The organism is Neisseria sp. HMSC061B04, assembly GCF_001836705.1.
GTDB lineage: Bacteria > Pseudomonadota > Gammaproteobacteria > Burkholderiales > Neisseriaceae > Neisseria.
In genome coordinates this window covers 104746-162416 of record NZ_KV830189.1, presented here as the reverse complement: position 1 = coordinate 162416, position 57671 = coordinate 104746, and the positions used below count along the sequence as shown (strand labels likewise).

Below are 57671 nucleotides of genomic sequence, written 5' to 3'. Positions count from 1 at the left end.
CTCGGCGAGCAACGCGCCTGGATTCAAAGCAAAAAACTCAACTGCCAACAAGCCGCCGCGTCCGCAGACAACGCCGCACAAACAGAATACCTGCGCCTGCAGTGCGAAACCCGCATGACCCGCGAGCGCACACAATACCTGCGCGGCTATTCCATCAACTAAAACCGATAAGGCCGTCTGAACATTCAGACGGCCTGCACGAAAGCACATCACATCATGCAATACCGAATCCACCGTGAAGGCGATGCCCAAAACACACCCTCTTCAGCCTCCACCCCCGTCGACAACTGGGAGCGCAACACCCTGCGCGAAGTCCTTCTCGCCGCCTACCAAGAACAACGCCGCGCCCGCATTTGGCGCAACATCTGGCGCGGCGTCGCCGTCCTCATCTTCCTCAGCCTGATTTTCGGTCTTGCGGAAGAAGAAGGAAAAACCACGTCGGTCCAAGCCCGCAGCGAACACACCGCCGTTATCGACCTGACCGGCGAAATCGGCAACGACATCGACGACCAAGTCCAAATCCTGCGCGACAGCATGGAAGCCGCCTACGAAAACGGCAACGCCAAAGCCATCATCATCCGCGCCAACAGCCCCGGCGGTTCGCCTGTCGTGTCCAACACGGCCTTTAACGAAGTCCGCCGCCTCAAAGCCGAACACAAAGACATCCCCGTTTACCTCGTTGCCGAAGACATGTGCGCTTCCGGCTGCTATTACATTGCCGCCGCAGCCGACAAAATCTACGCCGATCCTTCCAGCATCGTCGGCAGCATCGGTGTGATCGGCGGCGGTTTCGACTTTACCGGCCTGATGGACAAAGCCGGTGTCAAACGCCGTCTGAAAACCGCCGGCAGCAACAAAGGCATGGGCGACCCTTTCACACCTGAAACGCCGGCGCAAACCCAAATTTGGGAAAGTATGTTGGGCGATATCCACCAAGAATTCATCAAAGCCGTCAAACTCGGCCGCGGCGCAAGGTTGAAAGACAAGCAATATCCCGACGTTTTCAGCGGCCGCATCTATACCGGCAAAGAAGCCAAACAGGTCGGCCTGATTGACGACTTCGGCAGCATTTACAGCGTCGCCCGCGATGTCGTCAAAGCCCCCGAGCTGGTCAACTACACGCCGCAAGACGATTTCAGCAAAATGCTCAGCCGCCGCTTCGGTGCGGAAGTGAAGGCCAAAGTCAAAGAAACTTTGTCTGAAATTTGGTAAACAAAAAACCAAAAGGCCGTCTGAAACCCTAAAAATCGGGGCTTCAGACGGCCTTGTTATATATGGTTTTTAAAATAAAACGCTGATTATTGTCCAAACACTCATCGGCTTTATCAACCGACAGACAAATATTTCCTGATGATGCTCTTACAGGAACACTTTACGCCGACAAACGATCAAACCTCCACGCTTCAGACGGCCTGTTTCTGCATATTGTGCGCCATATCGAGCGCGGCGCGGACGGCGGTCATCAGGCTGCCGGAATCGGCTTTGCCCGTGCCTGCCAAATTCAAGGCCGTGCCATGATCGACGGAGGTGCGGATAAAGGGCAGGCCGAGGGTAATGTTCACGCCTTCGCCGAAACCGGCGTATTTGAGCACCGGCAGGCCCTGGTCGTGATACATGGCGAGGACGGCATCGGCATCTTTGAGCAAGAAGGGTTGGAACACGGTATCGGCCGGATAAGGGCCGCGCGCGTCTATGCCTTCGGCCTGCAGGGCATGAAGCGCCGGAATAATGGTGTCGATTTCTTCGTGTCCCAAATGGCCGCCTTCGCCGGCGTGGGGATTGAGGCCGGTAACGAGGATGACCGGTTTGGCTATGCCGAACTTATGACGCAGGTCGTGTTCAAGAATGCGGACAACCGACTCGATTAAAGGCTTCGTGATGGCGGCGGAAATGTCTTTCAGCGGCAGATGGGTGGTCACCAACGCCACGCGCAGGCCGCCGCCGGTCAACATCATGACGACTTGTTCGGTATGGCTTTTTTCGGCAAGGTATTCGGTATGGCCGCTGAAAAAGCCGTTGCCTGCGTGGGCATCGTTGATGATGCCTTTATGCAGCGGCGCAGTCACCATACCGGCAAACAGGCCGTCTGAAATGCCTTGATACGCCGTATCCAGCAGCCGGAGCACATACGCGGCATTGGCAGGATTGAGTTCGCCCGCCCGACATTCGGCATCTAAAGGAATATGCAGAACTTCGAGTTCGCCCTTGGGCAACGGATCGGCCGCTTGAGCTTGAAAATCGCGCAGGATGACGGATTTGCCGAGCTGTTCGGCCCTTTGCGCCAACAGGTTTTTATCGCACAAAACAACGGGGCGGCAAGGAAGGTCGGCGAAAGCCAAATCAAGGCAGATGTCGGGGCCGATGCCGGCCGGTTCGCCGGAAGTGATGGAGAGGATGGGAGCAGTCATGGTGTTTCTCGGTATGGTTTACAGTATTTAGACAACAGTCAGGCAAAATGCCTGCCCTACTTTTGCAGATTAACACAAATACAAAAAGGCCGTCTGAAAACAGTTTTTGCTTGGTCAAACTGTGTTCAGACGGCCTTGTCTGTTTACCGTTTTATACTTAAGAACGGCGGCCGATCATGCGGTACAAAACGTCGTGGCCTTGAATGCGGTGGACGATGACCATGGCAATGTGGCCGGCGACCAGCGCGAAGAGCAGCCAGCCGAGTTTGCCATGCGCCATATTGCCGAGGTTGGCCATCCATTCGATTTTTTCAGGCGAACCCTGCATCACTTGGACACCGAATACTTTCAACGGGCCGCGGCCGCTACCGTATTGGCGGATCATGCCGATAACGGGAACGGCAAGCATGAGGACGTAAAGGGCAAGGTGGCCGGCTTTGGCGGCAAAGCTGTCAGCGGCAGGACGTTTGGACGCATTGATCAAGGCCCAAACAATGCGCACGATAATCACCAGCAGCGTGATGAAACCGATGGATTTGTGCACGCCGAAGAGTGCGCCGACCCATTCTTCGCCGTCATAAATGGTCCAGATGGCGATGGTGGTCAGGATGCCGATGAAGCCGAGTACGGTCAGCCAGTGCAATGCGCGCGAGACGGTATCGTAGGTTTGGGGACGTGTAGCGGTCATAATGTTTCCTTGTTTTTGATTTATTTGATTTTTTGAAGCGGCGGATTGTATCAAAAATGCCCAACCAATTTTGTTGCCTTTTTGAAGAAATTTCGTAAATATTTGAAAATTTTAAAGAAACAACGATTTTATCCGTTCAACTACCCGGGCCGTCTGAAAACAAGGGCAGGAATACCACCTTCTGCGCCGAACTCGGGCTAAAATAGGCGTTTTTATTCTCGGGTACGCATCGATGCAGGTTTGGGTTCGGCGGTGTGCGCTGTTGCTGCTGCCTTTGGGTTTCTTGGCGGTCATGGTGGCCGCGCCTTTGCTGTCGCTGGCGTTTTACGACGGCGAGGGCGCTTGGGCGGAAGTGGTGGCTGATGACTATATGCGCCTGCGCTTGGGCTGGACGGTGGCGCAGGCGGTTTTGACCTGCGTCTTGGTCACGGCTTTGGGCGTGCCTGCGGCGTGGGTGCTGGCGCGGATGGACTTTGCCGGACGGCGCACGGTTTTGCGCCTGCTGATGCTGCCTTTTGTGATGCCGACTTTGGTGGCAGGCATGGGCGTGCTGGCCTTGTTTGGCGCACACGGCATGCTGGCGGCAGGTTGGCAGGACACGCCGTGGCTGCTGATTTACGGCAACGTGTTTTTCAACCTGCCGGTTTTGGTACGCTCGGCGTATCAGGGATTTGTGCGTGTGCCGCAGGCGCGGTTGCTGTCGGCGCAATCTTTGGGCGCGGACGCGTGGCGGCGGTTTGTCTGGGTCGAATGGCCGGTGGTGCGTGCATGGGTTGCCGGCGGCGCGTGCTTGGTGTTTTTATATTGCTTTTCAGGCTTCGGGCTGGCCTTGCTGCTCGGCGGCGAGCGTTTTGCAACGGTGGAAGTGGAAATCTACCGGCTGGTGGCGTACGAGTTGGACATGGCGCGTGCGTCGGTGTTGGTGTGGCTGGTTCTGGCGGCTACGGCGGCGGCCGGTGGTTTGTATGCGTATTGGAGCAAGCGCGTGGCGGTGGATAAGTCGGTCTCGCCTTTGCCTCCGCGCGCGCCGGTACGGGCTTGGGAAAAATGGCTGACGGCAACGGTATTGGCCATGTTGGTGCTGTGCTGCCTGCTGCCTTTGGCGGCGGTGTGGCTCAAGGCGGCAACAGCAGGCTCTTCGTGGGCGGTTTTGCTGGAAGCGCAAACGTGGGCGGCAGTGTGGAACACGATCCGTTTCTCTGCGGCAGCCGTGGCGGCAGCGACGGTTTTGGGCGTGCTGTATGCGGCAGCGGCACGGCAAATGGCGTGGTTGCGCGCGCTGATGTTTTTACCGTTTATGGTGTCGCCCGTGTGCATCGCGTTTGGTGTTTTGCTGCTCTATCCGCAATGGACGGCTTCGCTGTGGCTGCTGACGGCGACTTACGCGCTGTTGGCGTATCCGTTTGTGGCCAAAGACGTATTGGCTGCGTGGGACGGTTTGCCCAAAGATTATGCGGAGGCGGCGCACACCATGGGCGCAAACGGTTTTCAGACGGCCTGTTATGTAACCGCGCCTTTATTAAAACCGGCCTTACGGCGCGGCCTGACTTTGGCTTCGGCAACGTGTATCGGCGAATTTGCAGCCACATTGTTCCTGTCGCGCCCCGAATGGCAGACGCTGACCACCTTGATTTACGATTATCTCGGGCGCGCCGGTGCGGACAATTACGGACGGGCGATGGTGTTGACGGCCGTATTGACCGCTTTGGCTTTGGCGGCATTTTTGCTGGTGGACGAAGCAGAAGGACAAAAGGCCGTCTGAACGCGTTCGGTTTCAATTTCCTCCCTTCCCATGCGCCATTGCGGCCTGTATCGAAAATTGATTGAATCCGCTATATAATTTGTTTTTAACCGTAACCAACACGACCTATCATGACCGACTTAGAAACCAAACGCCTTGAAACCCAAGCCATGCTGGACAATGCCGACTTGCTGTTTGACCAAGAACAATGCCGCGCGGCCCTGCAAAAAGTTGCCGACGACATCACCCGCGACTTGGCCGACAAATACCCCCTGCTGCTGCCTGTCATGGGTGGAGCGGTGGTGTTTACAGGACAGCTGCTGCCGCTGTTGCGCTTCCCTCTGGACTTTGACTACGTCCACGTTTCCCGCTACGGCGACAAACTCGCAGGCGGCGCGTTCAACTGGAAACGCATGCCCGACCCCGAGCAAATCAAAGGCCGTCATGTCGTCGTTTTGGACGACATCTTGGACGAAGGCCACACCATGGCCGCCATTCAGGAAAAACTGTTGGAAATGGGCGCGGCGAGCTGCCGTGCGGCCGTATTTGCCAACAAGCTGATCGACAAAGAAAAACCGACCCAAGCCGACTATATCGGTTTGGACGTGCCCAACCGCTACGTCTTCGGCTATGGCATGGATGCCGCCGGCTGCTGGCGCAACCTCGGCGAAATCTACGCCTTAAACAACAAATAAAACCAAGGCCGTCTGAAAGGTTTTCAGACGGCCTCAAACCAACACTAGGAACACATCATGATCGGCCTGCTTATCATCACGCACGAAACCATAGGCGAAGCCTACCAAGGGCTGACCCACCATTTCTTCCCCAACGGCTTTCCCGAAAACGTCCGTATTCTCGGCGTTCAGCCCAATGAAGACCAAAACGACATCATCAATAACGCCATCGCCGCCTTGCAGGAATTTCCCGACAACCGCGGCGTACTGATCATGACCGACATCTTCGGCGCCACCCCGTGCAACGCCGCACGCCGACTGGTGCGCGAAAACAAATCCGCCATCCTGACCGGCCTCAACGCCCCGATGATGATTAAAGCCATCCAATACTCATCACAAGCCGAAAACCTCTCCGACTTCACCGAAACCGTCAAAGAAGCCGCCATCCGGGGCATTTTCGCCATTACATCCGCACCCGAAGACCTGGTGTGCAAAGAAAACGGCTAAGGCCGTCTGAAAACATTTACTTTACAACCATTAGGGGAAATCCATGCTCAAACAAGAAATCGAAATCATCAACAAACTCGGCCTGCACGCGCGCGCCTCCAGCAAATTCACCCAAACCGCCTCCCAATTCCAAAGCGAAGTCTGGGTTACCAAAAACGGCAACCGCGTCAACGGCAAAAGCATCATGGGCCTGATGATGCTGGCCGCCGCCAAAGGCACCGTGATTGAGCTGGAAACAGACGGCGCAGACGAAGCCGCCGCCATGCAGGCGTTGACCGACCTCATCAACGACTACTTCGGCGAGGGCGAATAATGAGCATCGTCCTACACGGTGTGGCCGCAGGCAAAGGCATCGCCATCGGCCACGCCCACCTCATCACGCGCGGCACAACGGAAGTCCCCCAATACGACATCGATCCCGACAAACTTGATACCGAAGTCGCCCGTTTCGACAACGCCATCAAAGCCACGCGCAAAGAATTGGAACAATTGCGCAGCGCGATTCCCGAAAACGCCCCGACCGAATTGGGCGCGTTCATTTCCCTACACCTCATGCTGCTGACCGACGTTACCCTCTCGCGCGAACCCATCGACATTTTGCGCGAGCAGAAAATCAACGCCGAATGGGCATTAAAACAACAAAGCGACAAGCTCGCCGCCCAGTTCGACAGCATCGACGACGACTACCTGCGCGAACGCAAACAGGACATGCTCCAAGTCGTCCGCCGCATCCACAACAACCTTGTCGGCCAAAGCAACGAAATCAACCTTGCCGGCAACCTGTTTGACGATACCGTCCTCATCGCGCACGACCTCTCGCCTGCCGATACCGTACTATTCAAAGAGCAGCACATTACCGCCTTCGTAACCGATGCCGGCGGCCCGACCAGCCACACCGCCATCTTAGGCCGCAGCCTCGACATCCCGTCCGTCATCGGCCTGCACAACGCCCGCAAACTCATCACCGAAAACGAAATCGTCATCGTCGACGGCATCAACGGCGTCCTCATCATCGATCCCGACGAAGTCGTCCTCAACGAATACCGCCGCCTCGCCCGCAAATACCGCAGCCACAAGCGCGAACTCAACAAAATCAAAAAAACTGCCGCCACCACGGCCGACGGCATCAACATTGAGTTGCTCGCCAATATCGAATCCGCCGAAGACATCAAAGCCCTGCACAACTTCGGCGCAGACGGCGTCGGCCTGTTCCGCAGCGAATTCCTCTACCTCAACCGCGACAACATGCCGACCGAAGACGAACAATACGAAGTCTATGCCGGCATCGTCAAAAAACTCAAAGGCAAAAACATCACCATCCGTACCGTCGATTTGGGCGTCGACAAAAATCCGCGCTGGTTCGGCCAAAACAGCACGCCCAACGGCAGCCTCAACCCCGCGCTCGGCCTGACCGGCATCCGTTTGTGTCTCGCCGAGCCGGTCATGTTCCGTACCCAAATGCGCGCCATCCTCCGCGCCGCCGCCCACGGCCCCGTGCGCATGATGTGGCCGATGATTACATCTATTTCCGAAGTGCGCCAATGCCTTATCCATCTGGACACGGCCCAACGCCAGCTGACCGAACGCGGCGAAACCTTCGGCCCGGTCAGCATCGGCTGCATGATCGAAATCCCGTCCGCCGCCATGACCGTCGGCAGCATCCTCAAGCTCGTCGACTTCGTTTCCATCGGCACCAACGACCTGATTCAATACCTCCTATCAGTCGACCGCGGCGACGACAGCGTCAGCCACCTCTACCAACCCGGCCACCCTGCCGTCCTCAAAACGCTGCAACACATCATCCGCACCGCCAACCGCATGGAAAAAGGTGTCTCCATCTGCGGCGAAATGGCCGGCGATACCGTCTTCACCCGACTGTTGCTCGGCATGGGCTTGCGCCGATTCTCCATGAACCCCAACAACCTGCTTTCGGTTAAAAACATCATCCTGCACAGCCACACCGGCCATCTTGAAAACGATGCCGCCAAAATCCTGCGCTGCGAAGACCCGGAAAAAGCCGAGAAACTGATTAAAATCCTCAACCAAAGCGAGCAGGCGGAATCACAGGCCGTCTGAACTAACAAGGGCGTGTTTCGATACACGCCCTTTTTATTCGTCCCCATTTTTAGTTTATGCCCGATTCGCCCTCAAGCCCTCTTCTTCCCTATTTCGCCCTTTCAAAAACCAACCTTTTTCACTTTTCCCAAATACTGCTTACAGGCCGTCTGAAAAATATAGGGCGCAAGTGAAATAAAACTTTTATGCCCACACCAAAGGCCGTCTGAACCCCGATTACAAGGTTTCAGACGGCCTTGTTTTCAACCGAATACCTTTTATTTTTTTGCAATAAAAACCCTTTACCTATCCCTTCCTGCTACTGCCCACTATGGCTTTAGACACACCATATCATTCCTTTTTACTAGGTCTTCAGTACACCCAAGCCCTATATCAACACTATCCCTTCGTTTTAATGATGCAACTTTTTATTCCGAAATATGTCTATCCCTACATTCACTTGAAAAAAGATTCAATACCTTGTAAATTTATAAAAAGATAGTAATTATCATCATATTTTAAAGGAATGATTCATGAGATTTACGCAACTTTCTGCTTTGATTACCGTCGCAGCTTTATCAGTCGGCTCCGTATCCGCTTTTGCCAAACCTGTTCAGCTGACCGATACCGTCGGCCGCAAGGTAACCGTTGACCTGCCTGCCAAACGCGTGGTTTTGGGCTTCTATTACCAAGACTACATGGCCATCGGCGGTAAAACCGCGCTGGACAACGTCGTCGGTTTCTCCAAAGCAGTTTGGGCCGACTGGGCGCCACCAAGCTGGGCGGCATTCAGCAAAGCCGTGCCTAAGTTGAACCAGCTTGCCGACGTGGGCGAAGTGGAAGTCGGCACATTCTCGATTGAGAAAGTATTGGCATTGAAACCCGATTTGCTGGTTTTGGCCGAATGGCAATACAAGGCTTTGGGTTCCGATCTCGACCGCATCAACAAAGCCGGCATCCCCATCGTCGTGTTGGACTACAACGCGCAAACAGTGGCCAAACACGTTCAATCGACCAAACTCATCGGCACATTGACCGGCCAGCAGCAAAAAGCCGACAAACTGGCGGCAGACTACAAACGCGTTGCCGACACCATCCAGGCGCGCGTGCAAAAAGCCAACCTGCCCAAGCCTAAAGTCTATGTCGAGTTCGGCAACAAAGGCCCTGCGGAACACAGCGTTACCTTCGGCAAAAGCATGTGGGGTTCGATGGCAACGCTGGTCGGCGGCAACAATATCGCCGCTTCTTCGGTTGAATTCTACGGCCCGATCAATCCTGAAAAAGTCCTCGCCGCCAAACCCGACGTGATCGTGATTACCGGCCGCGAAACCGAATTGAAGAAAAACCCTGCCGCCATGGTAATGGGCTGGGGCATTCCAAAAGCCGAAGCGGAAAAACGCTTGGCTGGTTTTGCCAAACGCGCCGGCTGGGCGAACCTGCCTGCGATTAAAAACAACCGCCTCTACGCCGCCTACCATGCCAACTCGCGCACGCTGTCCGACAGCGCATCGATTCAATTTATGGCCAAAGCGATTTATCCGCAGTTGTTTAAAGATTTCAACCCTGAGAAAACCTATCTGGACTTCTACCGCCAAAACCTGCCCGTCGTTCCGAGCGGCACGTTCTACCTCTATCCGAAAGGACAATAAGGTAGTTTAGATTTTCAGACGGCCTTTTAAATCGGAAGGCCGTCTGAAATTTTTGCGGAAGAAAAAGGCAAACCTGTTCTCCCCTTTCACAACACTCTTTTTTAAAGGTTTGAAACATGAATGATTCGGTTGTCGCCGAGATTGTGAAAAACCAGCGCAGGCTAGAAGGCAAGCGTTGGTTGATTGTTTTGATGTTTTTAATCATCGCGGCGGTCAGTTTCTTATTCGACATCGCCACCGGCCCGGCGATGACGGACACGCTGCCTGTCGGAGAAGTGGTTAATGTTTTGCTGGGCAAACCCGAAGTCGATGAAATGAACCGCCTGATTGTGATGGATTTGCGCCTGCCGATTGCGGTGATGGCGCTGGTGGTCGGTGCGGCTTTGGGCGTCGGTGGGGCGGAGATTCAGACGCTCTTGAACAACCCGATGGCCAGCCCTTATACGCTGGGCTTGGCTGCGGCGGCGGGTTTGGGCGCGTCGGTGGTGATTGCGTTCGGCGGTTTCGGGCTGCCTGAAACGGTCGCCGTCCCCATTGGTGCGTTTGTGATGACCATGCTGGCTTCGGGCATCTTGTTTCTGTTTGCCTCGGCGCGCCGCTTCAATTCGGCGATGCTGGTGTTGGTGGGGATTGCGCTGTTGTTTCTGTTTCAGTCGATTTTGTCGCTGATTCAGTTTATCGCCGCGCCTGAGATTTCGCAGCAGATTCTGTTTTGGCTGTTCGGCAGTTTGACCAAGGCGACTTGGGAGACGGTCATCGTCACGGCGGCGGTTACGGCGGTATGCGTGTTTCTGCTTTCGCGCGACGTGTGGAAGCTGACCGCGCTGCGTTTGGGCGAAGAGCGCGCCGTCGGGCTGGGTATCAATCTGCAATTTTTGCGCCTGAAAACGCTGGTGTTGGTGGCGGTGATGACGGCGACGGCGATCAGTTTTGTCGGCGTCATCGGCTTTATCGGCTTGGTCGCGCCGCATGTGGCGCGGATTCTTTTAGGCGAAGACCAACGTTTCTTCCTGCCCGGCGCGATGCTGGCGGGGGCGGCGTTTTTATCGGTCGCCAGCGTGTTGTCCAAGGTGATTATCCCCGGCGCGCTGTTTCCGGTGGGCATCGTTACGTCGTTTGTCGGCGTGCCGTTCTTCTTCTGGATTGTATTAACGAAACGATAGGCCGTCTGAAATGTTGAAACTTGAAAACGTACACATCCGGCGCGGCGATTATGTCGTCGCCGACAATATCGATTTGACGCTGGAACAAGGCAAAGTCTATTCCGTGCTCGGCCCGAACGGCACGGGCAAATCCTCGCTGATGAAAACGATTTTCGGCGAAGTGGCGCACAAAGGCACCATCCGCTACGGCGACGAAATGTTGAGCAAAATCCACCTGCAAAGCTGGCGCAAACGCATAGGCTATATGCCGCAGGACACCGCCGCCGAAGCCTCGCTGACCGCGCTGGAAGTCGTGCTGCTCGGCCGCATGGACGCGCTGCACATGCACGTCGGCGACGAACTGCTGCACGAAGCCGCAAGTATCATGGCGGAGCTGGGTATCGGCCATCTGGCGCACCGCGACGTCATGCGGCTTTCCGGCGGACAGCGGCAGCTCGTGATGTTTGCCCAAGTCATGCTGCGCCGCCCCGAAATCCTGATGCTGGACGAACCGGTCAGCGCGCTGGATATGCACCATCAACTCAATCTTTTAGAACGCGTGGTGCAATACACGCACGAACACAATCTGGTTACGCTAATGGTCTTACATGATTTGAGCCTCGCCGCGCAATTTTCAGACGGCGTGATTCTGCTCGGCGAAGGCAAAGTACAGGCGCAGGGCGCGCCGCAGGACGTATTGCAGGCGGACATGATCGGCAGGCTGTACAAGGTGGATATCGAACTTTTATACGACAGCAAAGGCCTGCCCGTTATCCGCCCGATGCGGCAGACGGCGTAACTTAACCGCTCCTGAAATGTCGGATTTGAGCATCCGGCCTGCGAACTCCCTGCAACTTATCCCCTCTCCCGCGGAAGAGGATTAAGGAGAGGGCAGTAAGCCCAAGGCTTACTTCTTCGACGCATCAGCCCGACCTCTATTTTTTATCCTTAGAAAGGACTTTCCCATGAAAAAATCACTCTTTCTCCTGATGCTGACTGCTTCCCTCAGCGCATACGCCGCCAACCACGAAATCAAAATGCTCGACAACGGCAAAGACGGCAGCATGGTGTTCGAACCAGGCTACGTCAATGCCAAAGTCGGCGACACTGTTACCTTCAAAGCTACTAACAGCGGACACTGGGTGCAAAGCAAAGCCCTGCCCGACGGCGTTGCCGACTTCCTATCCGAAGACGGCAAAGACTTCACGCTCAAGCTCGACAAAGAAGGCGTGTATGTCTATACCTGCCCGCCGCACCGCATGATGAACATGAGCGGCGTGATTCAGGTCGGCAAACCGGTGAACAAAGCCAAAGCGCAAGCCGTTGTCGATGAAATGGAAAACCGCGCCATGCAAAGCAAAGGCCGTCTGAAAAAATACATGGCGCAAGTGAAGTAAAAGCGTTTATGCCTGCATTAAAGGCCGTCTGAAACCTTTCAGACGGCCTGTTTCCTTTGCGTAAAACACGCATCAAAGCTATATCTTCCGTTTCAGTTTCCGATAAAATAGGCCTATTCCGACACAAGACCCGTAAGCATGATACGCCGCCTTTACGCCACGCTATGGCACCTCGCCCCCTTCCTGATCCGCCGCCACCTGCGCCGCCGCGCCCTCAAATCCCCAGCCTATCTCGAGCATTGGGACGAGCGTTTCGGGCAGGCGTATCCCAATCCCGTGCAACATCCGATTTGGATACACGCCGTATCCGTCGGCGAAACGCGTGCGGCCGAACCTTTAGTGCAAGCATTGCGCCGCCATTTTCCCGACTCGCCGTTTCTGATTACCCAAATGACGCCGACCGGCCGCGCCACCGCGCAATCCCTGTTCCCCGATGCGCAATGCCGTTACCTGCCCTACGACAAATCCGAATGGGTCGCCCGGTTTTTAGCCGAACACCGCCCCATCTGCGGCATTTTGATGGAAACCGAAATCTGGCCCAACCTGATGCACGGCTGCCAAAAAGCAGGCATTCCCCTCTTTCTGGCCAACGCGCGCCTCTCCGAAAAATCCCAACGCGGCTACCTCAAAATCCGCAAACTGGTCGAGCCTGCCATGCAGACCCTCTCCGGCTGCTTTGCCCAAACCGCCGCCGATGCCGAACGCCTGCACCTCATCGGCGCATCCAACGTCCACGTCTGCGGCAACACCAAATACGACATCGCGCCCCCCGACGACCTGCGTCCGCTTGCCGCCGCCTTTAAAGAACGCATCGGCGCACGAGCCGTCGTCGTCTGCGCCAGCACGCGCGTGTACAAAGGCACAGACGAAGCCGAGCTGCTCCTCAAAGCATGGCAGGGCTACCGCGACAATGCTTTGTTGGTCATCGTCCCGCGCCACCCTGAAAACTTTCAGACGGCCTACGATACCGCCAAATCGCTTGGTTATACCGTCCAAAAACGCAGCGACGGACAACCCGTTTCCCCCGATACACAGGTTTGGATAGGCGACAGCATGGGCGAACTTGCCGCCTACTACCTCAGCGCAGACATTGCCTTCGTCGGCGGCAGCCTCGTAGATGCCGGCTGCCAAAACATCATCGAACCCATCGCCTGCCGCGTCCCCACCCTCTTCGGCTACTCCAACTACAACTTCGCCCAAGCCTGCAAAGGCGCAGTCGAAGCCAAAGCCGCCGTCCGCGTCGAAACCGCCGAAGCCTGGTATAGAACCACGCGCCAATACCTCGACGACGAAACGCTGCGCCAACAGCTGATCAGCCACACCGAGCAATTCATTTCGCAACACCAAGGCGCCAGTGCCAAAATTGCCAAAGCGATTGCGGATTGTTTGAATCAGCGTTAAACAATAAAAAACCGCCTGTTCATGACAAACAGGCGGAAACTGAAAAACAGTTTTTTGTTTTCAGCCGTTTAATTGACTAAGAGCAGGAACAGGGTTAGGATAATCCTAACGACTGTCCGCAGTCTCAGTCATGAACGACCCGTGCGAGTGGTATGTTTCATGATTGAAACCATCCTTTCTAGGGCGGTTTCAGCACAAAGCCCCACTGCAATGGGGCTTTTTTGCTACCAGCCCCGCAACAATTATACCCAAACTTCCTAAAATCATTCCAAACAAATTTCCACTGAAAAGGCCGTCTGAAACCCCAATGTTTTGGGTTTCAGACGGCCTTTTCTCAACCTACAAACTTAACGTCCTGCTTTCAACACGCGGCGTGCAAACACGAACATACCAAAAACAAAAAACGCCAAGCCCAGCCATTTGGCGGCCGTATCCCAGTTTTCCAGGTTCAGGGCCAAAGGCGCATCCGAACCGCCGTTGGTTACGGAGAAGGCGATGATAAACGCCATAATCACACCGATCAGGCTCTCGCCGACAATCAAACCGGCGGAAAACAGCGTACCGATACGTTCCGCATTTTTCAGACGGCCTTCACGGTTTTCCTGACGGCGGGCAATGACGGATTTCAACACCGCCGCCAATACCGCGCCGATTACAATCGGCATATTCACAGACGGCGGCAGGTAAATGCCCATGCCCACGGCCAATACCGGCAAAGCGCGCTTGCCGCCGGAAGATTTGCGCAATGTGAAATCGACCGCAATCAACGCCACGCCGATGCCCACACCAGTGAAAATATAATCCCATTGCAGATTGTGCGAGAAAATACCTTGGGCGATGGTGGTCATCAAAGTTGCCTGAGGCGCGGCAAGGGCTTGGGCCGCATCCATGCCTTCACGCGGCATCGCGCCGGTAAAGCCGTAGGCTTCATACAAAAGCTCCAACACAGGCGAAATCACCAATGCACCGACAACGCAGCCGACAATCAGCGCGACCTGCTGTTTCCAAGGCGTTGCCTTTACCAGATAACCCGTTTTCAAATCCTGCAGGTTGTCATTGGAGATCGAAGCCACACAAATCACAGACGCGCCGCAAAACAGCGTCAACGCCAGCAGGAATTTGCGGTTTGCCTCATCCGCCATCAAGCCGCCGGATTCACCGACCAACAGCAACACCAGCGAAATAATAACGATAGAGACGATGCCCACGCCCGAAATCGGGCTGGAAGACGAACCGACCAAACCGGCCATATAACCGCAAGCCGCGGCCACCAAAAAGCCGATAATCGAAGCCAGCAACGTACATACGACCACCAACAGCCAAGCCAAACCGCCGGAAATATGCGAGTCGCCGATAAAGTGGAAGAAAGACACGCCCAACACCAGCATCATCGCCAACACCCAAGCAATCATCGCCTTAGGCGACAAATCCTGTTCCGTGCGCTCGGTCATCTGCGCGCCGCCGAAATTGCGGAAAGACAGGCGCATACCCTCGACCATCGGTTTCATCAAAGTCAACAGCGTCCAAATAGCCGCGATACCGATCGTACCTGCGCCGATAAAACGGACTTTTTCCTTCCACAAAGACATCGCAAAAGGAATCATCTCCATATCGGCAGGTTGCGGAATATGCGCCGACAGATAAGGCACGGCCACACCCCAGGCAATCGAAATACCCAGCAAAATCGCGATACCGCCGGTCAGTCCGACCAAATAGCCCGCGCCCAGCAAAGCCAGCGAAAAGCCCATCGGCACTTGAAACACCGACGCGCCGCCTTTAAACCAAAAGCTCGCGCTGTCGGCCACCACGCGCAAACCGCTTGCGCAGAAGCTCATCAAACCGGCCAGAGCGCCGCCCGACATCAACTCCTTGATACCGCTGCCGCCTTCCTGTTTGTCCGCATCATGGTCGCCGACCTTCAAAATCTCAGCCGCCGCCACGCCTTCCGGATAAGGCAAATCGCTCTTCACCACCATCGCATAACGCAAAGGCACAGTGAAAATCACACCTAAAATACCGCCGGACATACACAGCAGCGTTGTCTGCCAAAACGGAAAGCCCGCCCAATAACCGGCCATCAGCAAACCCGGCAGAATAAAAATAATACTGGAGAGCGTACCCGCGGCCGAAGCCTGGGTCTGCACCATATTATTTTCCAGAATATTACTGCCTTTAAAAAACTTCAAAACCGCCATCGAAATCACCGCAGCCGGAATCGAAGACGCAAAAGTCAAGCCCACCTTCAAGCCCAAATACACATTGGATGCCGTAAAAATCACCGTAATCAATGCGCCGAGAATTATCCCCCGCAGCGTCAGCTCACGGAAACTCGCATAAGGATCAACCGCCTGTTTCATAAAAATCTTCCTGTATCAGGTAAACAATCAAATCAAAACTTTTCAGACGGCCTTTTGATACATCCATCAGGCCGTCTGAAAAGCCTCTCTCTTACCATTTTAATGAACTATCCGACTACACGCAAAAACCCTATTTATTTTCATTTGACGCCAAACCATAAAATCATATCGATGCAGACGTTTGGGGCAGTTTGACGGTTTCAGGTAAAATAACGCCAAATTCATCAACCGTTCAGAAAGCCGCCGCCATGTATTCACTCGTCCGTCCTATCCTGTTCCGTTTCGATGCTGAAAAGGCCCATCATTTCACGCTCAACAGTTTGCGTACCGCCGAAAAACTCGGCCTGCTGCCCAAGGTGGACAGCCACACCCGGCCAACCGAGCTGATGGGTTTGCAGCTGCCCAATCCAGTCGGCTTGGCGGCAGGTTTGGACAAAAACGGCGAGTGCATCGATGCGTTTGCCGCTTTGGGTTTCGGCTTTGTCGAAATCGGCACGGTAACGCCCAAGCCGCAGCCGGGCAATCCGCAGCCGCGCCTTTTCCGCGTTCCCGAACACCAAGGCATCATCAACCGCATGGGTTTCAACAACCACGGCATCGATGCGATGATCCGCAACATTGAAAACAGCCGCTTTAAAGGCATTTTGGGCATCAACATCGGTAAAAATGCCGTTACACCGATTGAAAACGCGGCCGACGATTATCTGATTTGCCTGGAAAAAGCCTACGCCCACGCGAGCTACATCACGGTCAATATTTCCTCCCCCAATACGAAAAACCTGCGCGCCTTGCAAGGCGGCGACGAGTTGAGCGCATTGTTGGAAGCCTTGAAAAACAAACAGGCGCAACTGGCGGCCGCGCATGGCAAATATGTGCCGCTGGCGGTTAAAATCGCGCCGGATTTGGACGAAGCGCAAATCGACGACATCGCCCATGTGGTTAAATCCGTGGAAATGGACGGCATCATCGCCACCAACACGACCATCGACAAATCCAGCTTGGGCAGCCATCCGCTCGCAGGCGAACAAGGCGGTTTGAGCGGTTTGCCCGTGCGTGAGAAAAGCAATCAGGTGTTGAAACTTTTAGCAGAACGCATTGACGGCAAGCTGCCGATTATCGGCGTCGGCGGCATTATGAACGGCGAGGACGCGGCAGAAAAAATCCGCTTGGGCGCCAGTGCGGTTCAGGTGTACAGCGGTTTGATTTATCGCGGCCCTGAGTTGATTAAAGAGTGTTTGGCTGCGTTGAAATAATACTTTTCCAAAAACAAGGCCGTCTGAAATCTTTCAGACGGCCTTTTAATGTGCTTTCATTCTTCAAACAGATTGCCTTGTGCCAATAAGGTTTTGACCGGTGCGAAATCGCGGCGGTGTTCCGGCAAGACGCCGTATTGTTTCAATGCGGCCAAATGTTGCGCCGTGCCGTAACCTTTGTGGCGGTCAAACCCGTATTGCGGATAGCGTTTTGCCAATTCATACATTTCTGCGTCGCGCGCGGTTTTGGCCAAAACCGAAGCGGCGGAGATTTCGATGATTTTGCTGTCGCCTTTGACCACGGCTTCGGCAGGGACATTCAAATCTTTCGGCACGCGGTTGCCGTCTATCCACACTTTGTCGGGTACGACCGACAGCCCCTCGATGGCGCGCTTCATCGCGGCCATGGTTGCGTGCAAGATGTTCAGTTGCAGGATTTCGTCGGGGTCGGCAAAGGCAATGCTCCACGCAACCGCCTGTTCCTTAATCATCTGCGCCAACATATCGCGCTTTTTTTCGCTCAGTTTTTTTGAGTCGGTCAAACCCGGCAGGTCAAAATGTTCCGGCAAAATCACTGCCGCCGCAAATACGCTGCCGACCAAAGGGCCGCGCCCCGCTTCATCCACGCCTGCGCTTAAAACCGTCGCCATTTCTTCACCGCCTGTCTGATTCAAAGCCGCCATTATATCCGCTTGCGGCAGAGAAATTCTGCAATAGTTCAAACCGTTGGGGAACAGTTCAAATTTCATCTGCTTTACCAATCAGTTATAATTTACATCCCCACATACCCATACGTCTTACAACATGCCTGCCCAATCCGAACGCCTCCATTTTTCCGAACGCTGGCTCAACGCCTACGAACGCTACCGCTATCGCCGCCATATCCACGCCTTCCGCCTCGGCTTGGCGATCGTGTTTTCCACCCTCTTGGCCAAAGTCTTCCACCTGCAACACGGCGAGTGGATCGGCATGACCGTCTTTGTCGTCCTCGGCATGCTGCAATTCCAAGGCGCGATTTACTCCAAAGCAGTCGAACGCATGCTCGGCACGGCCATCGGTTTGGGCGTCGGTTTGGCCGTTTTATGGTTGAACCAGCATTACTTGCAAGACGGCGTTTTCTTCTATCTGATTATCGGTGCCGCCAGCGCAGTGGCCGGTTGGTCTGCGGTCGGCAAAAACGGCTATGTCGCCATGCTTGCCGGCTTGACCATGTGCATGCTCATCGGCGACAGCAGCCACCACTGGCTCGACAGCGGCCTGATGCGTGCCATGAACGTTTTGATTGGTGCCGCCATCGCCATTGCCGCCGCCAAACTCCTGCCCCTGCGCTCCACACTCATGTGGCGCTTCATGCTTGCCGACAACCTCACCGACTGCGCCAAAATGATTGCCGAAATCAGCAACGGCAAGCGCATGACGCGCGAGCGTTTGGAACAAAACATGATTAAAATGCGCCAAATCAACGCCCGCATGGTCAAAAGCCGCAGCCATCTGGCCGCCACATCCGGCGAAAGCCACATCAGCAACAATATGATGGAAGCCATGCAGCATGCCCACCGCAAAATCGTCAACACCACCGAGCTGCTCCTGACCACCGCCGCCAAACTGCGCGCGCCCACGCTCAACGAAAGCGAAATCCGCCTGCTCGACCGCCATTTCAACCAACTCCAACGCGAACTGCGCCTGACCGTCCGCCTCATCAAAGGCCACTACGCCCGCCGCATCCGCATCGATACTTCGCTCAATGCCGAACTAAGCAAACCGGCCGCCCGCCTGCATTACGACTGGCAAGGCTTCCTCTGGCTCAGCACCAATATGCGTAACGAAATCGCCGCATTGGTGATCCTGTTGCAACGTTCGCGCAATAAATGGTTGGACAAAAAAGAATTGCAACGCCTGAAAGAACACCTGCGCAACGACAACAAGCCCAAATCGGAAGAGGCCGTCTGAAAAAAGCCTGTCGTATTTTTACCCAAACCCCGCCGCAAGACAGCAAAAGGCCGTCTGAAACCCAATGGTTCAGACGGCCTTTCCATCAATTCATCCGCAATAAATGCTGCATAAAGCAAAATCCCCTGCGATTGCAGGGGATTTTTATATTTGGTTGCGGGAGCAGGATTCGAACCTACGACCTTCGGGTTATGAGCCCGACGAGCTACCATGCTGCTCCATCCCGCGTCAGAAGTTGTAACTATACGGAAAAACGGAATCGCTGTCAAGCGTTTTTGACAGAAAATATCCAAACGTTGCTTTACAAAAAACCGGCCGCGTGGTTTAATTTTCGTTAATAAAGAAACAGGGGTGCTGCTTTCAAACCGAGCGGCTGAGAAATACCCTTTACACCCGAACAGGATAATACCTGCGTGGGGAGTTTCGGCAAAGGTGATTTTAGACGGTTGATTGAAGATATCCGCAAGGCCGTCTGAAAAAAAGCAATGCTCCTGTTTCCATTTCATAACCGAGAAACAGGAGCAATTTTTATGACTACCGCTAAAAAAACCGGCAATGAGGCGCGCCGTCTTTCCGACTTGAGCGAAGACATCGGCATCCGCTTCCAATATCCCAACTCCGAACGTGTATATCTGCGAGGCAGCCGCGACGACATCCGCGTGCCTTTGCGCGAAATCCGTCAGGACGACACCTACACGGCGCAAGGTACGGAAGCCAATCCGCCGATTCCAGTGTACGACACCAGCGGCGCATATGGCGATCCGGCGGCGCACATCGATCTGAAACAGGGTTTACCGCACGTCCGCACTGCATGGCTGGACGAACGCGGCGATACCGAAATCCTGCCCAAGCTCTCCAGCGAATACGGCACCGAACGCGCGCACGATCCGAAAACCGCCCATCTGCGTTTCAACCAAATCACCCGTCCGCGCCGCGCCAAAGCAGGACGAAACGTAACCCAGCTTCACTACGCCCGACAAGGCATCATTACGCCCGAAATGGAGTTTGCCGCCATACGCGAACGCATGAAGTTGGACGAGCTTTTCAGACGGCCTGAATACGCCAAGCTCTTGAAGCAGCACGCAGGGCAAAGTTTCGGTGCGAACATCCCGACCCACCCTGACCAAATCACGCCCGAATTTGTGCGCCAAGAAATCGCCGCCGGACGCGCGATTATCCCTGCCAACATCAACCACCCCGAACTCGAACCGATGATTATCGGCCGCAACTTCCGCGTCAAAATCAACGGCAACTTGGGCAACTCCGCCGTAACCTCAAGCCTGACCGAAGAAGTCGAAAAAATGGTATGGTCGCTGCGTTGGGGTGCAGACACGATTATGGATTTGTCCACAGGCGCACACATCCACGAAACGCGCGAATGGATTATCCGCAACGCGCCCGTCCCCATCGGCACCGTGCCCATCTATCAGGCTTTGGAAAAAACCGGCGGCATCGCCGAAGACCTGACTTGGGATTTGGTGCGCGACACCTTAATCGAGCAGGCAGAACAAGGCGTGGACTATTTCACCCTGCACGCAGGCGTGTTGCTGCGCTATGTACCGATGACGGCCGACCGCCTCACCGGCATCGTATCGCGCGGCGGCTCCATCATGGCGAAATGGTGTCTCGCCCACCATCGGGAAAACTTCCTCTACACGCATTTCGACGAAATCTGCGAAATCATGAAAGCCTACGACGTATCGTTCAGCCTCGGCGACGGCCTGCGCCCCGGCTGCATTGCCGATGCCAACGACGAATCCCAATTCGCCGAATTGCACACCTTGGGCGAATTGACCGCCAAAGCGTGGGAACATGACGTCCAAGTCATGATCGAAGGCCCCGGCCATGTGCCGTTGCAACGCGTCAAAGAAAACATGACCGAAGAGCTGCAACACTGCTTTGAAGCACCTTTCTACACCCTCGGCCCGCTCGTTACCGACATTGCCCCCGGCTACGACCACATCACCTCGGGCATAGGCGCGACCAATATCGGCTGGTACGGCACAGCCATGCTCTGCTACGTTACCCCGAAAGAGCATCTCGGCCTGCCCGACAAAGAAGACGTGCGCACCGGCATCATCACCTACAAACTCGCCGCCCACGCCGCCGACCTCGCCAAAGGCTGGCCGGGCGCACAATTACGCGACAACGCCCTGAGCAAGGCGCGTTTCGAGTTCCGCTGGCGCGACCAATTCCGCTTAAGCCTCGACCCCGAACGCGCCGAGAGCTTCCACGACGAAACCCTGCCCGCCGAAGGCGCGAAAATCGCCCACTTCTGCTCGATGTGCGGCCCCAAATTCTGCTCAATGAAAATCACGCAGGAAGTGCGCGACTACGCTGACAAGCAAAAAGCGAAGCAGCAAGGCATGGAAGAAAAAGCGATTGAGTTCGTCAAAAAAGGAGCGAAGCTTTACAGTTAAAACGTAAAACAAGAAAAGGCCGTCTGAAAATGTTTCAGACGGCCTTTTTAGCGAATAGTCTTTAAACCAAGCAATACGCCCTCTGGCTGCTTATTTTTCCACCCTGCGGAAATGGTGCGGACGGAAGCCGAGCGCGGCTAGGGAAACGAAGTAGAGGCCACCTCCCAAGGCAATCAGGACGCAGAGTTGGCCTGCTTTTTTAAAGCCGCCGACGTGCACCCATTCAAACGGCAGATAATATTGCGCCAGCCACAAACCGCCGCCCATGACGACCAAAGAGATGGCCATTTTGACCAAAAATGCAGCCCAACCTTTGCCGGGGCGGTAGATGCCGTGTTTGCGCAAAAGGAAAAACAGCAAACCTGCATTCAAACACGCGCCCAAACCGATAGCGAGGGACAGGCCGACGTGTTTGAGTGGAGAAATGAAGGCGAGGTTCATCAACTGCGTGCAAATCAGCGTGAAAATAGCGACTTTAACGGGGGTTTTGATGTTTTGGCGGGCGTAGAAACCGGGCGCCAACACTTTAATCATAATCAGACCGATCAAGCCGAAGGAATAGGCAATCAGCGCATATTGGGTCATTTGCGCATCGTGCAGCGTAAATTCGCGGTACATGAACAAGGTCGTAACCAGAGGGAAAGACAACACGGCAAGGCCGACGGCTGCAGGCAGGGTCAGCAGCATACACAGGCGCAAACCCCAGTCGAGTAGGCCGGAAAACTGCTCGGTATCCTGACTGGCTGCGTGTTTGGACAAGGTAGGCAACAAAATTGTACCGAGTGCCACGCCCAAAACGCCGGTCGGCAATTCCATCAGTCGGTCGGCATAATACATCCACGACACGCTGCCGGACTGCAAAAACGAGGCAAAAATGGTGTTGATGACCAAGGAAATCTGCGCCACGCTCACGCCCAAAATAGCCGGCCCCATCTGTTTCATTACGCGGTTGACCGCTGCGTCTTTAAAGCTGAGTTTGGGCATTTTCAAGAAGCCCAGTTTCGCCAACCAAGGCAGTTGGAACACCAGCTGCAACACGCCGCCGACAAACACCGCCCACGCCAACGCCATAACAGGCGGATCAAAATACGGTATGAAAAACAGGGAAAAGACGATAAAGGAGATGTTTAAAAATGTCGGCGTAAAGGCGGGAATGCCGAATTTATGATAGGAATTGAGTATCGAACCGACAAAAGAGGATAGTGAAATCAATAAAATATAAGGAAACGTTACCCGCAGCAGGTCGATGGAGAGCTGAAACTTATCGGCGTCTTTGGCAAAACCGGGCGCGGAAACATAAATCACCCACGGCGCAGCAAGTATGCCCAGCGCGGTAACGATGACCAACACAAACGACAACATACCGGCCACATGACGCACAAACGCCTGCGTGGCTTCGGGCGAACGGGTTTCTTTGTATTCCGCCAAAATCGGTACGAAGGCTTGGGCAAACGCGCCCTCTGCGAACACGCGCCGCAACAGGTTGGGCAGTTTGAACGCGACAAAAAACGCATCCGTCGCCATGCCTGCACCAAACGCACGGGCGATAATCGTATCGCGCACAAAGCCCAAAATGCGCGACACCATTGTCAGGCTACCAACCTTGGCCAAGGCTCCCAATAAATTCATGTGTTTTCCTTAATTGTCTTTCAGGCCGTCTGAAAATCCGGCTTCTTCCAATACTGCCGCTGCTGCCAATGCCGCCGTATCTTTTTTCAACAGCAGATGCAAGGCGTGGAAATCCTGTTCCAACGCAGCCACGGCTTCAGGGTGGTCATACCAGTCTGCCACGGCCTGCGCCAGTTTTTCAGGGACGGCATCGTGTTGCAGCAGCTCGGGAACGGCGGCTTTACCCAACAGAATATTAGGCAAACCGACATGCGGCACTTTGATTTTGTTTTTCACATACGCATAAGTCAGCTGCGAAATTTTGTAGCTGATGACCATAGGCCGTTTGCACAAGGCCACTTCCAAAGTCGCCGTACCGCTGGTGACCAATACCACGTCGGCAGCGGTGCAAACCGTATCCGACTGCTTGTCGGTCAACGTGATGGGAAGGGTGGAGAACTCAGGCTTCGCCAAAATTTCGCTAATACGTTTGCGCGTTGCGGTCGTCGCCACAGGCAGCAAAAACTGTGCCTGCGGATAACGTTTCAACAGCAATAAGGCCGTCTGAAAAAACACCGCCGCCATGTAATCGATTTCGCTCACGCGGCTGCCGGGCAAGATGGCAAACACGGGCACATCCGCAGGCACGCCCAGCTTCTGCCGCGCCGCCGCCCTATCCGCTTCCACGGGCATGGTTTGCGCCATCGGATGGCCGACAAACTCAGCCTTGCCGCCGGCATCGATATAAAGCTGTGGCTCCATCGGAAACAGGCACAACACGCGGTTGACCTGATGCACGATTTTATTGACCCGCTCGCGCCGCCACGCCCAAACCGACGGGCTGACGTAATGAATGGTATGAATGCCTGCCTGCTTGAGTTTTTCCGCCACGCCGAGATTGAAGTCCGGCGCATCGATGCCGATAAACACATCCGGCTTGAGGCGGATTAAATCGTTTACCAGCCCTTTGCGGATTTTCAAAATCTGCGGCAGGCGTTTGATGACCTCAACAAAACCGCGTACCGCCAGCTTTTCCTGATCGTACAAACTCTCGAAACCCTCCGCCTTCATGCGCTCGCCACCGATGCCGGTAAACCGCGCATTCGGACAACGCGCCTTAATGGCACGGATTAAGTGTGCGCCGAGCAAATCACCGGAAGCTTCGCCGACGCTGATGGCGATAAGGGGGGAAGGATTGGAATTCATGTGTTGAGGTTTAAACGCTAAAAGATTTTGGGCAGACATTTGCCCACCCGTTTTCAGACGGCATCGGCGGCAAACGGACAGGAAACCTGCCCTACTGCGCGGATTTTTGCAATCCAAAGGCCGTCTGAAAAGGTTTCAGACGGCCTTCAATCCATCCATCAACGGATAATGCCGCGTGTGGATTGTGCAAAAAAGTCTTTAAATACCGCCAATTCGCTTTGGGTTTCGGCGCGTTTCAGAATCTCTGCCTTGGCTTCTTCAAACGGAATGCCGCGATGGTAAATGGTTTTATACGCATCTTTGACGGAGGCAATCTGTTCGGCGGTGAAACCGTTGCGGCGCATACCTTCGCTGTTGAGGCCGGCCGGTTCGGCGCGGTAGCCTGCGGCCATGAAGTACGGCGGCACGTCTTTGTGTACGCCGGCGGCAAACGCAGTCATGGCGTAATCGCCGATTTGGCAGAATTGGAACACCAGCGTGTAGCCGCCCAAGACGACGTAGTCGCCGATGGTCACATGCCCTGCGAGTGAGGCGTTGTTGGCGAAGATGGTATGGTTGCCGACCACGCAGTCATGGGCGAGGTGGCAGTAGGCCATAATCCAGTTATCGTCGCCGATACGGGTTTCGCCGATGCCGGTAACCGTACCGAGGTTGAACGTCGTAAATTCGCGGATGGTGTTGCCGTTGCCGATAATCAGCTTGGTCGGCTCGTCGCGGTATTTTTTGTCCTGCGGAATTTCGCCGAGGCTGGCAAATTGGAAAATGCGGTTGTTTTCACCGATGGTCGTATGGCCGTTGATGACGGCGTGCGGGCCGATTTCGGTATTCGCACCGATTTGCACATTGGGGCCGATGATGCTGTACGGGCCGACTTTGACGCTGGAGTCGAGTTCGGCTTTAGGGTCGATGACGGCGGTCGGATGGATAAGGGTCATGCTGTTTCCTTGCTGTCTGATACAGGTATTGCCTGCAAGATGCCGTCTGAAGCTTTCAGACGGCCTGTCCCATTCTTACACCACGCGTTTGGCGCACATAATCACGGCTTCAACGGCAACTTGGCCGTCGACTTTGGCAACGGCGTTGAATTTGCCGATACCGCGTTTATTGGTCAACAGCTCGACTTCAAAAACCAGTTGGTCGCCGGGGATGACTTGGCGTTTGAAACGGGCGTCGTCGATACCGGCGAAGAAGAAAAATTCGTTTTCTTTGCGGCCGCCTTCGCTGAGGATGGCGAGTGTGCCGCACGCTTGCGCCATGGCTTCGATAATCAGCACGCCGGGCATCACGGGCAGGTCGGGAAAGTGGCCTTGGAACTGCGGCTCGTTCATGGTCACGTTTTTAATCGCAGTCAGGGTTTTCATCGGTTCGAACGCGGTAATGCGGTCGAGTTGCAAAAACGGATAACGGTGTGGGATAAGTTTTTGAATGTCTTTGGCTTCGATCGGGAGTTGTACGTCCATGATGTTCGTCTTTCCTTGTTTGTATTGGGTTTAAACGTATTCGGATGCGGGGCGCGGACTGTTTGCGCCGCCTTTAGGCTTCGTCGCTGTCGGCAAACTGTTTTTCCAGCGTTTTGAGGCGTTTGTTCATTTCGCTCAAACGGTGGATATAAACGGCATTGCGCGCCCAGTCTTTGTAGCCCGACATCGGGAAAATACCGGCCAGATGCTGGCCGCTTTCGGTAATGCTGTGGGTAACGGATGTGCCGCCGCCGATGGTGGTTTTATCGGCGATTTCGATGTGTCCGACCGTGCCGACACCGCCGCCGATAATGCAATAATTGCCGATGGTAACACTGCCGGAAATACCGGTTTTGGCGGCGATAACGGTGTGCGAACCGATTTTGCAGTTGTGGCCGATTTGGACTTGGTTGTCGATTTTGGTACCGTTGCCGACGGTTGTGTCGCTCATTGCGCCACGGTCGATGTTGGTATTTGAACCGATTTCCACATCATCGCCCAGCGTGACTGCGCCGGTTTGCGGAATTTTAAACCATGAATCGCCGGCAAAGGCCAAGCCGAAACCGTCCGCGCCGATGACGGCGCCGCTGTGGATTTCGACACGGTTGCCCAAAGTGCAGCCGTAATAGATGACGGAGTTGGGATGCAGCACGACTTCATCGCCCAACGTGCAATCGTGTTGGACAACGGCATTGGCCAAAATACGGCAGCCTTCGCCCAATACGGCATTCGCGCCGATATAGGCATTCGCACCGATTTCGCAGCTTGCCGGTACTTTGGCGCTGACCTCGACAACGGCGGTCGGATGTACGCCCCCCTGTGCTTTGACAATCGGCGAGAACAATCGTGCCACTTTGGCAAAATAAAGATAAGGGTCGGCAGCCACAATCAGGTTGCGGCCTGCAAATTCGTCTGCGGCTTTCGGCGACACAATCACTGCGCCTGCCCAGCTGTCGTGTACTTCGGCTTTGTATTTCGGGTTGGCCAAAAAGCTGATGTGTTCCGCCTGCGCCTGATCCAACGGACGGACGGCGGTAATGGCGATGTCTTCGCCTTTCCATTCGCCGCCGAGTTGGGAAACGATTTGGGACAGGGTGTATGCTTGTGAAGTCATGATAATCTGCCGTCAAGATGTCAGGCCGTCTGAAAGCTGCCGGTTTGGGTTTCAGACGGCCTTAGGTTTGTCTGTATGGTTGCATTCGCTGCCGAGCAGGGTCAGTGAGCGTTTAGGGCTTTGATAACGCTGTCGGTAATGTCGTAACGACCGTTGACGTAAATCACGTCCTGCAAGATGAAGTCGTAACCTTCGCGTTTGGCCAAATCGACGATGACGCGGTTGGCATTTTGCTGGAGCGCGGCGAATTCTTCATTGCGGCGCAGGTTGTAGTCTTCTGCCAACTCGGCCTGCTGCTTGCGGAATTTTTGTACCAGATTGCGCCATTTTTGGGTTTCCGCTTCCCTTTGGCTGTCGCTGAGCTTGTCGCTGCTCAGTTTTCGCTCCAAAGCCTCACCTTCCTGCTGCAGCTTTTGCAAGGCGGTTTGACGGCTTTTGAACTCTTTTTCCAAAGTCATCTGAATGTTTTGCGCCTGCTTGGATTCCTGATAAACGCGCTCGGTATTGATAAAACCGATTTTCTGTACGCCATCCGCCGCCGCTTGCGGCAACAGCACGAAACCCGGCAGGGCTACGGCGAGGACACGGAGGGTGCCGGCTATTTTACTCATGATAAAAATCCTTGCTTGAAAACAGACAGGCGGTTGGCAATAAGCCTGCCGCCAATCTGCCATGAGGCCGTCTGAAACGGACAAACCCGGTTTCAGACGGCCTAAACATCATCAGAATGTCGTACCGAGTTGGAATTGGAAGCGTTGGATTTCGTCGCCTTCTTTTTTCTTAATCGGATAAGCATAACTGAACTTCATCGGACCCAGCGGAGAGAGCCAGGTCACGGCTGCACCGGCAGAGTAACGCAATTCGTTTTTGAATGTCGATTTGTGCGTTGTGCCTACACCGTACACGTTTTGGAGCGCGCCATTGGTGTAATAAGTATTGCTGCTGCTGTCGTTGTAGGTTTTGTCATCCCACACGCTGCCTGCATCGGCAAACAAGCTCAGACGGACGGTACGCGAGTCTTTAATGCCCGGCATCGGGAAGAGCAACTCTGCGGAAACGTTGGCTTTTTTGTTACCGCCGTAGCTGATTTTCTCGCCGTATTCGTCATAGACTTTCGGGCCCAGCGTACCGCTTTCGAAGCCGCGGACGGAGCCTAAGCCGCCGCCGTAGAAGTTTTCAAAGAACGGCATGGTTTTGGTTTTGCCGTAGCCGTTGCCATAACCGACTTCGCCACCCAGCATCAGCGTGAAATCTTTGCTCAACGGGAAGAACCAAGTTTGGTTGTGGGTCAGGGTATAGTATTGCAGGTCGCTACCCGGCAGGGCGATTTCGCCGTTTACGCCGGTCAGGTAACCGCGGGTCGGCCACAAGGCATTGTCGGTTTTGTTGCGGCCCCAGCCGATGGTGCCTTTGTACAACCAGCCTTTGAAGTTGCCCACGCCGTTGCCGTCGCCTTTGCCGTATTGGTTGATAAAGTCGGCATAGCGTTTAGGCGCGCCTTTGTAGGTATTCACAGTCAAGCGTTCCGCGGCCAGGCCGAAGTTCACACGGTCATATTCGGTAACCGGAATACCGATACGCAAACCGCCGCCGAAAGTCGTGGTTTTATATTGTTTCGCGCTGGAAGAAGCTTTACGCGGGTCGTAAGTCTTGCCGTAAATATCGTAACCCAAGCTTACGCCGTCCGGTGTAAAGTATGGGTCGGTAAACGACAACGAGCCGTTTACTGTGGTTTTACTGCGGGACGCGCGCAGGGCAACGGATTTACCCGTACCGAACAGGTTGTCCTGAGCCACGCCGGCAGACATTACCAAACCGGTATCCTGAACCCAACCTGCGCTCAAGTCGAGCGAGCCGGTCGAACGTTCGGTCAGGCTCATGTTCAGGTCAACTTGGTCGGGGGTATTGGCCACAGGAACGGCATCAAATTGAACGTTGTCGAAGTAGCCCAACAATTCAACGCGCTCTTTGGAACGTTGCAGTTTGGCAGAGTCGTAAGGCGCCGATTCCATTTGGCGCAACTCGCGGCGGATGACTTCGTCGCGGGTTTTGTTGTTGCCGGTAATGTTGATTTCGTTTACATAGATTTTACGGCCCGGTTGGACGGTCAGCACGAAATCAACAGTATGCGTTTCGGCATTTGGAATCGGTTGGACATTGATTTCGCTGAATGCGTAACCTGCCTGACCCATGCGGTTTTGGATGGCTTCGAGCGAATTGGACATTTGCGCGCGCTCGTACCATTTGCCCGGCTTCATGGTCAGCAGTTTTTCCAAATCTTCTTTCGGCACTTCCAGCGTATCGCCTTCGATGCGTACATTGCCCCAGCGGAAGCGGTCGCCTTCGCTGACGGTTACTTTAATGGTCTGCTTGGTTTTGTCTTCGTTGGTTTGGATGTCGGTATCCAAAATGCGGAAGTTGAAGTAGCCGTTGTTTTGGTAGTAATTGGTGATTTTTTCCATGTCCTGAGCAAATTTTTGCTCATTGAACTGGTTGCTCTTGGTGATCCAAGTCCACATGCCGCCTTCGCTCAGGGACATTTGTTTCAGCAGGCGGCGGTCGGAATAAACTTCGTTGCCTTCAAAGGAAATATCGGTAATCTTGGTAGATTTGCCCTCTTCGATGGCAATATCGATAGACACGCGGTTGCGGGCGAGTTTGGTGACGGTCGGCGTGATTTTGACCGACTGTTTGCCGCGGCTCAAATACTCTTCTTTCAAACCGGCGACGGCTTGGTTCAGCGTTGCTTGGTTGAAGTATTGGGATTGCGCCAAACCGAAGGCTTCAAGGTTTTTCTTGATGGCGTCGTTTTGCAGCATTTTCGCGCCGGTAATATTGAGCGAGCTGATGGTCGGACGCTCAATCACGGTCAGCAGGACTTGATTGTCCATGGTCTCGACGCGTACGTCGTCAAAGAAACCGGTTGCATAGAGTTTTTTGATGATTTCTTCACTGCGCGCATCATTGAAATTATCACCGACTTTAACGGGCAGGTAGTTGAAGACGGTACTCGGCTCGGTGCGTTGCAGGCCTTCGACGCGGATGTCCTGAATGGTAAAGTCAGCCAATGCCAGGGGAGACAGGCTCAATACCATTAAAGCGGAAGCAATCTGGTTCAGTTTCATAAATTATCCAAACAAACGGTTGATGTCATTAAAGAAAGCCACAGCCATCATCAAAAGCATGGCTGCCAGTCCGAAGCGCAGGCCGACTGCCTGTATGCGCTCGCTCAAAGGCTTTCCGCGTATCCATTCGGCGGTATAGAAAACCAGATGTCCGCCGTCTAAAACGGGTACGGGCAAAAGGTTCAACACGCCTAAGCTGATGCTGACCAAGGCCAGAAATTCGAGGTAGCTCTGCAATCCGAGTTTGGCGGACTGTCCGGCGACATCGGCAATGGTCAGGGGGCCGGAAATATGGTTCAAAGAGGCATTGCCCGTAACCAGTTTTCCGAAAAATTTGAGGGTCGTCCATGAATAGTTGACGGTTTTGTTCCAACCCAATTCAAAGGCTTGGGCAACGGAAGGCGTATAACGGTAGCGGATGGTTTTATCCCACTCTTTATCCGCTTGGGCGGCAAGCCCTGCCCTACCCACCAGCACGCCTACCGACTGCTCGACGCTGTCCGGCCGGATAGCGGTTGCCAGCACTTTGCCGTCGCGCTCGTAAGTCAGTTCGATTCGTTGGCCAGGGCTGGCGCGGAAGAGTTCCGTCCATGCCTGCCAGCTTTCGATGGGCTTCCCATCGGCGGTCAGCAGCTTGTCGTTTTCCTTCAAACCTGCTTTTTCGGCCGGACTATCAACCAAGACTTTGCCGATGCGGTTAGTAATTCTAAAAGGCAAAAGGCCGATGTTGCCTTGGTTTTTCGCAACTTTACCTGCTTCAGGCGTACCGGCAGCATCAATTATGCGGACGGCTTGGGCATTTGAGGCCGTCTGAACGGCGACTTTTACAGGACCAGATTCAAGGTTCAACACCATCTCGGTTTGCGCATCGCTCCAGTCTTTTACGGCGATTCCGTTGACCGATACAATCTTGTCGCCTGCCTGAAAACCTGCTTTGGCGGCAATACTGGCAGGCTCGACCATGCCGACATAGGGGCGCAACTCGGTTACGCCGAAGGAAAAGCTCAAACCGTAAAGCAAAACGGCCAAAATCAAATTGGTCAAAGGGCCGGCGGCAACAATGGCGATGCGCTTGGCCGGATGCTGCTTGTCAAAGGCGTAGGGCAAATCTGCTTCCGCCACCTCGCCTTCGCGCGTATCGACCATTTTAACGTAACCGCCCAGCGGAATCGGGGCAAGACACCACTCGGTATCGCCGCGTTTTCGGGTGAAAAAGGGCTTACCGAAGCCGACGGAAAAGCGCACGACTTTAACGCCGCACCAGCGGGCAACAATATAGTGTCCGAACTCATGCAGGCTGACCAAAATCAGAATGGCGACGATAAAGGCTAAAAAGGTTTGCAAAAAAAATCCCCTGAGTGGAATGTGATCATCAACGGATAAGGCCGTCTGAAAACCGATTATAAAGGCAGTTGCTCCATTTTGTCTGCCTAAATGCCAAGCGGTTGACGTTTCAGACGGCCTGTCATTGGAGCTTTATTGTTTACCGATAAAGGCTTCTGCCTGTCTGCGTGTTTGCGCGTCTTGCGCCAGCAAGCTTTCAATATCATGATGGCCGTCTGAAAAATCTTGGGCAAGGCAGTGGGCAACGACTTTGGCAATATCGGTAAACTTAATGCGTTTATCTAAAAAAGCGGCCACGGCCACTTCGTTGGCAGCGTTCAACACGCAAGGCGCGGCACCGCCTGCATTCATGGCCTGATAGGCAAGTTTCAAACATGGGAAACGGTCAAAGTCAGGCTTTTGGAAGGTCAATGCGGACAATGCGCCGAAATCCAACTCGCCCACGCCGGAATCGATGCGTTCGGGCAGGCCCAAGCAATAAGCAATCGGCGTACGCATATCGGGATTGCCCAACTGCGCCAATACCGAACCATCGCGATAACGCACCATGCTGTGTATCACGGATTGCGGATGGATGACGACTTCCAGTTTTTCCGACGGAAAGTTAAACAGCCAATGCGCCTCAATCAACTCCAAGCCCTTATTCATCATTGACGCGGAATCAACGGAAATTTTGCGACCCATGCTCCAATTCGGATGCTTGACCGCCTGCTCGGGCGTAATGCTGTCAAATGTACTTAAATCGGTGTTAAGGAAGGGCCCGCCTGATGCAGTCAGGATAATCGAATTGATACCGTGCTCATTCAGACGGCCTGTGTAATCCCTTGGCAATACTTGGAAGATGGCGTTGTGTTCGCTGTCAATCGGCAAGACGGCGGCGCCGTTTTGACGGGCAGTTTCCATGAACAATGCGCCGGAAACCACCAGCGTTTCTTTATTGGCCAGATAAATGGTTTTGCCCTTTTGAGCGGCGGCTAAAGCCGAGGGCAGACCGGCCGCACCGACAATGGCACACATCACGCCGCTGACTTCATCGGCCGAAGCCACATCAATCAGGGCTTGAGCACCATATAAAACCTGCGTATCGATGCCTTCTTGTTTGAGTTTCTTTTCCAGCTCGGCCGCATGGCCGGCATCGCCGACAACGGCATATTCCGGGCGGAACTGTTTGCATTGCGCCGCCAGCTTGTCCACCTGCCTATGCCCTGCCAGCGCGAACACGCGGAATTTTTCGGGATGGCGGGAAACAACGTCCAAAGTGCTTTCGCCTATGCTGCCGGTACTGCCTAATATGGTCAGAACTTGTTGTGTCATGGTGTGTTCTTTGTGTGCTGTGCAAACGGTATTCATTGTGTTTGAAATAGATTTCTTTGCCGTTTCCAATTTTCAGACGGCCTTTTACCTCCCGGCTAAACAGGCCGTCTGAAAGAATTACTCAATGCCGTATTCGATGGTAACAACCAGTCGGACTTGTTTGCCGACGGTGCTTTTATCGTAAGAACCGCCGTATTCGTCATCCTCGCTGCTGCCGGTGTCGGCATAGATGTTGAACGAGCCTTGCGAAGCAGAACGCATGGCGCCCACTTTGCCGCCGCCGGTTTTGGCAAATTCGGCCGCACGTTTCTGCGCATCCTCAGTCGCCTGCGTGATCAAATCGCGTTTGATGGTTTCCAAATTGCCCAGCAAATATTGCGGATTGTCAAAGCGGATAAATTCGTTTTGCGCACGGAAATTCAAGATGGCGCGCTGGGCGGCTTGGATTTTGTCCAGTTTTTTGGTGTTGACCACAATATTGAGGTCGCCGTCGTAGCCGTTGGGCGTGCGGGTTACGTTGCCCAGTTCGTCGCGGGTTTCATTGAAAACGCGCGACACTTCGGGCAGGCCCACTTTCATTTCAGCCGCCGCAAAGCCTTGCTCGCCCAAAAACTTAGACAACTTCTTGCGTCTTGCCGTCAGCAAATCCAAAACTTCCTGATAGCTCTCGCCGTGCGCGTTCACGCCCGTATTCCACGTCGCACTGTCGGATTGGAAGTTTTTCTCCGCCAAACCTTTTACGGTAATCGTCCCCGGTTGGCGCAGATTCTTAAACTGCACGCCCAAAATAAACGCCGCAGCCATCAATCCCAGTGCCAACAATACGCCCAAAATCGATAAAGATGAAATCTGTTTTTGTTCGGACATAATCAGCTCCCTCAACAATGTGAGACAGGCGGTTTAAAACAAATATACAAAGGCGGCATAAATGCTGATAACGGCAATCAGGCTGTCCACACGGTCGAACACGCCGCCGTGTCCCGGCAGCAGATTGCTGCTGTCTTTGATACCGGCCGCACGTTTGAGCCAGCTTTCCAACAAATCGCCGCACACGCTGACAACGGTCAGAATCAAGCCGATCAAAATAGTTTTTAGCCAACCGGCTTCAAAAGCAAGCCAACCGGCTTTCCATACGATGGTCATGTACACGGCAACGCATAATGCACCGCCGATCGCACCTTCCCAGCTTTTACCCGGGCTGATGGTCGGCGCAATTTTGCGCTTGCCAAACGACTTGCCGCAGAAATACGCGCCAATATCGGCCACCCATACCAAGCCCATAATCGCCAATAAAGACAGCGCGTCTTCAGGCTGAGGGCGCAGGTAAACCAGTGCGAACCAAAACGGCATCACCAACAACCAACCGACCGTGTAAGCCTGCCAGCCGCCGTTTAGCTTCCATTTCGCTTTCAGCCACCAAGGCATGACAATCAGCCAAAACGCCAATACGACACACCAAACCAAATTGGGCAGCTGCCAACCGCCGGCATAGGCAATCACACCGAACACCAGCGTTGACGCCAAATAATGATTGATTTTCAGCTTGTCCAAGCCGCTCATGCGGGCATATTCCCACAAAACCAACATAGCAATCAGGCCGCAAAACGCCGCCCACAGCCACATAGGTGCATAAAACAGCATGACCAGCATCAGTGGCAAGAGCCACAGCGCCGTTAAAATCCGTTGTTTCAACATAATTCTCAACCCCGTTGCTGCTCAACCGGCAGCTGTTCGGAAGTCCGCCCGAAGCGGCGCTCCCGTTTTTGGAACGAAGCAATCGCCTCGTTCAGCGATTTCTCATTAAAATCAGGCCACAGCGTATCCGTAAAATACAATTCCGCATACGCCATCTGCCACAGCAGGAAATTACTGATGCGCGTCTCGCCGCCGGTGCGGATAAACAAATCCGGCTCGGGTGCATCGCCCAACATCAAATAGCGCGACAACGCCTCTTCCGTAATCTCTGTTGCACCCTCGGCAATCAACTGATTTGCCGCCTGCAAAATATCCCAGCGGCCGCCATAATCGGCGGCAATGCTCAAAGTCAAACCGGTATTGTTTGCCGTCAACGCCTCGGCCGCCTCAATCCCCTTCAGGATTTCAGCATTAAACCGCTCACGGCTGCCGATGACTTTCAAGCGCATATTGTTATCGTGCAAACGGCGCACCTGCTTTTGCAAAGCCTGCAAAAACAGCCCCATCAGAAAAGAAACCTCTTCCTCGGGGCGTCGCCAGTTTTCAGTCGAAAAAGCAAACACGGTCAAATACCGCACACCCAGCTCAGCACAATGCTTCACCATGTTCTCCAGCGCATCCAAGCCGCGCTTATGCCCCATCACACGGGGAAGAAAACGCTTCTTTGCCCAACGTCCGTTGCCGTCCATAATCACGGCAATATGTCGGGGGATGGCAGAGTGTTCCAAAATCGTCTGCGTACTGCTTTTCATGTCTGCCTTTCAGGGAGCAAACCGTCCAAAGGCCGTCTGAACGGTTTGCACACAGGATTAAATCGCCATCAAATCTTCTTCTTTGGCCGCCAAGAGCTTGTCCGCCTCAGCAATGTATTTGTCGGTCAATTTCTGAACCGCTTCCTCGCCACGGCGGGCTTCATCTTCAGAAATTTCTTTGTCTTTCAACAATTTTTTGATGTGGTCGTTTGCATCACGGCGCACATTGCGGATAGACACGCGGCCCTCTTCCGCCTCGCCGCGTACCACTTTGATCAAATCTTTACGGCGTTCCTCAGTCAGCATAGGCATAGGGACACGGATCAAATCGCCGACAGAAGCAGGGTTCAGGCCCAAGTTGGAGTCACGGATCGCTTTCTCGACTTTTGAAGCCATATTGCTCTCGAAAGGTTTCACACCAATCGTACGCGCATCCAAAAGCGTTACGTTCGCTACTTGACTCACAGGCACCATGCTGCCCCAGTATTCCACTTCCACTTGGTCAAGCAGGCCGGTATGCGCACGGCCGGTACGCACCTTAGCCAAGTTTTCTTTCAATACTTCCAGAGAACGCTGCATTTTGCCTTCAGCTGTCTTTTGAATATCATTAATCATCTTATACTTTCAATTTCATAGGAATAAAACAGGATTAACCGAGAATAGTACCGTTAAACCGCCCTCACGACAAGGCTTTACGCCCCAACAGCCTTGTTTTCTAACCGATATTTAACATCAAACAAAATAAAGGCCGTCTGAAAATCTTTCAGACGGCCTTTATTGTTTCAAGCAACTACATCAACTCAGCCTTTTGGCTTGATTTATTTGCCGACTGACCCAAGCTGAAATCTCCCTATCATTTTCAATCGGCATCTAATCTTAATAACTCAAAAGCTAACAGCTTGTACTCTTGGTAATTAAAGTTAACTCTCCCTCAATATCTATCTACCATCACTATCGGAAACCTTCTCTCTAAAGTAATGAAGTTCACAAGGTAGATCCAATATAATAACCTGTTTTCCTATGCAAATTTTCACATTGATTTGCAAAATTTGTATAAAAACTGTATTACGTTATAATTGGTTTTATTCGAATCCGTTATTTAATTCACCTGAAAACGAACAGATAAATGCAAATTAACTGGAGAATATCTATGAACAAACTACTCATTCTATGCTCAACATTAGCGCTTTCTGCCTGTGTTGTACCACATCCTTATACCTCAACCGAATATCAAAAATATAAACAAAGTGATTTGAAAGTACCAAACCAACCTTATCCTATACGTTTAGAGGGAGAGTTCGAGCGTAATGGTAAGCCTTTCCCTAAAGTAAATCCGGCTCTAACAAAAGCTGCCAAAATTGCACTAAACGGAACAAAGATTGTAACAGTAGACCCGCAAGCCCAAAACAGCCTGAAAATCCATGCCAACAATATCGCCGATATTGGTGGTGCAGTAGGTAACGGTATAAAAACAGGTCTGACTTTCGGATTAGCAGGCAGTACAGTTCAGGATTACTATCAATTCTACTGTAGCTACTCAGATGGCAAAAAAGAATTAAACCGTTCCGAATTTAATCACGCTATTGTGACTACTATTGGTTTAACCTCCACACCAAAAGAGCTGACTCCCCATAGCAATCTGGATCAGGCATTTATCTCTGTAACTAAAGATATTGTTGTTAATTGCTTAGGCGACTTGCAAAACAAAGGTTTCTTGTTACCTGAAGCGGCCAATACCAATGCCGGCAGCAACTGAAATTTCTGAAGATGTTGCCAAAGCTGCCATTATGAAACTGAATATGGCAACTCCAGGTCAATGTTCCAAAGCTCATCCCTAAAACAATCCTTACTTGATATAAAAAGGCCGTCTGAAAATCTTTCAGACGGCCTTTTCCCTATTCAAATCCGATTCCTACTCTCTATTTCGCTCATTCCAAAAGTAACGCCATACAAAGCATGGGAAGGCAAAAATCAGGTAGAGGCAGACAACGGTCGCGTAAAACTCCCAATCTTGGGCATGCACGGCACCGGCGCGTGATTCGAGGATATAGGCGAGGATCGCGGTAAGAAGGAAGCCCGCCAGCAATTCGATCAAGTGATGGCCGATGTGTTTGCGTTTCAGGGCGATGATGCCGAAAAATTTGGTGGTAATAAAGGGGGTGTTGGCAAAGATAAGTGCCAACAGCAAAAGAATGTACATGGATGCGGTCATGGTGGTCTTTCTGTTTTCAGACGGCCTGTGTGTGATTTTAACATGTTGAACGGGCATTCTTGCCCATCATTATCCGTGGAATATTCAATCTCTTGATGACATCCGCCTAATATTTGTCCGAAGGCTTGAGGCCGTCTGAACTTTGGGTATATTTCACCCGGATGCGAATCCTAACAAAAACGGCGGCTTTGGAACGGCCGCCGTCGGTTTTGTTTAAAGCTTACAGGGTATTTTCCAATGCTTTGGCACACCAGTCGATAACGGTTTGCGGCATGATACCCCACAGGAGCAGCAGGAAGGCATTGACCGTCAGGACAAATTTGGCGGCATAGTTGCTGCCGACCGGCTGGTCATGGTCAGGCGCATCGAAGTAGATGACTTTGACCACGCGCAGGTAGTAGAACGCACCAATCAGCGACATGATGACGGCAAATACGGACAACCAAACATGGCCTTGTTTCAAGAGCGCCATAATCACGCCGAATTTAGCGTAGAAGCCCATCAGCGGCGGAATACCCGCCATGGAGAACATGGACAGCAGCATCAAGAAGGCAAACCATGCATGGCGTTGGTTAAGGCCTGCGAGGTCTTTGATGTTTTCACATTCAATGTCTTTGGTGGACAATACCATCAAAACGCCGAAGCTGACAGCCGCCATCAAAGCATAGGTAATGGCGTAATACAGGCCTGCGGTAAAGCCGACTGCGCCTGCCATAAACGCCAACAGGATAAAGCCCATGTGCGATACGGTGGAGTAGGCAAGCATACGTTTGATATTGGTTTGCATGATGGCGGCAAGGTTACCGACCACCAAAGAAGCAACGGCAAGAATGGCCAACATCGGCGCCCAGTCTGAATGTATGGTACCCATACCGGTAACAAGGATACGGAATGCAAAGACAACAGCGGCAATTTTCGGAGCCGTACCCACAAAGGCGGTAACAGAGGTCGGCGCGCCATCGTACACATCGGGTACCCACATATGGAATGGAACCGCACCCAATTTAAATGCAATGGCAACTACAATAAACACCATACCCAATTTCAACAACCATTCATTGGCCTGCTCATTGAAAGCAGAAGCCAAGACGGAAGCAAAATCGAGGGAACCGGTGGCGCCGTAAACCATGGAAATACCATAGAGCAGCAAGCCGGAAGCCAACGCGCCCAATACGAAATATTTCAGCGCAGCCTCGGCAGAGCGGCCGGAATCGCGGCGCAGGGCAATCATGGCGTACAGCGACAAAGACAACAATTCCAAACCGATATACGCAGTCAGGAAATGTGCCGCGCTGACCATGACGCTCATGCCCAACAGGGCAAACAGCGACAGGGTGTAAAACTCGCCTTTAAAAATTTGGCGGTCTTGGTTGTACGGTTTACTGTAAATAAACAGACCGAAAGTCAGCGCATACAGCACCAGTTTTGCCAAACGGGACATGCCGTCTGCAATATACATACCGTGAAAGGCATCGACACTGCCCTGTTCCCATACCGCCAATTGGGTAACGGCCACGATGATGACTGTTCCCAAACTCATCAGATGGGTCAGATAGCGGTTTTTATCGCAAATCCACAAGTCTGCCAGCAATACGACACCCAATAGCGCAAGCAGCACGATTTCGGGCATGGCGGGCATTAAATTCAAATCAGACCAGTTCATTTACACACCTCAAATCTTGCTTTGTGCCACATGGGCAATCAAATCGTTTGCCGCTTGATGCACCACTTCGATAAACGCTTGCGGATACAGACCCATGCCCAAAACAGCAACCGCCAAAATCGCCAAAATCGCAAATTCGCGGCAATTGATGTCTTTCATTTCGGCAACGTGCGGATTGTGGATCGCACCAAAAATAACGCGTTTGTACATCCACAGGGTATAAGACGCACCGTAAATCAAGGTCATGGCAGCCAACGCGCCTACCCAAAAATTCACTTTAACCGCGCCCATAATCACCATAAACTCGCCCACGAAGCCGGAAGTTGCAGGCAGACCGGCATTGGCCATACCGAACAACATCATAAACGCCGCAAACTTAGGCATCACATTGACCACGCCGCCATAGTCGGCAATATTGCGGGTATGCAGGCGGTCGTACATCACGCCGATACACATAAACATCGCGGCAGACACAAAACCGTGGGAAATCATTTGAACGATTGCGCCTTTCAATGCCCAGTCATTCAGTTGGCCGTTTACAAACAGGAACATGCCCAAAGTGACAAAACCCATGTGGCTGATGGAAGAGTATGCCACCAGTTTTTTCATATCGGTTTGCACCAAAGCCACCATACCGATGTAAATCACGGCAATCAGGCTCAATACGATGATCACGGGGGCAAAATAGCGTGCCGCATCCGGCATAATCGGCAGGATAAAGCGCAAGAAACCATACGCACCCAGCTTCAGCGTAATGGCCGCCAACACCATCGAACCGCCAGTTGGCGCTTCAACGTGGGCATCCGGCAACCAAGTGTGCACAGGGAACATCGGCACTTTTACGGCGAATGACAGGAAGAATGCTACAAACAAAAGCTGTTGCACGCCCAACGGAATCTGTTTGATGTTTTGGAAATCGACAATAGAGAAGCTGCCTGTTTGATAGTACAGGTAAACCATGGCAACCAGCATCAAAAGCGAACCCATCAGCGTATAGAGGAACAGCTTGACCGACGCATAGACGCGACGCGGGCCGCCCCATACACCGATAATCAGGTACAGCGGAATCAGCATACCCTCGAAGAACACATAAAACAGAATCGCATCCTGCGCGGCAAACGCGCCGTTAATCAAACCCGACATAATCAGGAAAGCGGCCATATACTGCGCCGGACGTTTCTGAATGACTTCCCAACCGGCCAATACCACCAACAGCGTAATAAACGCATTCAAGATGATAAAGAGCACTGAAATACCGTCCACGCCCAATGCGTAGTTGATTTTCAGCAGCGGAATCCACTCGTGGAACTCGGTAAACTGATAGCCGCCGCTCAAACGGTCGAAACCGGTAAACAGGGGCAGCGTTACCAAGAAACCGGCAAGCGCACCCATGAAGGCAAGCACACGCGCCAGCGGCGCACGGCTGTCCTTACCGGTCGCCAAAACCAGCACACCTGCGGCGATGGGTATCCATATTGCCAAGCTGAGTAGGTAGTTGGAAAACATAGTGGTTAACCTGTGGTTAAAATAAAAAATATAGTTGTATGGGTTGGTTTCCAGACGACATTTCAGGAGGCCGTCTGAAAAAGATTGTGTATTTTGTGTACGGCAAAATCAAGAAAAATGTATATCTGCCGTCATTCTCTTATTCTGTTGCTGTCTCAAACCTTCTTTTCAGACGGCCTCAAACACTGTCCTCTTTCTCAATCACCAGAATCCGCGCCTCGCCGCACGGATGGGCGACGTGTTCCGTGCCGATTCCTGCGTAAAAGATATCCCCGCTTTTCAAACGAACGATGTGTTCTTCGCCGTTTTCTCGGTAGTGCATCTCAACTTCGCCATCCATCACGGCAAACACTTCCTCGCCGTCGTTGATGTGCCATGTGTAGGGCTGGTTCGTCCAGTGCAGGCGCACGGTGGTGCCGTTCATATTGGCGATGTCAAGTGCACCCCATGCGCGGAAAGCGGTAAATTCGGCGGAGCGGATGGTTTGTGTGTCCGACATGTCTTTTTCTCGCCTCTATATTTCAGACGGCCTCTTCCCTATTTTTCTTGTCAAAACCGTTATCCGAAGATTTTGACTACGCCCCGTCGGTACGGTTGGTGTCCATCTCAAGTTTAATGAACGCATCAATCATGCTGCGCCAAACTGCTTCTGCTACTTCGGGCGACAAACCGGCCTTTTCGGCATAAGCGCGGCGAGAGGCAATCACTTGAGCCACCCGTTCGGGCGCGGAAACCGCCTGCACATCGTTTTTAGGTTTCAGACGACCAGCCTGCCGTACCAATTTCTGCCGACGGGCGAGTAATTCGATTAATCCCTTATCCAAACCGTCGATGGCTTCGCGGACTTCGTCCAGGGTTTGCGGTAATTTATCTTCAATCATTGTTGCTCAAATTTTCTTTTTCAGACGGCCCTATACACAAACTATAGACAGGCCGTCTGAAATCCCTCTTTTATCGGAACAATCCCCAGAAGGTCATGCCGAGCAGTACCAATACGCCGAATACCATAGCGGCGGCATAGGTATAGATGAAGCCGGTTTGGACTTTGCGTACCTGCGCGGCAATCGCGCCGACCAGTTTGGCGGAGCCGTTGACGATGCCGTTGTCGATAATGGCGGTATCGCCGACTTTCCAGAAGAAGGTACCCAGTGCGCGTGTGCCTTTGGCGAAAATGTTGAAATACAGGGCGTCGAGGTAGTATTTGTTTTCAAACAAAACGTAAATCGGACGGAACGCCTGTGCAATTTTCGCAGGCAGGTGCGGCAGTTTGACGTACAAGAGCCATGCGCTCAATACGCCTGCGATAGCAAGGTAGAGTACAGGCGAATGCAGGCTGTGCGACACCATTGCCAATGCGCCGTGGAACTCTTCCTTCATGATGTGCATGGTCGGATGCGCGTCGGTATTGACGAAAATCACGTCTTTGAAGAAATCGCCGTAAAGCATAGGCTCGATGGCAACGTAGCCGATGATGACGGACGGAATGGCCAGCAGAATCAAAGGCAGGGTAACAACCAGCGGGCTTTCGTGCGGATTGTCGTTTTTACCCAAACCGTGATGCTCTTCGCCATGATGATCGTCATGATGTTCAGGCAGGCTGCGCCATTTCTCTTCGCCGTGGAACACCATAAAGTATTGGCGGAACGCGTAAAACGCGGTAACGAACACGCTTGCGAGGACGGCAAAATAAGCAAAGCCGCTGCCCGGCAGGGTGCTGTATTTCGCTGCTTCGATAATCGAATCTTTGGAATAGAAGCCGGAGAAGAACGGCGTACCGATCAGCGACAAGTTACCGATCAGCATGGTCAGCCAAGTAATCGGCATGTATTTTTTCAGATTGCCCATGTGGCGCATATCTTGGTCATGGTGCATACCGATAATCGCGCTACCTGCGGCCAAGAACAACAAGGCTTTAAAGAAAGCGTGGGTCATCACATGGAACATCGCCACGGAATAGGCAGACGCACCCAGAGCCACGGTCATATAGCCCAGTTGCGACAAGGTGGAATACGCAACCACACGTTTGATGTCGTTTTGAATCACGCCCAAGAAACCCATAAACAGGGCAGTAATCGCACCGATTACCATGATGACTGACAGCGCAGTGCTGCTCATCTCATAAATCGGCGACATACGCGATACCATGAACAGACCGGCGGTAACCATGGTTGCGGCGTGAATCAATGCAGAAATCGGGGTCGGGCCTTCCATCGAATCAGGCAGCCAAACGTGCAGCGGGAATTGCGCCGATTTACCCATCGCACCCACAAACAATAGCAAACAGGTTACGGTAATCAAAGACCATTCCACACCGGGGAACAGTTGGATAGTGGCCGTCTGAACATTAGGCAGATAAGCGAATACATCTTGATAGCGCAGGCTGCCGCCGAAATAGGCAAGCACCAAGCCGATACCGAGCAAAAAGCCGAAGTCGCCGACACGGTTGATCAAAAAGGCTTTCAGGTTGGCAAATATTGCGCTCGGACGTTTGAAATAGAAACCAATCAAAAGGTACGACACCAAACCCACAGCCTCCCAGCCGAAGAAGAGCTGGATGAAGTTATTGCTCATAATCAGCATCAACATGCTGAAAGTAAACAAAGAAATATAGCTGAAGAAGCGTTGGTAGCCGACTTTTTCATCGTGCATATAGCCGATGGTGTAGATATGTACCATCAACGACACACCGGTAACCACGACCATCATCATCGCCGTCATCGTATCGACCAAGAAGCCGACGGAGAAATCCAAACCGCCCATTGTCAGCCAGGTATAAACGTTCTCGTCAAACTTGGTACGGCTGCCATTGAGGAATCCCCACAGCACATAAGCCGACAGCACGGCAGACACCGCCACACCGAGTATTGTTACGGTATGCGCACCGGCACGTCCGATTTTATTGCCGAACAAACCCGCAATCAGCGAGCCTGCCAAAGGCACAAGGGCAATTACCAAATATAAAGTCATGTCGTTCATGATTACCCTTTCAACTCATCCAAATCGGCAACGTTGATTGTTTTTCTGTTACGGTACACCAGCACCATAATCGCTAAACCGATGGCGGATTCAGCAGCGGCAACGGTCAGTACGAAGAATACGAAAATCTGTCCGGCAGTATCGCCCAAATATTGGGAGAAGGCGATAAAGTTGAAGTTCACCGCTAAGAGCATCAGCTCGATGGACATCAGCAATACCAGCACGTTTTTGCGGTTCATAAAGATACCCATTGCGCTGATACCGAACAGGAGCGCACCCAATACCAGATAATGCGTCAAGGTAATCATGCTTTGCCCTCCCCTTCCGGCTTGAGGCCGTCTGAAACTTCGCTCTCTTCAACAAATTCTTTTTGCGGTTTCACAGCTTCCATTTTTACCAAGCGCATACGGCCTTGATCAGCGCGTACTTTGACTTGGTCGGCAGGATCCATACGTTTCGGATTGAAAGTTTTGCGGTGAACCAGCGCAATCGCCGCCACCATACCCAACAGCAGCAATACCGCCGCCAACTCAAACGGCAGCAGATAATCGGTATAAATACGGCTGCCCAAATCGCGGATATTGTTGTAATCGGCCGGAATGTCTTTCATCAGACCAAATGCGGCCAGGTCGGTTTTCGGGTTGACCAAAATCAGGATCAGGGCAACCGCCAACAATGTGCCGACCACGCCGGCAACAGGCGCATGACGCCAGAAACCGGCGCGCATTTCTTCAATGTCGATGTTCAACATCATCACGACGAACAGGAACAACACCATCACGGCGCCGACATACACGACCACCAGCGTAACGCCCAAAAACTCTGCCTGCATCAGCATCCAAATCATCGCGCTCACGCAGAAGGTCAGCACCAGATGCAAAGCAGCATGGACAGGGTTTTTCGCAGTAACAGTACGCAGCGCGCCGTATAGGACGATGGCGGCCAACAAGTAAAACAGAATAAGTTGAAAGCTCATAATTTACACTTTCCGTTTTAGAATATTTCAATAATTTTTGCGTTTTGGCTTTATCGGACGTGGTTTATTGGTTGCACCAAATAACTTAAAAATTCATTCGTGTATCAAGTTATTTGTAGGTTAACAAATTACTCTACGCCAAGTCTCTCTTTAGCATATTTTTTAATCTTGTTGACTTCGCTAAAATACCATCTACCTTCATAAACTTTATCATCCTTATATAATTTTTTTGCCAATTCAAAAAAACCCTCACCCGGAATTTTATGCTCCTTCGATACAACTAACGCACTTAACATAAACCCATGAGACAAATATGTTTTTTCACTAATCTGTGCCAAAAGATGACTCATCGCTACACTATGTGCATCTATTTGTATTGTTTTAATTACCGATGCTAATGTGCTATAAAAAATATATTCTCTTTGACCTAATATCGCTGCTTGTTTGATTAAATACTGTTCTGCCTCTAACTTAGCCTTTTCCCAGTCACTCAAATCATAACCAAAATCTTCTTCCATAAAATTCAACCTTTAAATTTTTAGCTTGTTGTACGGACTACTTCTAGCGATTTCAGGATACTTGAATTTTGCTAACACAAGCGTTCCCATTCTTCACCGGTACGGCGCGTCAGCGGCTTTGCGTTTGGCGATTTCAGCTTCGTATTTGTCGCCAATGACCAAAAGAATCGGCTTGGTCATGTGCAAGTCGCCTTTTTTCTCGCCGTGGTATTCAAAAATATGGGTTTCTACAATCGCATCGGTCGGGCAGGCCTCCTCGCAGAAACCGCAGAAGATGCACTTGGTCAGGTCGATGTCGTAACGCTTGGTGCGGCGGGTGCCGTCTTCGCGTTCTTCCGATTCGATGTTAATCGCCATTGCCGGACAAACTGCCTCACACAATTTACACGCAATACAGCGCTCTTCGCCATTCGGATAACGGCGTTGCGCATGCAGGCCGCGGAAACGCACGGATTGCGGCGTTTTCTCTTCGGGGAAATAAATTGTGTCTTTGCGGGCAAAAAAGTTTTTGAGCGTTACGCCCAAGCCTTTGACCAATTCGCCAAGCAGAAAGGTTTTTACTAAGTTAGCCATATTTATGTTCCCTCAAAACAGGGATTTCGTTAGGTATTCAAAATCGCTTTGTTCAGACGGCCTCAAGATGCCGTCTGAAACTTATTTCCACAAATTCAGCGGTGAAATCATCCACACGCCCAAAATCACGATGTAGGCGAAGCCGATCGGAATCAGCACTTTCCAGCCCAAACGCATGATTTGGTCGTAACGGTAGCGTGGGAAAGTTGCACGGATCCACAGATACCAGTACAACACCGCCGCCATTTTCACGAACATCCAGAATGCGGAAGGCGTACCGATAAAGCCCCAGCTTTGCGGGAACGGAGACAACCAGCCGCCGAGGAACATCAGCGATGTCAGCGCGGCAATCAGAATCATGAAAATGTATTCGGCAAGGAAGAACAGCGCGAATGCGAAGCCAGAGTATTCAACGTGGTGGCCGGCAACGATTTCAGATTCACCCTCTGCCACGTCAAACGGCGCGCGGTTGGTTTCAGCAACGGCGGAAATCAGATAGACGATGAAGATGGGGAAGAGCGGCAGCCAGTTCCACGAGAATACCGAACCGCCGGCAATACCTTTGGCTTGTGCGGCAACGATGTCGGAGAAGTTCATGCTGCCCGATACCATCACAACGCACACCAGCGCGGCACTCATGGCAATCTCGTAGGAAATGCTTTGCGCGGAAGCACGCATTGCACCCAAGAACGAATATTTGGAGTTGGAAGCCCAGCCCGCGATGATCACGCCGTAAACCGACAGCGAGGTAATCATCAGGATGTACAAAAGGCCGATATTGATATTGGTCAGCACCCATTCTTCGTTGAACGGAATCACTGCCCACGCCGCAAAAGACGGGGCGAGCGACATAATCGGGCCGATGTAGAACAGGGCTTTGTTTGACAGCTTCGGACGGGTTACCTCTTTAAACAAGAGTTTGAACACGTCGGCAAACGGCTGAATCAGACCCCACGGGCCGGTTACGTTCGGGCCGACGCGAAGCTGCATAAAGCCGATGACTTTACGTTCGAAATACGTCAGGTAGGCAACGGTCAGAATCAGCGGAATCAGGATAATCACAATTTTGACGATGACGGATACCACCAAGCCTACGGTAATACCCAAATCGCCCAGACCGAGCGTTGCGGCAAAGAGGTTTTGGAACCATTCTTGCATGATCAAGCTCCCGCCAGTTCAATAGTGTCCATCAACGCACCCAGCGCGGCATTTTCTGTATGCAGCGGCAGATGCACCACGTTTTCAGGCAAACCGGCATCGGCTTTGACGGTAACCGATACGCTTGCGCCGTTTTGTTTGGCGACAGCGGTTTGTCCGTCTTGCAGGCCCAAGCGTGCCAATGTGTTCGGATTCACACGCGCGGCAGGCACAGCGGCATGGCTGGTTTCTTGCAACGGTGCGGAACGGCGCACGATAGAATCAGTGTGATAAATACCGACGCCGCCGACACGAACGAGGCGGTCTGAGGCCGTCTGAACGCCCTCCCCTGTCCATGTGCTGCGGTTGTCCAGTTTGGACGGCAGGCTTTCCACGTCCAGCGCATCTTTCAGAATCGAGGCGGTATCGTGGTATTCAAAACCTTTCAGGTCAAACAGGTTGCCCAATACGCGCAACACTTTCCACATCGGACGCGAATCGCCGAAGCCTTGTACCACGCCGTGGAAGGATTGCAGACGGCCTTCCATATTGATGAAGCTGCCTGAGGTTTCAGTAAACGGCGCAATCGGCAACAATACGTCGCACACGTCCAGCAGCGTTTCGCTGACAAACGGCGTAAACGCCATCACGCTTTTCGCCTGTTTCAACGCGGCTACGGCTTTTGCACCGGCAACCGTATCGATTTCAGGCTCGACGTTGAGCAGCAAGACTGCCTGTTTCGGCGCGTTTGCCATTTCGGCAACGCTCTCGCCCGAGTTCACGCCCAAAACATCCGCACCGACGCTGTTGGCGGCTTGCGGCAAAATACCCAGCACTGCGCCGGTCGCATCTGCCAGCTCTTGCGCGGCGGCATAAATGGCGGCGTAATCAGAATGGTTTTGCACTTCCGCGCCCAAAATCACTGCTGCTTTTTCAGCGTTTTTCAGGCTGGCGGTAACGGCGTGTTCCGCATTGGCAGACAGGTTTTTCAGACGGCCTGCCCACTCATCGAGATGCACCGCTTCTTGAGACAGAAGCGGCATAAACAATTCTTCTTTACTGCTGGCCAATACGCTCAAGGCCATGCGGTCTTTAGCGGCGCGGCGCAGGCGGGCGGTCAGGAGCGGCTGTTCTTTGCGCAAGTTCGCACCGACTACCAATACGGCATCGTTGTCAGCCAAAGATTCGATGCTTTGTCCCAACCATTGCGCACCTTTAAGGCCGTCTGAAAGACGTTTGTCTTGTTGGCGCAAACGGGTGGCAAAGTTTTTAACGCCCAAGCCGTCGGCAAGTTTTTTGGCCAGATACAGCTCTTCAACCGTATTCATCGGATTGGCCCAAACGCCGACTTGGTTTTGGTTGCCGTCTTTGGCGATACATTCGATCGCGCTGCGGACATATTCCAACGCGGTTTTCCAATCCACGTCCATCCACTCGCCGCCCTGTTTGATTTTCGGGTTTTTCAGACGGCTTTCGTGATACAGGCCTTCGTAGGCGAAACGGTCGCGGTCGGACAGCCAGCATTCGTTGATGGCTTCGTTTTCCAACGGCAACACGCGGCGGACGGTATGGTCTTTGGTTTGTACAATCAGGTTGCTGCCCAAAGCGTCATGGGCGGAAACGGATTTGCGGCGGTTCAATTCCCAAGTACGCGCGTTAAAGCGGAATGGTTTGCTGGTCAATGCGCCGACAGGACACAAATCGATGACGTTGCCTGATAATTCGGTTTCCACTGCTTTGCCGATAAAAGGCATGATCTCGGAATGTTCGCCGCGGTTGGCCATAGCGATTTCTTGCACGCCGGCGATTTCTTCGGTGAAACGAACGCAACGGGTACAGTGGATACAACGGCTCATTTCCTCGGCGGAAATCAAAGGACCCATGTCTTTGCCGACGACGGAACGTTTTTCTTCGGTATAACGGCTGGTATTTTTGCCGTAGCCCATCGCCAAATCCTGCAACTGGCATTCACCGCCTTGGTCGCAGGTCGGACAATCAAGCGGATGGTTGATGAGCAGGAACTCCATCACACCTTCTTGCGCCTCTCGGGCTTTTGCCGAATGCGTACGCACAATCATGCCGTCTGTAACCGGCGTGGCACAGGCGGGCAGAGGTTTGGGGGCTTTTTCTACGTCCACCAAACACATACGGCAGTTGGCGGCGATGGAAAGTTTTTTGTGGTAACAGAAATGCGGGATATAAGTACCGAGCTTGTGCGCGGCTTCAATCACCGTCGCGCCCTGCTCCACAGATACCTGTTTGCCGTCGATTTCGATTTGTAACATGGTTCGTTCCTAGTTACGGGTATTTAATAAATAATTCTTTTAGAGGCCGTCTGAAAACTTAGCACCACTTATTCGGTTTCATCGGTCCGCCGTGTTCGATGTAATGCACAAACTCATCACGGAAATGCTTGGTAAAGCTGCGGACAGGGAAGACGGCGGCATCGGCGAGGGCGCAGATGGTGCGGCCTGCCATTTGGTTGCCGACAGAATCCAACAAATCCAAGTCTTCCATGCGGCCTTTGCCTTCTACGATGCGGTGGATGATGCGGTAGAGCCAGCCCGTACCTTCTCGGCAAGGCGTACATTGGCCGCAAGACTCGTCGTAGTAGAAGTAGCTCAGGCGCTCAAGGGCTTTGACCATGCACACGTCTTCGTCCATCACGATAATCGCGCCGGAACCCAGCATCGAGCCTGCTTTGGAAATCGAGTCATAGTCCATATTGGTCTGCATCATGATGTCGGCAGGCAACACGGGCGCGGACGAACCGCCGGGGATAACAGCTTTAAGTTTTTTACCGCCGCGCATACCGCCCGCCATTTTTAAGACTTCGGCAAACGGCGTACCCAATGGCACTTCATAGTTGCCCGGACGCTCCACATGGCCGGAAATACAGAACAATTTGGTACCGCCTGCATTCGGAATACCTTTATCGGCAAACGCCTGTCCGCCGTCACGGATAATGAAGGGGACGGAGGAGAACGTTTCGGTATTGTTGATGGTAGTCGGTTTGCCGTACAGGCCGAACGAAGCAGGGAATGGCGGTTTAAAGCGCGGCTGGCCTTTTTTGCCTTCCAGCGATTCGAGCAATGCGGTTTCTTCACCGCAAATATATGCGCCGTAACCGTGGTGGGCGAAGAGTTCAAATTCAAAATCCGAACCCAAAATATTTTTACCTAAAAAGCCTGCGGCACGCGCCTGCTCCAAAGCGGCTTCAAAGCGTTGGTAGCCTTCGAAAATTTCGCCGTGGATGTAGTTGTAGCCGGCTTTCGCACCCATCGCATAACCGGCAATAATCATGCCTTCAATCAGGGCATGAGGATTGAACATGATGATGTCACGGTCTTTAAATGTACCCGGCTCGCCTTCGTCGGTGTTGCAAACCACATATTTTTCGCCCGGGAAGGAACGGGGCATAAAGCTCCATTTCAAACCGGTCGGGAAGCCCGCACCGCCACGACCGCGCAAGCCGGAGGCTTTGACTTCGTCAATCACATCGCTTTGCGAGATGTTTTCGGACAGGATTTTACGCAGGGCGGTATAACCGCCACGTTTGACGTATTCGTCCAATGTCCAGCAATCGGGATTGGCGGTATCCACTTGGTCAAAAATCACGCCTGATTGGTAAATAGCCATTTTTGGTGTGCCTGTTCGTTTTCGTATCGGTTGCAGCCGTTGTTTTCAGACGGCCTTTTATTTCAGTTCGGCAAGTTTCTTGTCAATCGCTTCTTCGGTCATAAAGCTGCACATGCTGTGGTTGTTGACCAGCATGACCGGTGCGTCGCCACATGCGCCCATGCATTCGCCTTCGACAAGGGTAAATTTGCCGTCGGGCGTGGTTTCGCCGTAGCCGATACCGAGTTTTTTCTTCAGGTATTCGCCGGTATCCATACCGCCGCGCAGGGCGCAGGGCAGGTTGGTACAAACGGTCAGTTTGTATTTGCCGATAGGCTCAAGGTCGTACATATTGTAGAAAGTAGCGACTTCGTAGGCTTGCGCAGGCGAGATGCCGATATAGTCTGCGACAAAAGCGATGGTCTCGGGAGCAAGCCAGCCTTTTTCGGTTTGGGCAATACGCAATGCGCCCATAATGGCGGAGCGGCGTTGGTCGGCAGGATATTTTGCCAACTCAATATCAATTTGTTTTAAGGATTCTGCGGATAACATTATCGGTCAACCTCCCCGAATACGATGTCCTGCGTACCGATGATGGCAACGACGTCGGCCAGCATGTGACCTTTTGCCATTTCGTCCATGCCTTGCAGGTGGGCGAAGCCGGGTGCGCGGATTTTCAGGCGGTAGGGTTTGTTTGCGCCGTCTGAAATGATGTAAACGCCGAACTCACCTTTTGGATGTTCGACAGCGGTGTAAGTCTCGCCCTCAGGAACGTGCATACCCTCGGTGAAGAGTTTGAAATGGTGAATCAGGTCTTCCATACCTGTTTTCATTTCGGTACGTTTAGGCGGGGCGAATTTGTGGTTTGTGGTGATGACCGGGCCGGGATTCACGCGAAGCCAGTCAACGCATTGTTTGATGATGCGAACGGATTGACGCATTTCTTCCATGCGACAGAGGTAGCGGTCGTAGCAGTCGCCGTTGACACCGACGGGGATGTCGAAATCCATTTTGTCGTACACTTCGTAAGGCTGTGTCTTACGCACGTCCCATTCCACGCCGGAACCGCGCAACATCACGCCGGTAAAGCCTTTTTGCATGGCGCGCTCAGGAGTGACAACACCGATGCCGACGGTACGCTGTTTCCAAATACGGTTGTCGGTCAGGAGGGTTTCGAGTGTGTCGATGTTTTTCGGGAAACGTTCGCAGAAGGCGTCGATAAAGTCGAGCATGGTGCCTTCGCGGGATTCGTTGAGCTGCTTCAATACTTTGGCGTTGCGGAATTTGCTGCTCTCGTATTTAGGCATGAAGTCGGGCAGGTCGCGGTAAACGCCGCCGGGACGGAAGTAGGCTGCGTGCATACGCGCGCCGGACACGGCTTCGTACAAGTCCATCAGCTCTTCGCGATCGCGGAAGGCGTAAAGGATGGCGGTCATCGCGCCGATGTCGAATGCGTGCGAACCGATGCCCATCAAGTGATTGAGGATGCGCGTTACTTCGGCAAACATGACGCGGATGTATTGGGCGCGGATAGGCACATCAATTCCGGCAAGTTTTTCTACCGCCAAGCAATACGCCTGCTCGTTGACCATCATGGAAACGTAGTCCAATCGGTCCATATAAGGCAGGGCTTGCAGGTAGGTTTTGGTTTCCGCCAGTTTTTCGGTGCCTCGGTGCAAGAGGCCGATATGCGGGTCAGCACGGACGATTTGTTCGCCGTCCAACTCCAAAATCATACGCAATACGCCGTGCGCCGCAGGGTGTTGCGGACCGAAGTTGATGGTGTAGTTTCTTAATTTATTGGCCACCGTAATTCTCCTCACGGACGATACGCGGCGTGATCTCGCGCGGCTCAATGGTAACAGGTTGATAAATCACGCGTTTTTGCTCTTCGTCGTAACGCATTTCGACATAGCCGGAAATCGGGAAGTCTTTGCGGAACGGATGTCCGACAAAGCCGTAATCAGTCAGGATGCGGCGCAGGTCGGGATGGTTGTTGAACATGATGCCGTACATATCGAAGGCTTCGCGCTCATACCAATCCGCGCTGTTGTAAATATTGACTACGGATTCGACCACGGGGAAGTCGTCGTCTGAAACCCAGACGCGTACGCGGATGCGTTGATTATTTTTAACGGAAAGCAACTGGCTGACGACAGCAAAGCGTTTGCCCTGCCATGCTTCGTTTTTGTAAGTGCTGTAATCGACGCCGCACAAGTCAACCAGAAGCTCGAAATGCAAATCTTCATGGTCGCGCAATGCGGTCATGACTGAAATATAGTGTTCGGGCAGACACTCGACGGTAATCTCGCCCAAAGCTGAAATGACTTTGCTTGCCTGCTCGCCGAGCACGCCGACGACGGTCTCGTATAAGTTTTGAATGCTTGCCATATCGTCCTCTCCTTACTCGTCACGCGCGATGGTGGAAGTGCGCTTGATTTTTTGCTGGAGCTGAATCAGGCCGTAAATCAGGGCTTCCGCAGTCGGCGGACAACCCGGCACATAAACGTCTACCGGCACGACACGGTCGGCACCACGCACAACGGAATAAGAATAGTGATAATAGCCGCCGCCGTTGGCACACGAGCCCATAGACAATACCCAGCGCGGCTCGGCGAGCTGGTCGTACACGCGGCGCAGTGCGGGCGCCATTTTGTTGGTGAGCGTACCCGCCACAATCATCAGGTCGGCCTGACGGGGGGACGGACGGAAAATGATACCGAAACGGTCCAGGTCATAACGCGCCATACCTGCGTGCATCATTTCCACGGCGCAACAGGCCAAACCGAAAGTAACCGGCCACAGCGAACCGGTACGCATATAGTTCAGCACCGTATCCGCGCTGGTGGTGATGAAACCTTTTTTCAAAACGCCTTCTATTCCCATTCCAGCGCACCTTTTTTCCATTCGTAAACAAAGCCTACCGTCAAAACGACGATAAACACCAGCATAGACCAGAAGCCGTATGTACCCAATTCTTTAAATACCACTGCCCACGGCAGCATAAACGCAACCTCCAAATCGAATAGGATAAAGAGGATGGCGACGAGGTAATAACGTACGTCGAACTTCATCCTTGCGTTTTCAAAGGCTTCGAAACCGCATTCGTAAGGCGCATCTTTTTCGGCGTAGTGGTGTTTCGGACCCAAAATAGTGCCGAGCAGGATAAACAGCACACCGGCCGCAAGGCCGACGAGGATGAATACGAGGACGGGAAAATAACTGGCCAACATGGTCGTACCTAACTGGTTGACAGACAAATCTTAAAAATAGATTACCATTTTATCGAATTTCAAAAGCCATTTAAAGGTAAATATCAGCAAATCAGCAAAAAAACCTCAATAAATTCAATAAAGTTATGAGAACAATTCTTATTTGTATTTAATATTTCTAAATTTTAATTTCGGTTTAATCATGTATCATTTCATTCGGATTCTCCGCCTATCCGATTTATGTCCCGAATCCGCCCTCTTTCCAATTCTCAATAAAACATAAGGCCGTCTGAAATAGATTATTTTCAGACGGCCTGTATACATCACATCCATTTAAATAGAAAAATCAATCGACACCTTTGAGCATGCGGTTCAATACCGGGGCGAGTACCAACAGGATACCGCAGGTTACTGCGCCGATGGTGGCCAGCATCCAGTAGAAGTCCAATGGCGACTGAGCATTGTAGTAGTCTTTAAACAACACTCCGCCCAAAGTAAAGCCGATGGACAATGCCAAGAAATTCAAAGCAACCATTTGTGTTTTAAACATGCTTGGGGCGATTTTGGTAGAAAACGACAGCGAAATCGGCGACAGCATCAGCTCGCCTATCGTAATCGCCAGCAATACCAGCATAAACACGATAATCGGCATCGGGGTTCCGGATGAAATATACGGAATAAAACTCAAATAAGAGACGCCGGTTACCAACATGGCCAGTGCAAACTTCAACGGCGTTTTAGGTTGGCGTTTGCCCATTTTCGTCCACACCGCCGCCATCACGCCGGAAAAGAGGACCACCCACATGGCCTGTATCGAATCTTTCCATGAAACAGGCACGGTAAAGCCGAAGAAAGTACGGTCCACCGTTTCGTCAAAATAGACCGTCGCAACGGTGTACACCTGAAACCAAACCGCCCAGAACATACAAATGGTCAAAAACAGCGGAATATAGGCCACAATATAGCGTTTATTGGCCGCTTCAACGTGGCTGCTGCCCAACAGGCGCGCGAAATAAGCGACGACGGTAACGATAACCACGCCCAAGAGCCAGCGGGAGAAGTTTTCAAGGGTGAGTGCGCCGGAAGCAATCACGCTGCCCAACACCAAAACCAGCAACACGCCGACAGCCATGGCGGTCTGCACCTTTTCAGGGCGCAACGGATTGGGAACCGGCGTATGCGGCAGGTTTTTACGGCCGCGCGAATACCACAGCAGGCCGAATGCCATGCCGACGGCCGCCGCGCCGAAACCGTAATGGAAACCCATCCTGTCTTGCAAAATACCGGTCAACAACGGGCCTAAGAAGCCGCCGATATTGATGGAAATATAGAAAATAGAGAAACCGGCATCGCGCAATTCGCGCAGGTCTTCCCGTTCATACAAAGAACCGACCATCGAACCGGCAGACGATTTCACGCCGCCGCTGCCCAGCGCGATAAACACCAAGCCCAGCAGCAATCCCATCAAACCCGGCACGATCGCCAATAAAATATGGCCGGTCATCACGACGATGCCGGCGATAAACAGGGTACGCTCCGCACCCCAAATGCGGTCGGCCAACCACGCACCGAGAATGGTGGACAGGTAAACGCTGCCGCCGTACGCGCCGACAATGCCGCCGGCCAAGGCTTTATCCATACCCAAACCGCCTTGACTCGCGGTGTAATACAGATAAATCAGCAGGATGCCCTGCATACCGTAGAAGGAAAAACGCTCCCACAGCTCAATATGGAATAGGGTGGATAATTGCAAAGGATGGCCGAAGAAAGTTTTCTCGGCAGAAGACAGCTTTTGACCGGACATTTAATAAGTTCTCCTAATTATATTGGACAGGATCAGGCTTCAGACGGCCTGTTATACCTACCAATCATTTTTATAGAAACTATATATTACCGCCAATCTTTGCATTTGCAAAACATGTTTTAATATTTGCAAAATAATGTTTCTTTCAAACTGAAAAATGCCGTCTGAAATCTTTCAGACGGCATTTTATGTTTTACGGTTTATACGCCTTGTTTCAGGCTGGCTTCGATGAAGCCGTCCAAGTCGCCGTCCAAAACGGCTTTGGTGTTGCCGACTTCGTAGCCTGTGCGCAAGTCTTTGATGCGTGAGGAGTCTAAGACGTACGAACGGATTTGGCTGCCCCAACCCACATCGGACTTGCCGTCTTCCAATGCCTGTTTCTCTTCGTTGCGTTTGCGCATTTCCAATTCGTACAGTTTGGATTTCAACATTTCCATCGCAGCAGCTTTGTTGGCGTGTTGCGAGCGGTCGTTTTGACATTGCACCACAATTCCCGTCGGCTCGTGGGTAATACGCACGGCGGAGTCGGTTTTGTTAATGTGCTGACCGCCGGCACCGGATGCGCGGTAAGTGTCGATACGCAAGTCGGCCGGGTTGATTTCGATTTCGATGGAATCGTCGATTTCGGGGTAAACAAACACGGACGAGAACGATGTATGGCGTTTATTGTTGGAGTCAAACGGCGAATAGCGCACCAAGCGGTGAACGCCGGTTTCCGTGCGCAACAGGCCGTAGGCGTATTCGCCTTCCACGCGGATGGTGGCACGGTTGATGCCTGCGATTTCGCCGTCGTCTTCCTCAAGGATTTCGATTTTGAAGCCTTTGCGCTCGGCGTAGCGGCTGTACATGCGGAACAGCATGCCCGCCCAGTCTTCGGCTTCGGTACCGCCCGCGCCTGCGGTAATGTCGATAAAGCAGTTGTTCGGGTCGGCAGGCTGGTTGAACATTCGTTTGAATTCGAGGTCGGCCATTTGTTTTTCCAAACCGGCCACATCTTCCTGCACGGCGGCAAAACCTTCTTCGTCGTTTTCTTCAACGGCCATTTCGATCAGCATGCGGTTGTCTTCGATGCCTGAGGCGATGTTGTCGAGGGTTACCACGATGCCTTCGAGGATTTTGCGCTCTTTGCCGATTTCTTGGGCGCGTTTGGGGTCGTTCCACAGCTCAGGGTCTTCGGAAAGGCCGATGACTTCTTCCAATCGGTCTTTCTTGCCTTGATAGTCCATGTAGACACGGATGTCTTCGCTGCGCTTCTCCAAGTCGTTTAGGGTGTTGTTAAGCTGGTTGATTACTTCGGCTTCCATGATTCTTGTGTTCTTTCAAAATTTTAGGGGCGTATTGTAAGGGATTTGCCTGTTTTTTTCCATGACCGGGCCGTCTGAAAATGTGCAGTTTGGGTTTTCAGACGGCCTCGGTTTTGAATTTTTCCAACCAAAGCTGCCAGTCATTGTCTATTGGTGCTTGCACAATCATTCGGCTGCCGTCTTCTATGCTTTGAAAACTGAGGCTTCGCGCGTGCAACATCAGGCGTTGCGTGCCGATATGTTCGGCAACGGCATGGTTTTGGCGCAAATCGCCGTAGTTGGTGTCGCCGACGATGGGGTGGAAAATGTGTTTCATATGGCGGCGGAGTTGGTGTTTGCGGCCGGTGTGCGGCGTGAGTTCGGCCCACGAATAACGCGAGGTCGGATAACGCAGGGCGGATTGGAACGGCAACTCGGTTTGCGCCAGACAGCGGTAGGCGGTTTGCGCTTCCTGCAATGTGGCTTCGGTCTGCGCTTCGGCGATTTTGTCGGGCATATATTTGAGGGCGTAATCAATCAGGCCGTCTGAAGGCAGATGACCGCGGACAATCGCCCAATAAGTTTTTTCGATAGTTTTGTTTTCAAACTGCTGCGTTAATAATCGTGCGGCTTCCGTATCGAGGGCAAACAGCAAAACGCCGGAAGTCGGGCGGTCGAGGCGGTAGACGGGATAGACGTGCTGCCCGATTTGGTCGCGCAGGGTCTGCACGGCAAAACGGGTTTCGTGTTTGTCTAACCAGCTTCGGTGCACCAGCATTCCGGCAGGTTTGTTGACGGCGATGGTGCGGCTGTCGCGGTGGATAATATCGAGCATGGCGGAACAGTCGGAATAAAAGCAGATATTGTAACGGGCTTTTGAAAATGTGGCAGGTACACTTGCCGCCGAAACCCGACTTTCAGACGGCCCGCCCC

Annotated in this window: 54 protein-coding genes, 1 tRNA gene and 1 riboswitch (1 of these 56 running past the window's edge); of the genes, 16 read left to right on the top strand and 39 right to left on the bottom strand. The window is 52.8% G+C overall.

Annotation, left to right across the window (positions count from 1 at the left end; translation table 11 throughout):
- Together HMPREF2661_RS05425 and HMPREF2661_RS05420 are read left to right on the top strand one after the other, a co-directional pair.
- Positions 1–162, top strand: partial view of a lysozyme inhibitor LprI family protein gene (locus HMPREF2661_RS05425; RefSeq protein WP_049323628.1) — the end only. Its footprint begins 861 nt before the window's first position; the window shows 162 of its 1023 coding nt (coding positions 862–1023); the start codon falls outside the window, past its left edge; it ends in the stop codon at positions 160–162.
- Positions 163–216: 54 nt separating this feature from the next.
- Positions 217–1212 (top strand): S49 family peptidase, encoded by a 996-nt coding sequence (locus HMPREF2661_RS05420; protein WP_003747953.1) that lies wholly within the window; start codon positions 217–219, stop codon positions 1210–1212.
- Positions 1213–1403: 191 nt separating this feature from the next.
- Here the strand turns inward: HMPREF2661_RS05420 and pdxA are convergent, their stop codons facing one another.
- Together pdxA and HMPREF2661_RS05410 are read right to left on the bottom strand one after the other, a co-directional pair.
- A complete protein-coding gene (pdxA, locus tag HMPREF2661_RS05415) occupies positions 1404–2408 on the bottom strand; it encodes a 4-hydroxythreonine-4-phosphate dehydrogenase PdxA (RefSeq protein ID WP_049323630.1) in 1005 nt (334 codons plus the stop codon).
- Between the two features lie 157 nt (positions 2409–2565).
- The gene (locus HMPREF2661_RS05410; protein WP_084824308.1) at positions 2566–3096 is read right to left on the bottom strand and encodes a cytochrome b; all 531 of its coding nucleotides are present in this window, start codon (positions 3094–3096) and stop codon (positions 2566–2568) included.
- A 232-nt stretch (positions 3097–3328) separates the two neighbouring features.
- On the opposite strand from HMPREF2661_RS05410, the gene HMPREF2661_RS05405 reads away from it, so the two are divergent.
- The 10 genes from HMPREF2661_RS05405 to waaA all read left to right on the top strand — a co-directional run bounded on the left by HMPREF2661_RS05405 (position 3329) and on the right by waaA (position 13662).
- The gene (locus HMPREF2661_RS05405; RefSeq protein ID WP_070822643.1) at positions 3329–4858 is read left to right on the top strand and encodes an ABC transporter permease; all 1530 of its coding nucleotides are present in this window, start codon (positions 3329–3331) and stop codon (positions 4856–4858) included.
- A gap of 110 nt (positions 4859–4968) precedes the next feature.
- Positions 4969–5532, top strand: coding sequence for a hypoxanthine-guanine phosphoribosyltransferase (locus HMPREF2661_RS05400; protein WP_003747943.1), 564 nt, complete (start codon positions 4969–4971; stop codon positions 5530–5532).
- 57 nt (positions 5533–5589) lie between these two features.
- The gene (locus HMPREF2661_RS05395) at positions 5590–6018 is read left to right on the top strand and encodes a PTS sugar transporter subunit IIA (protein ID WP_003747942.1); all 429 of its coding nucleotides are present in this window, start codon (positions 5590–5592) and stop codon (positions 6016–6018) included.
- Positions 6019–6061: 43 nt separating this feature from the next.
- Complete coding sequence (locus tag HMPREF2661_RS05390; RefSeq protein ID WP_003747940.1) at positions 6062–6331, top strand: HPr family phosphocarrier protein; 270 nt, start codon at positions 6062–6064, stop codon at positions 6329–6331.
- The gene (gene ptsP / locus HMPREF2661_RS05385) at positions 6331–8094 is read left to right on the top strand and encodes a phosphoenolpyruvate--protein phosphotransferase (RefSeq protein WP_070822641.1); all 1764 of its coding nucleotides are present in this window, start codon (positions 6331–6333) and stop codon (positions 8092–8094) included. The genes HMPREF2661_RS05390 and ptsP overlap by 1 nt, the downstream gene beginning before the upstream one ends.
- A 512-nt stretch (positions 8095–8606) precedes the next feature.
- Positions 8607–9722 carry an ABC transporter substrate-binding protein gene (locus tag HMPREF2661_RS05380; RefSeq protein ID WP_049323634.1) on the top strand — a complete coding sequence of 372 codons (1116 nt, stop codon included), beginning with the start codon at positions 8607–8609 and terminating at the stop codon, positions 9720–9722.
- 116 nt (positions 9723–9838) lie between these two features.
- A complete protein-coding gene (locus HMPREF2661_RS05375; RefSeq protein WP_049323635.1) occupies positions 9839–10885 on the top strand; it encodes a FecCD family ABC transporter permease in 1047 nt (348 codons plus the stop codon).
- 10 nt (positions 10886–10895) lie between these two features.
- Positions 10896–11663 carry an ABC transporter ATP-binding protein gene (locus HMPREF2661_RS05370; protein ID WP_070822639.1) on the top strand — a complete coding sequence of 256 codons (768 nt, stop codon included), beginning with the start codon at positions 10896–10898 and terminating at the stop codon, positions 11661–11663.
- 166 nt (positions 11664–11829) lie between these two features.
- On the top strand, positions 11830–12261 hold the full coding sequence (locus tag HMPREF2661_RS05365) for a plastocyanin/azurin family copper-binding protein (RefSeq protein ID WP_063068540.1): 432 nt from the start codon (positions 11830–11832) through the stop codon (positions 12259–12261).
- 138 nt (positions 12262–12399) lie between these two features.
- A complete protein-coding gene (gene waaA / locus HMPREF2661_RS05360; RefSeq protein ID WP_049323638.1) occupies positions 12400–13662 on the top strand; it encodes a lipid IV(A) 3-deoxy-D-manno-octulosonic acid transferase in 1263 nt (420 codons plus the stop codon).
- Between the two features lie 347 nt (positions 13663–14009).
- Here the strand turns inward: waaA and HMPREF2661_RS05355 are convergent, their stop codons facing one another.
- Positions 14010–16019, bottom strand: a complete 2010-nt coding sequence (locus HMPREF2661_RS05355; RefSeq protein WP_049323639.1) for an OPT family oligopeptide transporter — start codon at positions 16017–16019, stop codon at positions 14010–14012.
- Between the two features lie 248 nt (positions 16020–16267).
- Between HMPREF2661_RS05355 and HMPREF2661_RS05350 the strand changes: the two genes are divergently transcribed.
- Positions 16268–17272 (top strand): quinone-dependent dihydroorotate dehydrogenase, encoded by a 1005-nt coding sequence (locus tag HMPREF2661_RS05350; RefSeq protein WP_049323641.1) that lies wholly within the window; start codon positions 16268–16270, stop codon positions 17270–17272.
- A 56-nt stretch (positions 17273–17328) separates the two neighbouring features.
- Here the strand turns inward: HMPREF2661_RS05350 and rnhB are convergent, their stop codons facing one another.
- The gene (gene rnhB, locus HMPREF2661_RS05345; RefSeq protein WP_036493965.1) at positions 17329–17922 is read right to left on the bottom strand and encodes a ribonuclease HII; all 594 of its coding nucleotides are present in this window, start codon (positions 17920–17922) and stop codon (positions 17329–17331) included.
- Between the two features lie 154 nt (positions 17923–18076).
- On the opposite strand from rnhB, the gene HMPREF2661_RS05340 reads away from it, so the two are divergent.
- On the top strand, positions 18077–19222 hold the full coding sequence (locus tag HMPREF2661_RS05340; protein ID WP_049323643.1) for an FUSC family protein: 1146 nt from the start codon (positions 18077–18079) through the stop codon (positions 19220–19222).
- 151 nt (positions 19223–19373) lie between these two features.
- On the opposite strand, the gene HMPREF2661_RS05335 is transcribed toward HMPREF2661_RS05340, so the two are convergent.
- Positions 19374–19450: transfer RNA gene (locus HMPREF2661_RS05335), tRNA-Met, on the bottom strand.
- A 109-nt stretch (positions 19451–19559) separates the two neighbouring features.
- Positions 19560–19659: riboswitch (TPP riboswitch) on the top strand.
- A gap of 93 nt (positions 19660–19752) precedes the next feature.
- Here HMPREF2661_RS05335 and thiC point away from each other — a divergent pair.
- Positions 19753–21642, top strand: coding sequence for a phosphomethylpyrimidine synthase ThiC (thiC, locus tag HMPREF2661_RS05330; protein ID WP_070822637.1), 1890 nt, complete (start codon positions 19753–19755; stop codon positions 21640–21642).
- A 90-nt stretch (positions 21643–21732) separates the two neighbouring features.
- Here the strand turns inward: thiC and murJ are convergent, their stop codons facing one another.
- The 13 genes from murJ to frr form a co-directional block, all read right to left on the bottom strand.
- Positions 21733–23271: a murein biosynthesis integral membrane protein MurJ gene (gene murJ, locus HMPREF2661_RS05325; RefSeq protein ID WP_049349283.1), complete on the bottom strand. Its 1539-nt coding sequence runs from the start codon at positions 23269–23271 to the stop codon at positions 21733–21735.
- Positions 23272–23280: 9 nt separating this feature from the next.
- Complete coding sequence (lpxB, locus tag HMPREF2661_RS05320) at positions 23281–24456, bottom strand: lipid-A-disaccharide synthase (RefSeq protein WP_070822649.1); 1176 nt, start codon at positions 24454–24456, stop codon at positions 23281–23283.
- Between the two features lie 158 nt (positions 24457–24614).
- Positions 24615–25391, bottom strand: a complete 777-nt coding sequence (gene lpxA / locus HMPREF2661_RS05315; RefSeq protein ID WP_070822635.1) for an acyl-ACP--UDP-N-acetylglucosamine O-acyltransferase — start codon at positions 25389–25391, stop codon at positions 24615–24617.
- Between the two features lie 75 nt (positions 25392–25466).
- The gene (gene fabZ, locus HMPREF2661_RS05310) at positions 25467–25916 is read right to left on the bottom strand and encodes a 3-hydroxyacyl-ACP dehydratase FabZ (protein ID WP_003681704.1); all 450 of its coding nucleotides are present in this window, start codon (positions 25914–25916) and stop codon (positions 25467–25469) included.
- A gap of 73 nt (positions 25917–25989) precedes the next feature.
- On the bottom strand, positions 25990–27030 hold the full coding sequence (gene lpxD, locus HMPREF2661_RS05305) for a UDP-3-O-(3-hydroxymyristoyl)glucosamine N-acyltransferase (RefSeq protein WP_070822633.1): 1041 nt from the start codon (positions 27028–27030) through the stop codon (positions 25990–25992).
- Positions 27031–27131: 101 nt separating this feature from the next.
- Positions 27132–27641 carry an OmpH/Skp family outer membrane protein gene (locus HMPREF2661_RS05300; protein WP_070822631.1) on the bottom strand — a complete coding sequence of 170 codons (510 nt, stop codon included), beginning with the start codon at positions 27639–27641 and terminating at the stop codon, positions 27132–27134.
- 111 nt (positions 27642–27752) lie between these two features.
- Positions 27753–30155 (bottom strand): outer membrane protein assembly factor BamA, encoded by a 2403-nt coding sequence (gene bamA / locus HMPREF2661_RS05295; RefSeq protein ID WP_070822629.1) that lies wholly within the window; start codon positions 30153–30155, stop codon positions 27753–27755.
- Positions 30156–30158: 3 nt separating this feature from the next.
- On the bottom strand, positions 30159–31499 hold the full coding sequence (gene rseP / locus HMPREF2661_RS05290) for an RIP metalloprotease RseP (protein WP_070822627.1): 1341 nt from the start codon (positions 31497–31499) through the stop codon (positions 30159–30161).
- A gap of 132 nt (positions 31500–31631) precedes the next feature.
- On the bottom strand, positions 31632–32813 hold the full coding sequence (gene ispC / locus HMPREF2661_RS05285) for a 1-deoxy-D-xylulose-5-phosphate reductoisomerase (RefSeq protein ID WP_070822647.1): 1182 nt from the start codon (positions 32811–32813) through the stop codon (positions 31632–31634).
- Positions 32814–32930: 117 nt separating this feature from the next.
- Positions 32931–33680, bottom strand: a complete 750-nt coding sequence (locus tag HMPREF2661_RS05280; RefSeq protein WP_003686550.1) for an SIMPL domain-containing protein — start codon at positions 33678–33680, stop codon at positions 32931–32933.
- Between the two features lie 33 nt (positions 33681–33713).
- The gene (locus HMPREF2661_RS05275) at positions 33714–34508 is read right to left on the bottom strand and encodes a phosphatidate cytidylyltransferase (RefSeq protein WP_049323653.1); all 795 of its coding nucleotides are present in this window, start codon (positions 34506–34508) and stop codon (positions 33714–33716) included.
- 5 nt (positions 34509–34513) lie between these two features.
- Positions 34514–35260 (bottom strand): isoprenyl transferase, encoded by a 747-nt coding sequence (locus HMPREF2661_RS05270; RefSeq protein WP_049323655.1) that lies wholly within the window; start codon positions 35258–35260, stop codon positions 34514–34516.
- 57 nt (positions 35261–35317) lie between these two features.
- Positions 35318–35875 (bottom strand): ribosome recycling factor, encoded by a 558-nt coding sequence (gene frr, locus HMPREF2661_RS05265; RefSeq protein ID WP_003747893.1) that lies wholly within the window; start codon positions 35873–35875, stop codon positions 35318–35320.
- A gap of 535 nt (positions 35876–36410) precedes the next feature.
- On the opposite strand from frr, the gene HMPREF2661_RS05260 reads away from it, so the two are divergent.
- The gene (locus tag HMPREF2661_RS05260; RefSeq protein WP_234398657.1) at positions 36411–37016 is read left to right on the top strand and encodes a hypothetical protein; all 606 of its coding nucleotides are present in this window, start codon (positions 36411–36413) and stop codon (positions 37014–37016) included.
- A gap of 156 nt (positions 37017–37172) precedes the next feature.
- Here HMPREF2661_RS05260 and HMPREF2661_RS05255 read toward each other — a convergent pair whose 3' ends face one another.
- From HMPREF2661_RS05255 to truC, 21 genes are all read right to left on the bottom strand, one after another.
- A complete protein-coding gene (locus tag HMPREF2661_RS05255) occupies positions 37173–37472 on the bottom strand; it encodes a DUF2818 family protein (RefSeq protein ID WP_049323657.1) in 300 nt (99 codons plus the stop codon).
- 220 nt (positions 37473–37692) lie between these two features.
- On the bottom strand, positions 37693–39135 hold the full coding sequence (nuoN, locus tag HMPREF2661_RS05250; protein ID WP_049323658.1) for an NADH-quinone oxidoreductase subunit NuoN: 1443 nt from the start codon (positions 39133–39135) through the stop codon (positions 37693–37695).
- 9 nt (positions 39136–39144) lie between these two features.
- A complete protein-coding gene (locus tag HMPREF2661_RS05245) occupies positions 39145–40641 on the bottom strand; it encodes an NADH-quinone oxidoreductase subunit M (protein WP_049323659.1) in 1497 nt (498 codons plus the stop codon).
- A gap of 178 nt (positions 40642–40819) precedes the next feature.
- Entirely contained in the window at positions 40820–41140 is a 321-nt protein-coding gene (locus tag HMPREF2661_RS05240; protein WP_049323660.1) for a cupin domain-containing protein, read from the bottom strand.
- A gap of 76 nt (positions 41141–41216) precedes the next feature.
- Positions 41217–41522: a chorismate mutase gene (locus HMPREF2661_RS05235; RefSeq protein WP_003747884.1), complete on the bottom strand. Its 306-nt coding sequence runs from the start codon at positions 41520–41522 to the stop codon at positions 41217–41219.
- 70 nt (positions 41523–41592) lie between these two features.
- Positions 41593–43617 (bottom strand): NADH-quinone oxidoreductase subunit L, encoded by a 2025-nt coding sequence (gene nuoL / locus HMPREF2661_RS05230; RefSeq protein WP_070822625.1) that lies wholly within the window; start codon positions 43615–43617, stop codon positions 41593–41595.
- Positions 43618–43619: 2 nt separating this feature from the next.
- Positions 43620–43925 carry an NADH-quinone oxidoreductase subunit NuoK gene (gene nuoK / locus HMPREF2661_RS05225; protein ID WP_003747881.1) on the bottom strand — a complete coding sequence of 102 codons (306 nt, stop codon included), beginning with the start codon at positions 43923–43925 and terminating at the stop codon, positions 43620–43622.
- The gene (locus HMPREF2661_RS05220) at positions 43922–44593 is read right to left on the bottom strand and encodes an NADH-quinone oxidoreductase subunit J (RefSeq protein WP_070822623.1); all 672 of its coding nucleotides are present in this window, start codon (positions 44591–44593) and stop codon (positions 43922–43924) included. The genes nuoK and HMPREF2661_RS05220 overlap by 4 nt, the downstream gene beginning before the upstream one ends.
- A gap of 128 nt (positions 44594–44721) precedes the next feature.
- Positions 44722–45111, bottom strand: a complete 390-nt coding sequence (locus HMPREF2661_RS05215; RefSeq protein WP_070822622.1) for a hypothetical protein — start codon at positions 45109–45111, stop codon at positions 44722–44724.
- 93 nt (positions 45112–45204) lie between these two features.
- Complete coding sequence (gene nuoI, locus HMPREF2661_RS05210) at positions 45205–45684, bottom strand: NADH-quinone oxidoreductase subunit NuoI (protein WP_070822620.1); 480 nt, start codon at positions 45682–45684, stop codon at positions 45205–45207.
- Positions 45685–45765: 81 nt separating this feature from the next.
- Complete coding sequence (nuoH, locus tag HMPREF2661_RS05205; RefSeq protein WP_002216340.1) at positions 45766–46842, bottom strand: NADH-quinone oxidoreductase subunit NuoH; 1077 nt, start codon at positions 46840–46842, stop codon at positions 45766–45768.
- 2 nt (positions 46843–46844) lie between these two features.
- Positions 46845–49106, bottom strand: coding sequence for an NADH-quinone oxidoreductase subunit NuoG (gene nuoG / locus HMPREF2661_RS05200; RefSeq protein ID WP_070822618.1), 2262 nt, complete (start codon positions 49104–49106; stop codon positions 46845–46847).
- 58 nt (positions 49107–49164) lie between these two features.
- Complete coding sequence (gene nuoF / locus HMPREF2661_RS05195; protein WP_070822616.1) at positions 49165–50460, bottom strand: NADH-quinone oxidoreductase subunit NuoF; 1296 nt, start codon at positions 50458–50460, stop codon at positions 49165–49167.
- A gap of 57 nt (positions 50461–50517) precedes the next feature.
- Positions 50518–50991 (bottom strand): NADH-quinone oxidoreductase subunit NuoE, encoded by a 474-nt coding sequence (gene nuoE, locus HMPREF2661_RS05190; RefSeq protein ID WP_049323667.1) that lies wholly within the window; start codon positions 50989–50991, stop codon positions 50518–50520.
- Positions 50991–52247 carry an NADH dehydrogenase (quinone) subunit D gene (gene nuoD, locus HMPREF2661_RS05185; RefSeq protein ID WP_049323668.1) on the bottom strand — a complete coding sequence of 419 codons (1257 nt, stop codon included), beginning with the start codon at positions 52245–52247 and terminating at the stop codon, positions 50991–50993. Before nuoD ends, nuoE begins: the two co-directional genes overlap by 1 nt.
- Positions 52237–52830 (bottom strand): NADH-quinone oxidoreductase subunit C, encoded by a 594-nt coding sequence (locus tag HMPREF2661_RS05180; RefSeq protein ID WP_049323669.1) that lies wholly within the window; start codon positions 52828–52830, stop codon positions 52237–52239. Before HMPREF2661_RS05180 ends, nuoD begins: the two co-directional genes overlap by 11 nt.
- A 12-nt stretch (positions 52831–52842) precedes the next feature.
- On the bottom strand, positions 52843–53325 hold the full coding sequence (locus HMPREF2661_RS05175) for a NuoB/complex I 20 kDa subunit family protein (RefSeq protein ID WP_002215610.1): 483 nt from the start codon (positions 53323–53325) through the stop codon (positions 52843–52845).
- Entirely contained in the window at positions 53316–53672 is a 357-nt protein-coding gene (locus HMPREF2661_RS05170; RefSeq protein ID WP_003747867.1) for an NADH-quinone oxidoreductase subunit A, read from the bottom strand. The genes HMPREF2661_RS05175 and HMPREF2661_RS05170 overlap by 10 nt, the downstream gene beginning before the upstream one ends.
- Before the next feature lie 325 nt (positions 53673–53997).
- Entirely contained in the window at positions 53998–55455 is a 1458-nt protein-coding gene (locus HMPREF2661_RS05165; RefSeq protein WP_003747865.1) for an oligopeptide:H+ symporter, read from the bottom strand.
- A gap of 200 nt (positions 55456–55655) precedes the next feature.
- The gene (prfB, locus tag HMPREF2661_RS05160) at positions 55656–56759 is read right to left on the bottom strand and encodes a peptide chain release factor 2 (RefSeq protein WP_070587888.1); all 1104 of its coding nucleotides are present in this window, start codon (positions 56757–56759) and stop codon (positions 55656–55658) included.
- A gap of 97 nt (positions 56760–56856) precedes the next feature.
- A complete protein-coding gene (truC, locus tag HMPREF2661_RS05155; protein ID WP_070822614.1) occupies positions 56857–57573 on the bottom strand; it encodes a tRNA pseudouridine(65) synthase TruC in 717 nt (238 codons plus the stop codon).
- Positions 57574–57671: the final 98 nt, after the last annotated feature.

Excerpts from the sequence above, each read along its gene's own strand:
- HMPREF2661_RS05420 (WP_003747953.1), top strand. The coding sequence starts at position 217 with ATGCAATACCGAATCCACCGTGAAGGCGATGCCCAAAACACACCCTCT.
- pdxA (WP_049323630.1), bottom strand. The coding sequence starts at position 2,408 with ATGACTGCTCCCATCCTCTCCATCACTTCCGGCGAACCGGCCGGCATC.
- HMPREF2661_RS05410 (WP_084824308.1), bottom strand. The coding sequence starts at position 3,096 with ATGACCGCTACACGTCCCCAAACCTACGATACCGTCTCGCGCGCATTG.
- HMPREF2661_RS05405 (WP_070822643.1), top strand. The coding sequence starts at position 3,329 with ATGCAGGTTTGGGTTCGGCGGTGTGCGCTGTTGCTGCTGCCTTTGGGT.
- HMPREF2661_RS05400 (WP_003747943.1), top strand. The coding sequence starts at position 4,969 with ATGACCGACTTAGAAACCAAACGCCTTGAAACCCAAGCCATGCTGGAC.
- HMPREF2661_RS05395 (WP_003747942.1), top strand. The coding sequence starts at position 5,590 with ATGATCGGCCTGCTTATCATCACGCACGAAACCATAGGCGAAGCCTAC.
- HMPREF2661_RS05390 (WP_003747940.1), top strand. The coding sequence starts at position 6,062 with ATGCTCAAACAAGAAATCGAAATCATCAACAAACTCGGCCTGCACGCG.
- ptsP (WP_070822641.1), top strand. The coding sequence starts at position 6,331 with ATGAGCATCGTCCTACACGGTGTGGCCGCAGGCAAAGGCATCGCCATC.
- HMPREF2661_RS05380 (WP_049323634.1), top strand. The coding sequence starts at position 8,607 with ATGAGATTTACGCAACTTTCTGCTTTGATTACCGTCGCAGCTTTATCA.
- HMPREF2661_RS05375 (WP_049323635.1), top strand. The coding sequence starts at position 9,839 with ATGAATGATTCGGTTGTCGCCGAGATTGTGAAAAACCAGCGCAGGCTA.
- HMPREF2661_RS05370 (WP_070822639.1), top strand. The coding sequence starts at position 10,896 with ATGTTGAAACTTGAAAACGTACACATCCGGCGCGGCGATTATGTCGTC.
- HMPREF2661_RS05365 (WP_063068540.1), top strand. The coding sequence starts at position 11,830 with ATGAAAAAATCACTCTTTCTCCTGATGCTGACTGCTTCCCTCAGCGCA.
- waaA (WP_049323638.1), top strand. The coding sequence starts at position 12,400 with ATGATACGCCGCCTTTACGCCACGCTATGGCACCTCGCCCCCTTCCTG.
- HMPREF2661_RS05355 (WP_049323639.1), bottom strand. The coding sequence starts at position 16,019 with ATGAAACAGGCGGTTGATCCTTATGCGAGTTTCCGTGAGCTGACGCTG.
- HMPREF2661_RS05350 (WP_049323641.1), top strand. The coding sequence starts at position 16,268 with ATGTATTCACTCGTCCGTCCTATCCTGTTCCGTTTCGATGCTGAAAAG.
- rnhB (WP_036493965.1), bottom strand. The coding sequence starts at position 17,922 with ATGGCGACGGTTTTAAGCGCAGGCGTGGATGAAGCGGGGCGCGGCCCT.
- HMPREF2661_RS05340 (WP_049323643.1), top strand. The coding sequence starts at position 18,077 with ATGCCTGCCCAATCCGAACGCCTCCATTTTTCCGAACGCTGGCTCAAC.
- thiC (WP_070822637.1), top strand. The coding sequence starts at position 19,753 with ATGACTACCGCTAAAAAAACCGGCAATGAGGCGCGCCGTCTTTCCGAC.
- murJ (WP_049349283.1), bottom strand. The coding sequence starts at position 23,271 with ATGAATTTATTGGGAGCCTTGGCCAAGGTTGGTAGCCTGACAATGGTG.
- lpxB (WP_070822649.1), bottom strand. The coding sequence starts at position 24,456 with ATGAATTCCAATCCTTCCCCCCTTATCGCCATCAGCGTCGGCGAAGCT.
- lpxA (WP_070822635.1), bottom strand. The coding sequence starts at position 25,391 with ATGACCCTTATCCATCCGACCGCCGTCATCGACCCTAAAGCCGAACTC.
- fabZ (WP_003681704.1), bottom strand. The coding sequence starts at position 25,916 with ATGGACGTACAACTCCCGATCGAAGCCAAAGACATTCAAAAACTTATC.
- lpxD (WP_070822633.1), bottom strand. The coding sequence starts at position 27,030 with ATGACTTCACAAGCATACACCCTGTCCCAAATCGTTTCCCAACTCGGC.
- HMPREF2661_RS05300 (WP_070822631.1), bottom strand. The coding sequence starts at position 27,641 with ATGAGTAAAATAGCCGGCACCCTCCGTGTCCTCGCCGTAGCCCTGCCG.
- bamA (WP_070822629.1), bottom strand. The coding sequence starts at position 30,155 with ATGAAACTGAACCAGATTGCTTCCGCTTTAATGGTATTGAGCCTGTCT.
- ispC (WP_070822647.1), bottom strand. The coding sequence starts at position 32,813 with ATGACACAACAAGTTCTGACCATATTAGGCAGTACCGGCAGCATAGGC.
- HMPREF2661_RS05280 (WP_003686550.1), bottom strand. The coding sequence starts at position 33,680 with ATGTCCGAACAAAAACAGATTTCATCTTTATCGATTTTGGGCGTATTG.
- HMPREF2661_RS05275 (WP_049323653.1), bottom strand. The coding sequence starts at position 34,508 with ATGTTGAAACAACGGATTTTAACGGCGCTGTGGCTCTTGCCACTGATG.
- HMPREF2661_RS05270 (WP_049323655.1), bottom strand. The coding sequence starts at position 35,260 with ATGAAAAGCAGTACGCAGACGATTTTGGAACACTCTGCCATCCCCCGA.
- frr (WP_003747893.1), bottom strand. The coding sequence starts at position 35,875 with ATGATTAATGATATTCAAAAGACAGCTGAAGGCAAAATGCAGCGTTCT.
- HMPREF2661_RS05260 (WP_234398657.1), top strand. The coding sequence starts at position 36,411 with ATGAACAAACTACTCATTCTATGCTCAACATTAGCGCTTTCTGCCTGT.
- HMPREF2661_RS05255 (WP_049323657.1), bottom strand. The coding sequence starts at position 37,472 with ATGACCGCATCCATGTACATTCTTTTGCTGTTGGCACTTATCTTTGCC.
- nuoN (WP_049323658.1), bottom strand. The coding sequence starts at position 39,135 with ATGAACTGGTCTGATTTGAATTTAATGCCCGCCATGCCCGAAATCGTG.
- HMPREF2661_RS05245 (WP_049323659.1), bottom strand. The coding sequence starts at position 40,641 with ATGTTTTCCAACTACCTACTCAGCTTGGCAATATGGATACCCATCGCC.
- HMPREF2661_RS05240 (WP_049323660.1), bottom strand. The coding sequence starts at position 41,140 with ATGTCGGACACACAAACCATCCGCTCCGCCGAATTTACCGCTTTCCGC.
- HMPREF2661_RS05235 (WP_003747884.1), bottom strand. The coding sequence starts at position 41,522 with ATGATTGAAGATAAATTACCGCAAACCCTGGACGAAGTCCGCGAAGCC.
- nuoL (WP_070822625.1), bottom strand. The coding sequence starts at position 43,617 with ATGAACGACATGACTTTATATTTGGTAATTGCCCTTGTGCCTTTGGCA.
- nuoK (WP_003747881.1), bottom strand. The coding sequence starts at position 43,925 with ATGATTACCTTGACGCATTATCTGGTATTGGGTGCGCTCCTGTTCGGT.
- HMPREF2661_RS05220 (WP_070822623.1), bottom strand. The coding sequence starts at position 44,593 with ATGAGCTTTCAACTTATTCTGTTTTACTTGTTGGCCGCCATCGTCCTA.
- HMPREF2661_RS05215 (WP_070822622.1), bottom strand. The coding sequence starts at position 45,111 with ATGGAAGAAGATTTTGGTTATGATTTGAGTGACTGGGAAAAGGCTAAG.
- nuoI (WP_070822620.1), bottom strand. The coding sequence starts at position 45,684 with ATGGCTAACTTAGTAAAAACCTTTCTGCTTGGCGAATTGGTCAAAGGC.
- nuoH (WP_002216340.1), bottom strand. The coding sequence starts at position 46,842 with ATGCAAGAATGGTTCCAAAACCTCTTTGCCGCAACGCTCGGTCTGGGC.
- nuoG (WP_070822618.1), bottom strand. The coding sequence starts at position 49,106 with ATGTTACAAATCGAAATCGACGGCAAACAGGTATCTGTGGAGCAGGGC.
- nuoF (WP_070822616.1), bottom strand. The coding sequence starts at position 50,460 with ATGGCTATTTACCAATCAGGCGTGATTTTTGACCAAGTGGATACCGCC.
- nuoE (WP_049323667.1), bottom strand. The coding sequence starts at position 50,991 with ATGTTATCCGCAGAATCCTTAAAACAAATTGATATTGAGTTGGCAAAA.
- HMPREF2661_RS05180 (WP_049323669.1), bottom strand. The coding sequence starts at position 52,830 with ATGGCAAGCATTCAAAACTTATACGAGACCGTCGTCGGCGTGCTCGGC.
- HMPREF2661_RS05175 (WP_002215610.1), bottom strand. The coding sequence starts at position 53,325 with ATGGGAATAGAAGGCGTTTTGAAAAAAGGTTTCATCACCACCAGCGCG.
- HMPREF2661_RS05170 (WP_003747867.1), bottom strand. The coding sequence starts at position 53,672 with ATGTTGGCCAGTTATTTTCCCGTCCTCGTATTCATCCTCGTCGGCCTT.
- HMPREF2661_RS05165 (WP_003747865.1), bottom strand. The coding sequence starts at position 55,455 with ATGTCCGGTCAAAAGCTGTCTTCTGCCGAGAAAACTTTCTTCGGCCAT.
- prfB (WP_070587888.1), bottom strand. The coding sequence starts at position 56,759 with ATGGAAGCCGAAGTAATCAACCAGCTTAACAACACCCTAAACGACTTG.
- truC (WP_070822614.1), bottom strand. The coding sequence starts at position 57,573 with ATGCTCGATATTATCCACCGCGACAGCCGCACCATCGCCGTCAACAAA.